This window comes from Faecalibacter bovis, assembly GCF_017948305.1.
GTDB lineage: Bacteria > Bacteroidota > Bacteroidia > Flavobacteriales > Weeksellaceae > Empedobacter > Empedobacter bovis.
Genome location: NZ_CP072842.1, coordinates 1,742,501 through 1,800,171, shown reverse-complemented (window position 1 = coordinate 1,800,171; position 57,671 = coordinate 1,742,501). Strand labels below are relative to the sequence as shown.

Annotated in this window: 57 protein-coding genes, 1 tRNA gene and 1 rRNA gene (1 of these 59 cut by a window edge); 24 read left to right on the top strand and 35 right to left on the bottom strand. The window is 30.2% G+C overall.

Annotated features, from left to right (window positions below; all coding sequences use genetic code 11):
* Positions 1–201, top strand: the 3' portion of a protein-coding gene (locus J9309_RS08655) for a hypothetical protein (RefSeq protein WP_230475490.1). Its footprint begins 2,619 nt before the window's first position; the window shows 201 of its 2,820 coding nt (coding positions 2,620–2,820); its start codon lies beyond the left edge, outside the window; it ends in the stop codon at positions 199–201.
* Positions 202–437: 236 nt separating this feature from the next.
* Here J9309_RS08655 and J9309_RS08650 read toward each other — a convergent pair whose 3' ends face one another.
* Positions 438–1,967, bottom strand: a complete 1,530-nt coding sequence (locus J9309_RS08650) for a GMC family oxidoreductase (RefSeq protein ID WP_230475489.1) — start codon at positions 1,965–1,967, stop codon at positions 438–440.
* Between the two features lie 25 nt (positions 1,968–1,992).
* Complete coding sequence (locus J9309_RS08645) at positions 1,993–3,408, bottom strand: aldehyde dehydrogenase family protein (RefSeq protein WP_230475488.1); 1,416 nt, start codon at positions 3,406–3,408, stop codon at positions 1,993–1,995.
* A gap of 116 nt (positions 3,409–3,524) precedes the next feature.
* On the opposite strand from J9309_RS08645, the gene J9309_RS08640 reads away from it, so the two are divergent.
* The 3 genes from J9309_RS08640 (at position 3,525) to J9309_RS08630 (ending at position 6,591) form a co-directional block, all read left to right on the top strand.
* Positions 3,525–4,394, top strand: a complete 870-nt coding sequence (locus J9309_RS08640) for a helix-turn-helix domain-containing protein (RefSeq protein WP_230475487.1) — start codon at positions 3,525–3,527, stop codon at positions 4,392–4,394.
* Positions 4,395–4,639: 245 nt separating this feature from the next.
* Positions 4,640–5,977, top strand: coding sequence for a tyrosine-type recombinase/integrase (locus J9309_RS08635; RefSeq protein WP_230475486.1), 1,338 nt, complete (start codon positions 4,640–4,642; stop codon positions 5,975–5,977).
* Between the two features lie 113 nt (positions 5,978–6,090).
* Positions 6,091–6,591, top strand: coding sequence for a hypothetical protein (locus J9309_RS08630; RefSeq protein WP_230475485.1), 501 nt, complete (start codon positions 6,091–6,093; stop codon positions 6,589–6,591).
* A gap of 37 nt (positions 6,592–6,628) precedes the next feature.
* On the opposite strand, the gene J9309_RS08625 is transcribed toward J9309_RS08630, so the two are convergent.
* Complete coding sequence (locus J9309_RS08625) at positions 6,629–7,240, bottom strand: hypothetical protein (RefSeq protein WP_230475484.1); 612 nt, start codon at positions 7,238–7,240, stop codon at positions 6,629–6,631.
* A 109-nt stretch (positions 7,241–7,349) separates the two neighbouring features.
* Between J9309_RS08625 and J9309_RS08620 the strand changes: the two genes are divergently transcribed.
* The 10 genes from J9309_RS08620 to J9309_RS13600 all read left to right on the top strand — a co-directional run bounded on the left by J9309_RS08620 (position 7,350) and on the right by J9309_RS13600 (position 16,973).
* Positions 7,350–8,933, top strand: coding sequence for a type I restriction-modification system subunit M (locus J9309_RS08620; RefSeq protein WP_230475483.1), 1,584 nt, complete (start codon positions 7,350–7,352; stop codon positions 8,931–8,933).
* A gap of 2 nt (positions 8,934–8,935) precedes the next feature.
* Entirely contained in the window at positions 8,936–10,117 is a 1,182-nt protein-coding gene (locus tag J9309_RS08615) for a restriction endonuclease subunit S (protein ID WP_230475482.1), read from the top strand.
* A gap of 15 nt (positions 10,118–10,132) precedes the next feature.
* On the top strand, positions 10,133–12,967 hold the full coding sequence (locus J9309_RS08610; RefSeq protein WP_230475481.1) for a type I restriction endonuclease subunit R: 2,835 nt from the start codon (positions 10,133–10,135) through the stop codon (positions 12,965–12,967).
* A gap of 38 nt (positions 12,968–13,005) precedes the next feature.
* Positions 13,006–13,464, top strand: coding sequence for a hypothetical protein (locus J9309_RS08605; protein WP_230475480.1), 459 nt, complete (start codon positions 13,006–13,008; stop codon positions 13,462–13,464).
* Positions 13,465–13,466: 2 nt separating this feature from the next.
* Positions 13,467–14,087, top strand: a complete 621-nt coding sequence (locus tag J9309_RS08600; protein ID WP_230475479.1) for a hypothetical protein — start codon at positions 13,467–13,469, stop codon at positions 14,085–14,087.
* Positions 14,088–14,157: 70 nt separating this feature from the next.
* Positions 14,158–15,087: a DUF4339 domain-containing protein gene (locus J9309_RS08595; RefSeq protein ID WP_230475478.1), complete on the top strand. Its 930-nt coding sequence runs from the start codon at positions 14,158–14,160 to the stop codon at positions 15,085–15,087.
* A gap of 7 nt (positions 15,088–15,094) precedes the next feature.
* Positions 15,095–16,036: a Yip1 family protein gene (locus J9309_RS08590; protein WP_230475477.1), complete on the top strand. Its 942-nt coding sequence runs from the start codon at positions 15,095–15,097 to the stop codon at positions 16,034–16,036.
* Between the two features lie 16 nt (positions 16,037–16,052).
* Positions 16,053–16,256 (top strand): hypothetical protein, encoded by a 204-nt coding sequence (locus J9309_RS08585; RefSeq protein ID WP_230475476.1) that lies wholly within the window; start codon positions 16,053–16,055, stop codon positions 16,254–16,256.
* A complete protein-coding gene (locus J9309_RS08580) occupies positions 16,256–16,774 on the top strand; it encodes a J domain-containing protein (RefSeq protein ID WP_230475475.1) in 519 nt (172 codons plus the stop codon). Before J9309_RS08585 ends, J9309_RS08580 begins: the two co-directional genes overlap by 1 nt.
* A 67-nt stretch (positions 16,775–16,841) precedes the next feature.
* Positions 16,842–16,973, top strand: coding sequence for a hypothetical protein (locus J9309_RS13600; RefSeq protein ID WP_262897265.1), 132 nt, complete (start codon positions 16,842–16,844; stop codon positions 16,971–16,973).
* A gap of 141 nt (positions 16,974–17,114) precedes the next feature.
* Here the strand turns inward: J9309_RS13600 and J9309_RS08575 are convergent, their stop codons facing one another.
* The 8 genes from J9309_RS08575 to J9309_RS08545 all read right to left on the bottom strand — a co-directional run bounded on the left by J9309_RS08575 (position 17,115) and on the right by J9309_RS08545 (position 27,299).
* The gene (locus J9309_RS08575) at positions 17,115–18,560 is read right to left on the bottom strand and encodes a hypothetical protein (protein WP_230475474.1); all 1,446 of its coding nucleotides are present in this window, start codon (positions 18,558–18,560) and stop codon (positions 17,115–17,117) included.
* Positions 18,561–18,894: 334 nt separating this feature from the next.
* Positions 18,895–19,056: a helix-turn-helix domain-containing protein gene (locus J9309_RS13640; RefSeq protein ID WP_394369298.1), complete on the bottom strand. Its 162-nt coding sequence runs from the start codon at positions 19,054–19,056 to the stop codon at positions 18,895–18,897.
* 121 nt (positions 19,057–19,177) lie between these two features.
* Positions 19,178–20,230 (bottom strand): hypothetical protein, encoded by a 1,053-nt coding sequence (locus J9309_RS08570; protein WP_230475473.1) that lies wholly within the window; start codon positions 20,228–20,230, stop codon positions 19,178–19,180.
* 227 nt (positions 20,231–20,457) lie between these two features.
* Positions 20,458–20,892, bottom strand: coding sequence for a JAB domain-containing protein (locus J9309_RS08565; RefSeq protein WP_230475472.1), 435 nt, complete (start codon positions 20,890–20,892; stop codon positions 20,458–20,460).
* 417 nt (positions 20,893–21,309) lie between these two features.
* On the bottom strand, positions 21,310–23,685 hold the full coding sequence (gene hsdR / locus J9309_RS08560) for an EcoAI/FtnUII family type I restriction enzme subunit R (RefSeq protein WP_230475471.1): 2,376 nt from the start codon (positions 23,683–23,685) through the stop codon (positions 21,310–21,312).
* Between the two features lie 2 nt (positions 23,686–23,687).
* Entirely contained in the window at positions 23,688–24,443 is a 756-nt protein-coding gene (locus J9309_RS08555) for an endonuclease NucS domain-containing protein (protein WP_230475470.1), read from the bottom strand.
* A gap of 193 nt (positions 24,444–24,636) precedes the next feature.
* Positions 24,637–25,836, bottom strand: a complete 1,200-nt coding sequence (locus J9309_RS08550; protein ID WP_230475469.1) for a restriction endonuclease subunit S — start codon at positions 25,834–25,836, stop codon at positions 24,637–24,639.
* Complete coding sequence (locus J9309_RS08545; RefSeq protein ID WP_230475468.1) at positions 25,836–27,299, bottom strand: class I SAM-dependent DNA methyltransferase; 1,464 nt, start codon at positions 27,297–27,299, stop codon at positions 25,836–25,838. Before J9309_RS08545 ends, J9309_RS08550 begins: the two co-directional genes overlap by 1 nt.
* 173 nt (positions 27,300–27,472) lie before the next feature.
* On the opposite strand from J9309_RS08545, the gene J9309_RS08540 reads away from it, so the two are divergent.
* From J9309_RS08540 to J9309_RS08530, 3 genes are read left to right on the top strand one after another with little or no spacing between them, the layout of a single operon-like run.
* A complete protein-coding gene (locus J9309_RS08540; RefSeq protein WP_230475467.1) occupies positions 27,473–27,898 on the top strand; it encodes a hypothetical protein in 426 nt (141 codons plus the stop codon).
* A gap of 1 nt (position 27,899) precedes the next feature.
* Positions 27,900–28,253, top strand: coding sequence for a hypothetical protein (locus J9309_RS08535; protein ID WP_230475466.1), 354 nt, complete (start codon positions 27,900–27,902; stop codon positions 28,251–28,253).
* Between the two features lie 3 nt (positions 28,254–28,256).
* On the top strand, positions 28,257–28,688 hold the full coding sequence (locus J9309_RS08530; RefSeq protein WP_230475465.1) for a tellurite resistance TerB family protein: 432 nt from the start codon (positions 28,257–28,259) through the stop codon (positions 28,686–28,688).
* Between the two features lie 38 nt (positions 28,689–28,726).
* On the opposite strand, the gene J9309_RS08525 is transcribed toward J9309_RS08530, so the two are convergent.
* From J9309_RS08525 to mce, 5 genes are all read right to left on the bottom strand, one after another.
* The gene (locus tag J9309_RS08525; RefSeq protein WP_230475464.1) at positions 28,727–30,331 is read right to left on the bottom strand and encodes a DUF3987 domain-containing protein; all 1,605 of its coding nucleotides are present in this window, start codon (positions 30,329–30,331) and stop codon (positions 28,727–28,729) included.
* 69 nt (positions 30,332–30,400) lie between these two features.
* The gene (locus J9309_RS08520) at positions 30,401–31,159 is read right to left on the bottom strand and encodes a hypothetical protein (RefSeq protein ID WP_230475463.1); all 759 of its coding nucleotides are present in this window, start codon (positions 31,157–31,159) and stop codon (positions 30,401–30,403) included.
* 42 nt (positions 31,160–31,201) lie between these two features.
* The gene (locus J9309_RS08515) at positions 31,202–32,407 is read right to left on the bottom strand and encodes a site-specific integrase (protein ID WP_262897264.1); all 1,206 of its coding nucleotides are present in this window, start codon (positions 32,405–32,407) and stop codon (positions 31,202–31,204) included.
* Between the two features lie 208 nt (positions 32,408–32,615).
* Positions 32,616–32,689 (bottom strand) — tRNA-Ile (locus J9309_RS08510).
* Between the two features lie 89 nt (positions 32,690–32,778).
* Entirely contained in the window at positions 32,779–33,177 is a 399-nt protein-coding gene (mce, locus tag J9309_RS08505; protein WP_230475461.1) for a methylmalonyl-CoA epimerase, read from the bottom strand.
* Between the two features lie 76 nt (positions 33,178–33,253).
* Between mce and J9309_RS08500 the strand changes: the two genes are divergently transcribed.
* Complete coding sequence (locus J9309_RS08500) at positions 33,254–34,036, top strand: tetratricopeptide repeat protein (protein WP_230475460.1); 783 nt, start codon at positions 33,254–33,256, stop codon at positions 34,034–34,036.
* 54 nt (positions 34,037–34,090) lie between these two features.
* Here the strand turns inward: J9309_RS08500 and J9309_RS08495 are convergent, their stop codons facing one another.
* The gene (locus tag J9309_RS08495; RefSeq protein ID WP_230475459.1) at positions 34,091–34,492 is read right to left on the bottom strand and encodes a hypothetical protein; all 402 of its coding nucleotides are present in this window, start codon (positions 34,490–34,492) and stop codon (positions 34,091–34,093) included.
* Between the two features lie 179 nt (positions 34,493–34,671).
* Here J9309_RS08495 and J9309_RS08490 point away from each other — a divergent pair, with 179 nt between their 5' ends.
* Entirely contained in the window at positions 34,672–35,010 is a 339-nt protein-coding gene (locus J9309_RS08490; protein ID WP_230475458.1) for a hypothetical protein, read from the top strand.
* Between the two features lie 121 nt (positions 35,011–35,131).
* On the opposite strand, the gene J9309_RS08485 is transcribed toward J9309_RS08490, so the two are convergent.
* From J9309_RS08485 to J9309_RS08460, 6 genes are all read right to left on the bottom strand, one after another.
* Positions 35,132–35,515 (bottom strand): hypothetical protein, encoded by a 384-nt coding sequence (locus J9309_RS08485; protein WP_230475457.1) that lies wholly within the window; start codon positions 35,513–35,515, stop codon positions 35,132–35,134.
* Between the two features lie 33 nt (positions 35,516–35,548).
* On the bottom strand, positions 35,549–36,433 hold the full coding sequence (locus tag J9309_RS08480) for a hypothetical protein (protein ID WP_230475456.1): 885 nt from the start codon (positions 36,431–36,433) through the stop codon (positions 35,549–35,551).
* A gap of 175 nt (positions 36,434–36,608) precedes the next feature.
* Positions 36,609–37,640 (bottom strand): AMP-binding protein, encoded by a 1,032-nt coding sequence (locus J9309_RS08475; protein WP_230475455.1) that lies wholly within the window; start codon positions 37,638–37,640, stop codon positions 36,609–36,611.
* A gap of 1 nt (position 37,641) precedes the next feature.
* Entirely contained in the window at positions 37,642–38,187 is a 546-nt protein-coding gene (locus J9309_RS08470; RefSeq protein ID WP_230475454.1) for a DUF1684 domain-containing protein, read from the bottom strand.
* Between the two features lie 62 nt (positions 38,188–38,249).
* Positions 38,250–39,284 (bottom strand): o-succinylbenzoate synthase, encoded by a 1,035-nt coding sequence (locus J9309_RS08465; protein ID WP_230475453.1) that lies wholly within the window; start codon positions 39,282–39,284, stop codon positions 38,250–38,252.
* An 88-nt stretch (positions 39,285–39,372) separates the two neighbouring features.
* The gene (locus J9309_RS08460) at positions 39,373–39,945 is read right to left on the bottom strand and encodes a GNAT family N-acetyltransferase (RefSeq protein WP_230475452.1); all 573 of its coding nucleotides are present in this window, start codon (positions 39,943–39,945) and stop codon (positions 39,373–39,375) included.
* 148 nt (positions 39,946–40,093) lie between these two features.
* Between J9309_RS08460 and J9309_RS08455 the strand changes: the two genes are divergently transcribed.
* A complete protein-coding gene (locus tag J9309_RS08455; RefSeq protein ID WP_230475451.1) occupies positions 40,094–42,490 on the top strand; it encodes an outer membrane beta-barrel family protein in 2,397 nt (798 codons plus the stop codon).
* Positions 42,491–42,541: 51 nt separating this feature from the next.
* On the opposite strand, the gene J9309_RS08450 is transcribed toward J9309_RS08455, so the two are convergent.
* From J9309_RS08450 to J9309_RS08420, 7 genes are all read right to left on the bottom strand, one after another.
* Complete coding sequence (locus J9309_RS08450; protein ID WP_230475450.1) at positions 42,542–43,201, bottom strand: YggS family pyridoxal phosphate-dependent enzyme; 660 nt, start codon at positions 43,199–43,201, stop codon at positions 42,542–42,544.
* Between the two features lie 2 nt (positions 43,202–43,203).
* On the bottom strand, positions 43,204–44,451 hold the full coding sequence (locus tag J9309_RS08445; RefSeq protein ID WP_230475449.1) for a DUF1015 domain-containing protein: 1,248 nt from the start codon (positions 44,449–44,451) through the stop codon (positions 43,204–43,206).
* A 16-nt stretch (positions 44,452–44,467) separates the two neighbouring features.
* A complete protein-coding gene (locus J9309_RS08440) occupies positions 44,468–45,418 on the bottom strand; it encodes a D-2-hydroxyacid dehydrogenase (RefSeq protein ID WP_230475448.1) in 951 nt (316 codons plus the stop codon).
* An 83-nt stretch (positions 45,419–45,501) separates the two neighbouring features.
* Entirely contained in the window at positions 45,502–46,572 is a 1,071-nt protein-coding gene (gene serC / locus J9309_RS08435; RefSeq protein WP_230475447.1) for a 3-phosphoserine/phosphohydroxythreonine transaminase, read from the bottom strand.
* A gap of 163 nt (positions 46,573–46,735) precedes the next feature.
* Entirely contained in the window at positions 46,736–47,995 is a 1,260-nt protein-coding gene (locus tag J9309_RS08430; protein ID WP_230475446.1) for an aminotransferase class I/II-fold pyridoxal phosphate-dependent enzyme, read from the bottom strand.
* Between the two features lie 77 nt (positions 47,996–48,072).
* Positions 48,073–49,113 (bottom strand): PLP-dependent cysteine synthase family protein, encoded by a 1,041-nt coding sequence (locus J9309_RS08425; protein ID WP_230475445.1) that lies wholly within the window; start codon positions 49,111–49,113, stop codon positions 48,073–48,075.
* Between the two features lie 134 nt (positions 49,114–49,247).
* Positions 49,248–50,393 (bottom strand): GlmU family protein, encoded by a 1,146-nt coding sequence (locus J9309_RS08420; RefSeq protein ID WP_230475444.1) that lies wholly within the window; start codon positions 50,391–50,393, stop codon positions 49,248–49,250.
* 178 nt (positions 50,394–50,571) lie between these two features.
* On the opposite strand from J9309_RS08420, the gene aroB reads away from it, so the two are divergent.
* From aroB to J9309_RS08400, 4 genes are read left to right on the top strand one after another with little or no spacing between them, the layout of a single operon-like run.
* Positions 50,572–51,624 (top strand): 3-dehydroquinate synthase, encoded by a 1,053-nt coding sequence (aroB, locus tag J9309_RS08415; protein WP_230475443.1) that lies wholly within the window; start codon positions 50,572–50,574, stop codon positions 51,622–51,624.
* A gap of 18 nt (positions 51,625–51,642) precedes the next feature.
* Complete coding sequence (gene msrB, locus J9309_RS08410; protein ID WP_230475442.1) at positions 51,643–52,053, top strand: peptide-methionine (R)-S-oxide reductase MsrB; 411 nt, start codon at positions 51,643–51,645, stop codon at positions 52,051–52,053.
* Positions 52,054–52,094: 41 nt separating this feature from the next.
* Complete coding sequence (locus J9309_RS08405) at positions 52,095–52,469, top strand: hypothetical protein (RefSeq protein WP_230475441.1); 375 nt, start codon at positions 52,095–52,097, stop codon at positions 52,467–52,469.
* Positions 52,447–53,781, top strand: coding sequence for an MATE family efflux transporter (locus tag J9309_RS08400; RefSeq protein WP_230475440.1), 1,335 nt, complete (start codon positions 52,447–52,449; stop codon positions 53,779–53,781). The genes J9309_RS08405 and J9309_RS08400 overlap by 23 nt, the downstream gene beginning before the upstream one ends.
* A gap of 28 nt (positions 53,782–53,809) precedes the next feature.
* Here the strand turns inward: J9309_RS08400 and J9309_RS08395 are convergent, their stop codons facing one another.
* The 5 genes from J9309_RS08395 to rrf all read right to left on the bottom strand — a co-directional run bounded on the left by J9309_RS08395 (position 53,810) and on the right by rrf (position 57,616).
* Positions 53,810–54,622 (bottom strand): GLPGLI family protein, encoded by an 813-nt coding sequence (locus J9309_RS08395; RefSeq protein ID WP_230475439.1) that lies wholly within the window; start codon positions 54,620–54,622, stop codon positions 53,810–53,812.
* A gap of 75 nt (positions 54,623–54,697) precedes the next feature.
* Complete coding sequence (locus J9309_RS08390; protein WP_230475438.1) at positions 54,698–55,387, bottom strand: SDR family NAD(P)-dependent oxidoreductase; 690 nt, start codon at positions 55,385–55,387, stop codon at positions 54,698–54,700.
* The gene (locus J9309_RS08385) at positions 55,356–56,339 is read right to left on the bottom strand and encodes an ABC transporter ATP-binding protein (protein ID WP_230475437.1); all 984 of its coding nucleotides are present in this window, start codon (positions 56,337–56,339) and stop codon (positions 55,356–55,358) included. Before J9309_RS08385 ends, J9309_RS08390 begins: the two co-directional genes overlap by 32 nt.
* Positions 56,339–57,295, bottom strand: coding sequence for a FecCD family ABC transporter permease (locus J9309_RS08380; RefSeq protein WP_230475436.1), 957 nt, complete (start codon positions 57,293–57,295; stop codon positions 56,339–56,341). Before J9309_RS08380 ends, J9309_RS08385 begins: the two co-directional genes overlap by 1 nt.
* 213 nt (positions 57,296–57,508) lie before the next feature.
* Positions 57,509–57,616: ribosomal RNA gene (gene rrf, locus J9309_RS08375) — 5S ribosomal RNA — on the bottom strand.
* Positions 57,617–57,671: the final 55 nt, after the last annotated feature.

Here is a 57,671-nt window from a genome sequence, read left to right as displayed (position 1 = left end):
AATCAAGTACTTGTTACCGATGGTGGTAGTAGTAATACAATCAACTCTAATGCAAAACTAGAATGGAAGAATATGGGTGAAATTGTAGAAGAAGTAGTTTTGAATAAAATTAAAATTAAATCACCAGGTAATAAATGTTTTGAAATAACTGTATCTGACAATGGACAATTAAATACTGAAGAAGTTACATGTCCACAATAATAAATAAACCAATTTAATAGAATAAATCTTTTCAATTAACCAATTAATAGACCTATTTTTTTTAGATAGGTCTATTTTTAATTCCAAAATTTATATTCTATAAATTTATTTTAAATTGAGTCATATAAAATATTTACTATTTGTTTTATAAATTATCCTATCATATTCTATATATTAAAAAAATCCCATTCAAAATATTGAATGGGATTATTGTTTATAATTAATTATCTTAATTCTTAGTTGTTCTTTTTATTATAAGTTTTCAGAATCATATCAGCGGCTTTTTCGCCAATCATAATGGTAGGTGCGTTAGTGTTACCAGAAGGAACATCTGGCATCACTGAAGCATCAGCTACTCTTAGTCCTTCAATACCATAAACTCTTAATTCCGGATCTACAACTGATTCTTTGTCGATTCCCATTTTACAAGTTCCTGTCATATGATGGTATGTACTTGCAGATTTTCTGATATAATCTAAAACTTCTTCTTTAGATTTATCTTTTCCTGGATAAATTTCTTCTTTCATCCAATCTTTTAAAGCTTCTGTGTAACCTAATTTACGACACAATTCAACAGCTTCGTATAAAGCATCTAAATCTGCTTGTTCTGATAAATATTTAGGATCAATGATTGGATATTCTTTTGGATTACTTGATTTCAGTTTAATGAATCCTTTAGAAACCGGTCTAATCATCCCTGCACAAAACGTAAAAGCATTTTCTGGACCTTCAAAACCTGGAGCATAATATGGTAAAGCCATAAATAAAGGTTGCATATCTGGCACTTTCATTTCTGGACGACTTTTCCAAAATATTTGTGCTTCTAATAAATTCGCTTTTGGAGGAACAATCGTTTGCTTAGCTTCAAAAATTACACTACATAATAAATGATCTTGTAAATTTTTACCAACACCTGGTAAATGATGAATGGTTTCAATCCCTACATTACTTAATTCACTTTGATCTCCAATTCCCGAAAGCATTAATAGCTGAGCTGAACCTATAGTACCTGCAGAAAGTACTATTTCCTCATTTGCACGAGTCTGAATTATTTCACCTTCTTTCTCATACTCTACTCCAACACACTTCTTACCTTCGATAATCAACCTATGAACCGTTGCTTCTGTAATAATCGTTAAATTATCACTATTTAAATAAGGTTTTAAAAACGCTTCAGAAGTAGATGCTCTAACACCATCTTTTGTAACAGACAAATCATTTAAACCAGCTCCCCAAATATTTGTATTAAAATCATCAGTTGTAGGATAACCTAACTCTTTACAACCATTAATAGCTGCAATAGAAATAGGATTTGGTTCTTTAATTTTAGTTACAGCCATTGGACCGTCAGCACCATGAGTTTCAGATTCACCCAATTCATAAGCTTCAGATTTTTTAAAATAAGGCAAAACACTTTCATAATCCCAACCGTAACAACCTTTATACGCCCAGTTATCATAATCCTCTTTCGCTCCACGAATGTAAATCATTCCATTAATTGCACTAGAACCTCCTAACGTTTTTCCACGAGGCCAATATTTAGTAGTATTTCCGGCTGCTTCTTGAGGTACTGTATGATATGCCCAATCTCTTTTTGTATTCCAAATTAATGGCCATTGTGCAGGCGATTGAATTTCTTCAGCTACATCAGAAGGTCCAGCTTCTAGAATTAAAACTTTTAAATTTTTATTTTCAGCTAATCGAGAAGCAACAACTGCACCTCCAGAACCTGCTCCAATAACTATGTAATCGTATGTATTTTTCATTTTTGTGTGGTTTAATTTTAGATAATTATTTTTTATAACTCATTATTTTTGGAACTGTCACAGCTTTTAATCCTTCAATTCCGAATTCAACTCCATATCCAGATTGTTTTACACCTCCAAAAGGTACAAATGGATGTATAGCACCATGTTGATTCATCCAAACAGTTCCTGCTTCTAACTGATCAGCAACTTCTTCCATTAACTTTTGATCATTACCCCAAACAGAAGCTCCTAACCCGATTTCTAAGCTGTTGGCTTTTTCTATAGCTTCTTCTAAAGTTTTATAGGTAATAATTGGTAAAACGGTTCCGAATTGCTCCTCATCTACAATTGCATCACCATTATCAACACCAGTTACAAATGTGATTGGAATATAAAATCCATCATTTGACACTTCCGGATTTGGAACAATAATTTTAGCTTTTGGATTTTTAGCAGTTGCTTCTATCAAAGCATTTACTTTATCAAATTGCATTTGGTTTTGAATTGGACCTAATAAAACATCTTCATTCATCCCATCACCCATTTTAAAATTCTTAGTCAAATTACTCAAGGCTTCAACACAAATATCTAAGTCATCTTCATGCACGTATAAGCGTTTTAAAGCGGCACAAGTTTGTCCCATATTTAAAAAACTACCCCAGAATAAACCTTCGGCAATAGAATTAAAATCTGTTTTTGGTAAAACAATTCCAGCATCGTTTCCACCACATTCTAAAGTTAAACGCGCCATATTATGCTTCGAAGCTTCTATAATTCGTTTTCCTGTAGCGATGGAACCTGTAAACATAATTTTTGAAATACTTGAATGAGCTGTGATATGTGCACCAATTTTACCATCACCAGTTACAACATTAATAACACCTGCAGGTAAAACTTCGTTGATTAAACGATACATTTCTAACGAAGCAATTGTTGTATATTCTGATGGTTTTACTACAACCGTATTTCCCATTTTTATAGATGGTATAATTTGCCAAATAGCAATCATCAAAGGCCAATTCCAAGGAGTAATTGCAGCTACAACACCAATAGGTTTTCTTTGTAAAATATCTTTACGCGTATCATCTTCAAAAATTACCTCATCTTCTAAATTCAACGAAGCAGGAACTTGAGTCCACCCAATACAAGCATCCATTTCAAAATTAGATCCTGGCCCATTTAAAGGTTTTCCTTGTTCCTTTGTAATTAATTCAGCTAAATAAGTTTTATTATTAATTAAGACATCTGCAATCTTCATTAAATAGTTATCACGATCTTCTTGTGCCAATTTTGACCAAGATTTTTGAACAATTTTAGAATTTTCTATCGCTTCCTCTACATCTTCAATAGTTGAAACAAAATACTTACCTATAAGTTCTTTATTTGCTGGATTAAAAACCTCAACCGTTTCCAATGATGTCTTTTCAACACCATTAATTATATAAGAATATTCTTTCATATTGATTTTTTTATTAATTTCATTACCTCAAAAATTAGAATTTATCGTTTAAAAAAATTGATGTATCCTATCATTCTATTGATGTATTCTACAATTTGAACTTTAGTATCTGCCAAATGAAAAAAATCGAACATAAAACAGTGTATAGTATACCCTATGGTGAAATTTGCTTATATGAAACCAATACACCGTTTAAGGGGCTAGATTTTAATTTTGATAATCCGTCAGTATCGATGATGTTGCAAGGAGAAAAAAAAATTAAATGGAATGATGAAAGTTTTGATTTTGGAACCAGAAAAATTTTAATTCCAGAAAAGAAACAAATTCTTACTGTTGATGTTGATTATGCTTCTTTTGATAATCCATTAAAATGTGCAATTCTTACAATTGACGAAAGTTTTGTAAGTTCATTTTACGATGAAATAACTTCTATACAAAATAAGGATTGGATTGATGTAATAGGCGGTGACGAAAATGAAATATTGAATTATTTTGTATCTGAAGAAGGATTACTTATTAATAGCTTTTTTAATCTATTAAATGACAGAACTTCACTGAAAGAAAAAATGCATCAATTGGATTATATTTTTCAACTAAAGATGAAGGAATTAACCTATTTAATTTTACAATCTAAGGCGCGAAAAATTATTTTAAATCAAAAACTTTCTGAAAATAATCCATTGTACGATGTTATAAATTACATCAACAATAATTTTAAATCAAAAATAAAAATTGAAGAACTGGCAAAAATCGCTTGTATGAGCGAGTCTAAATTGTTTGCTAAGTTTAAGGAGAATTTTGGCTGTTCACCCAATCATTTTATCATTCAGAAACGCCTTGAATATGCACATGAGCTATTATCCTCAAATATTCAAAATTTAACAATATCTGAAATTAGTTATATGAGCGGTTTTAATAATGTGGAACATTTTAACCGAAAGTTTAAGGAAGTTTTCAGTCAAACTCCGAGTAAAATTAAGAAGTAGAAAATTATGTTTTTGTTATATAAAAAACCCTCTACATACGGCAGTATGAGAGGGTTTAAACTTTTTTATGTGGTCCCACTTGTACCAGAAGCACATATTTATTATTATTTCTAATTGTATACTTTTGCATAAACAAAACACTGTATAACAGAACTTTTAACAAATAAACTGTATACTTTTATATACAAATATATAATATTATTTACTACATTTAGGGGAGTAATTAGGGGAGTAAAAATATTTCTATGCCATCATTAACTTATAAGGTAAATCTTAAAAAGGAAGTATCATCTATATATGTACGATTTAAGATAAATCAAGAATTAGAAACTGAACGAAAATTTGGAGATTTTAAAATTGAAACTAAATATTGGGATTCATCTAGCAAAAATCTAAAAACTAGAATCAAGAGAGAATATAAATTAATCAATACTAAAATGTATGAGTTTATTCAATTTCTCGACACTCAATATAATAGTGATATTACAACTATCAATTTTAATAAATCAAACTTAAAAGAGTGGTTAATTAAACAAACCAATGCTTTTTTTAATATTGAAGATAAAGCTGAAAAAAATCCACTTAGTAAAATTTATTACTTTGATGAATACATTGAGCATTTTAATCAGAACATAAACAAATATAAAAATGAAAGAGGTAATACATATTCTAGTTCATTCAAATCTTTATTTAAACAAGTTGGTATAAAATTAAATTCATTTCAAAAATTATATAAACGTCTAAAATTAGAAGATGTGAATATAGAATTCCGAAATGAGTTTGTAGATTATTTAAGAGAAGAATTAGACTTTTCAGATAGTACTATTGCAAAATATATTAAAGGAATTAAGTTATTATGCAAATATGCTGAAAATGATAACTTACCTATTTGTAAAGACTATACCAAAAGAGAGTTTAAAAAACCTTCATATGAAACATTTGATATTTATCTAAACGAAAATGAAATACAACAAATTATCAATTTAGATTTATCTACAATTGAAGATTTAGATTATTATAGAGATTGTTTAATTGTTGCTTTACGAGTTGGGTTAAGATATTCTGATTTAGAAAAACTAAATTCCAACAGAATAATTGATTACAAAGATAAAGCTGGAAATATTTTAGGAAAATACATTGTAGTAAAAACAGATAAAACAAATAAAACTGTTAACATACCATTACATTCAGATATCATTAAAATATTAGATAAGTATGATAATAAATTCCCTGTTCCAAATAGTAATCCTCAATTTAATCAATACATAAAGGCGATTTGTAAAAGAGCGAAAATAAACGAAAAATGTAAAGGTAAAATTCGTCAATCCATAATTATTAATGAAGGTAAAAAGAGTGAGTATAAAACAACCAGAAATATTGAAGGATTTTATGAAAAATGGCAATTAGTAAAAGCACATACTACACGAAGAAGTTTTGCTACAAATATGTTTTTAGAAGGTCATCCTGTTTTTGAAATCATGCAAATTACAGGACATCAAACAGAAGAGGTATTTTATAAATACATTAAAATGTCTCCGAATGAAAAAATTGAAAATATTTTCAAAAGATGGAATAAAGAATAACAACTGGTGGGGGTGCACAATAAAAAGTAATTGTCATCCTTATGTACTTATATAGGGTTTTACCTAATTGCATATAAAATAAAATATTAATTTTGTCAATATATCTAAATCATATGAAAAAAATATTTTTACTATTTACAATTTTATTATCCTTTTCTGCATTTGCACAAAACCTAACATTAAGCGAAGTTTTAGCTATTAGAAAAATGGAATTAGGAGATGCAGACGAATTTTTAACAGCTAAGGGATGGAATTTTTTAAGTGCTGAAGAATTTGAAGATTCAAGTGAAGCTATTTATACCTATAAAAAATCTTTATATGAAGATATTGCTGAATCATTTCTACATTATAATTATTCAACGTATAATGATAGAATAACAGTTGGAATCCAAGTAAATTCAAATACTAAATTAAATACCTACGTCAATCAAATTAAAGCTTGGGGAGGAAAATTAGTTAAATCATATATAGAAGATGGAGAAGTGATAAAAATATATCAAGGAAGTACGATGACTTATATAATTTCAACTTCTTCACAAACTAATAATTTCGACGCTCTTCAAACATATCATTTTATAAGTATAATTACAAATGAAGATTTATTAAATTACTAAAAAAATAAAAAAACCACCCTTAGAGGTGGTTTTTTATTTAATAATCTTCTGATTCTTCATAATATCTAAAAGCAGGAACTTTTATAGATAATGGTTGCTTTAGTTGGCACTCTGTATGATCCCCTTCATAACATTCCATATCTCTTCTATAAACTTGCCTATTTGTTAAGTCAATTAAATAATGATAATACAAATGATTACCTGCTGTACCACCAAAAATTTCAGAATGGAAATATAAAAATTTATTATCTATAAACTGAATATTCCCTATTAAACTAGCTGAATTTTGTATATTATGTTTCTGTATTGTTTTATTTCCTTCTCTAATAAGTAATATACATTTTCCCCAAGTTTCATCATCACATTTAAACTCATAGGTATATTTCGAATTTAATTGTCCTTTTGGAAATTTAAGTTTTTTAACTCCTACTCCATTGGATTCTTTCACCTTTAGAGATTCTTCTTTAACTACAGAATCTTTAACTTTGGTTTCTTGCAATGTAGTTTTTGCTACAGCCTTAATGCTATCTAATCGAAGCTGTTTTTCCTTCAACTCCAATTCCTTTTCCTTCAATTGTAACTCCTTTTCTTTCGTGTCATTACAACTGAACAATATCATCACTGATAATAAAAGTCCAAGTTTTTTCATAAATAGTTTTTTAAACTCATTAAATATAAAACATTTAACGCTTACCTCCTATTACATCATTTTAAGAATCCTCAACAATTTATTATATTTACCCTGATAAATTACACACATGTCAGAAGAAGAAAAAAGAATCCTACAAAGTAAGCTTTGGGGAATAGCAGATATATTGAGAGGGAAAATGAATGCGAACCAATTCCAAGATTATATTTTGGGATTTATATTCTACAAATACCTTTCAGATAAATTTTTAAAAGAAGTAAACGACATCTTACAACCTGATGGATTATCGTACGATGATATTGAAGAAGGAACTGAACAAGGCGAAGCAGATTTAGCATTACTAAAAGAACAAATGGTAGAGCAAATTGGTTTCTTTTTACGCCCTTCAGAATTGTTTAGTACCATCGCCAAAAAAGGAAATGCACAGCAAACCAATAATGATGAGGTAGTTGATGTATTTATTTTAGACGAATTAGAGCAAGTTTTAAGAAACATCGAACGCAGTACGTTAGGAACTGAATCGCAAGATGATTTTGATAACTTATTTTATGATATTGATTTGAATTCGCAAAAGATTGGTAAAACACCAAACGACAGAAATCAAACGATATCTAAAATTATGAACGCTTTAGAAAGTATCGACTTCGAGTTAGACAACACTGATGCTGATGTCTTAGGGGATGCGTACGAGTACCTGATTGGTAAGTTTGCAGAAGGTGCGGGTCAAAAAGCGGGAGAATTCTATACGCCACAACAAGTATCTTCAATCTTAGCTAAGATTGTAACGGTAGGCAAAGACCGTTTAAAATCTGTTTACGACCCTACATGTGGTTCGGGTTCTTTGTTGTTGCGTGTTGCCAAACAAGTAGAACACGTAGGTCAGTTCTATGGACAAGAAATGAACAGAACAACGTACAACTTGGCTCGAATGAATATGATTTTACATGGTAAATCGTATTTAGAATTTGACATTAAAAACGAGGATACATTAGAACGCCCACAGCATCGAGATAAACAATTTGAAGCTATTGTTGCAAATCCTCCGTTTTCGGCTAATTGGAGTGCCAATCCAATTTTTATGGATGATGAACGTTTTGCACAATTTGGTGCATTAGCACCAAAAGGGAAAGCAGATTTTGCCTTTGTACAACATATGTATGCACAATTGGCTGATAACGGCACGTTAGCTACTGTTTTACCTCATGGGGTTTTGTTTAGAGGAAGTAGCGAAGAAAAAATCCGTAAACATTTTATCGAAGAACTTAATGCTGTAGATGCTATTATTGGTTTACCAGCCAACATCTTTTTTGGAACTGGGATTGCGACTTGTATTTTGGTACTTAAAAAACACCGAGAGCATAGCGACAACATTTTGTTTATTGATGCAAGTAAAGGGTTTGAAAAGCAAGGAAACCAAAATGTATTATTAGCCGAGCATATTGATAAAATTGTTGAGGTATATAAAAACCGTACTACAGAAGATAAATACAGCTATGTAGCGACTTTAGATGAAGTGCGTACAAACGAATACAATTTGAATATCCCTCGTTATGTAGATACGTTTGAGGAAGAAGAAGTTATTGATATTAATGCAGTAGCAGAAGAAATTAAAGCGATTGATGTGGATTTGGATGTAAACCAAAAAATAATTGCTGATTTCTGTAAACAACTGAACATTAAAACGCCTTTTTAATGATGGAAAATTTACAACCCAAATTAAGATTTCCTGAGTTTAAAGATGAGTGGAAATATAAATATCTTAAAGATATCGGACATATAGTTGGTGGAGGAACTCCAAGTACAACAGTTGATAAATATTGGAATGGAGATATAAATTGGTTTACACCAACAGAAATCAATTCAAAATATGTAACATCTTCTAAAAGAAAGATAACTGAATTAGCTGTTAGTAAGTCTTCAGCTAAAATTTTACCGAAAGGTAGTATCTTATTGACTACAAGAGCCACTATTGGTGAATGCTCGATTTGTTTAGAAGAATCAACAACAAATCAAGGTTTTCAATCTATAGTTGTAAATAGTTTTAATAGCAATGAATTTGTATATTACTTAATTAATACCACTAAAAATGAATTAATTAAAAAATCTTCAGGTTCAACATTTCTCGAAATTAGTAAGAAAAAAATAGAGACAATTGAACAATATTTCCCATCCCTACCCGAGCAAACCAAAATCGCTGATTTTTTAGGTGCTGTGGATAAGCAATTGGAACTTTTAACAACTAAAAAAGAAAAGTTACAACTGTACAAAAAAGGAGTGATGCAAAAGCTATTTTCCCAAGAAATTCGTTTCACAAAAGAAGATGGAACCAATTACCCTGATTGGGAGGAAAAGACTTTGGGGGAGGTAGCTACTTTTTTTAACGGAAGAGCATATAAACAATCTGAATTGCTTGATAATGGTAAATATCCAGTATTAAGGGTTGGAAACTTCTTTTCAAACAATAGTTGGTATTACTCCGATTTAGAACTTGATAATAATAAATACTGCTCAGAAGGAGATTTATTATATGCTTGGTCAGCTTCTTTTGGTCCTAAAATTTGGAAAGGTGATAAAGTTATTTATCATTACCATATTTGGAAGGTTGAAGAAAAAGTTTTAATGAATAAAACATTCTTATACCATTTCTTAAATTTTAATACTGAAATAATTAAGAATAAAAGTGCTAATGGATTAGCTATGATGCATATTACAAAAGGCGCTATTGAAGCGTGGAATATTTTTATACCAAATTTAGATGAACAAATTAAAATCGCTGATTTTTTAACTGCCATCGACAACCAAATAGAAGCCATCAACAACCAAATCACAAAAACCGAAAACTATAAAAAAGGTCTGTTACAACAGATGTTTGTGTAATATTTTAACACTACTATGACAACCCAATCTGAACAAGCTTTAGAAAACAAATTAATCCACCAATTAACGGAAAATGGATACGAGCAAGTATGCATTAAAGATGAGGTAGATTTAATTCAAAATCTAAAAGTACAATTAGAGAAATTCAACCAAACACATTATACAGACCAAGAGTTTAAGCAAATACTTAATCATTTATCCAAACCCTTAAATCCTTTCGATAAAGCAAAGGTATTAAGAGATAAATTTTCGTTTAAAAACGATGCCAACGAAACGGTTTACGTATCATTTATCAACAGCGAAAATTGGTGCGATAACGTGTATCAAGTAACCAATCAGATTACAGTAGAAGGCGAATACAAAACTCGTTTTGATGTTACGTTATTAATCAACGGTTTGCCATTGGTACAAATCGAACTGAAGAAACGTGGGTTAGAATTAAGAGAAGCTTTTAACCAAGTGCATCGTTACAATTTGCACAGTTACGGAAGTGGTTACGGATTGTTTCAATACATCCAACTATTCATCATCAGTAACGGAGCCAATACCAAATATTACACCTACAGCAAAGAGCCAAAATTCGAGTTTACATTTTATTGGACAGACGAGAAGAACAAGCGTATTTCTGATTTAGAAGATTTTGCACACATATTTTTAGACAAATGTCACGTTTCTAAAATGATAACACGCTATATGGTGTTACACGAAGGAAACAAGCAAATTATGGTTTTAAGACCATATCAATATTATGCCGTAGAAAACATTGTAGAAAAGGTTAAAACCTCTACAAACAACGGTTATATATGGCATACTACAGGTTCAGGAAAAACCTTAACATCATTTAAAGCAAGTCAAATTTTATCACGCATTCCAAAAGTAGATAAAGTTGTTTTTTGTGTGGACAGAAGCGATTTGGATTATCAAACCCAACGAGAATTTAATGAGTTTAGTCCTGGTTCTGTCGATTCTACAGAGAATACAAAAACCTTAGTTAAACATTTTAACGATAACAACACCAAACTTATCGTTACAACCATACAAAAACTGAATACAGCCATCTCAAAAGAACATCATAAGAAATTGATGGATGAATTGGCTGAAAAGCGTATTGTTTTCATTTTTGATGAATGCCACCGTAGTCAGTTCGGAGATACCCATAAACGAATTGTAAAGTTTTTTAGAAACCATCAATTATTTGGTTTTACTGGTACTCCAATTTTTGCAGAAAATGCTTCTACCAAAAAAGGTGTGAAGTTATTAACCAAAGATTTGTTTGGAGAACGATTACACGAATATGTAATTACTGACGCTATTAGCGATGGAAATGTATTGCCCTTTTCTATCGAATACGTTGGTCGATACACCTACAAAGATACTTCGAAAAACAATCTTGATATTGAGGTAGAAGACATCGACACGACAGAATTATTAGAAAGTGATGTACGCATAGAAAAGATTGCTAATTATATCATAGCTAATCATTCGCATAAAACAAAGAATAAGCTGTTTACAGCGATGTTTTGCATTAGTAATACCAAAACCTTAATCAAGTATTTTGACACGTTCAGAAGGCTTGAAAACGAAGGCAAACACAATTTAAAGATTGCTACGATTTTCAGTTATACAGCAAACGAAAATCCAACAGAAGACGAATCAGGACAAATCCCTGAAGAAGCTTTAGAATATAGCAATGCAAAGATTGATATTCATACACGCCAAGTCTTAGATACTTACATTGAGGAATACAACAAAGAATTTGGAACGAATTATTCAACCAAAGACAGTCAATCCTTCAACGATTATTATAAAAACGTTGCAAAACGTGTAAGAGATAAAGAGATTGATGTATTGTTTGTTGTGAATATGTTTTTAACTGGGTTTGATTCGCCATCGTTAAATACATTATACGTGGATAAGAAACTGAAATATCATGGTTTGATTCAAGCTTTTTCACGTACCAACCGTTTAAAAGGCGATAAAAAATCGCATGGACAAATTGTATCTTTTAGAAACCTGAAAACAGCGACAGATGATGCGATTGCTTTATTCTCGAACAAAGAAGCTAAGGAAGTAATTATAGTACCACCGTTAGAAGATTTTGTAGAACAGTTTAACGAAGGTGTAAAGAACCTTTTAGCGATTACGCCAACAGTTAGCAGTGTAGATGATTTGTATTCGGAAGATGAGAAATTACGCTTTGTAAAAGTCTTCAGAGATTTGTTGCGTTTAAAGAACCGAATGGAAGGTTTTAGCGACTTCAGTTTTGATGATTTAATGATGAATGAACAAACGTTTATGAATTATGTATCCAAGTATCAAGACCTAAAGCAAAACGCTTTAAAACAAAATAAAGATTCGATTTTAAACGAGGTTGATTTTCAGTTAGAACTTTTGCATAAAGATGAGGTAAATGTTAATTACATTTTACGCCTTTTAGCTAACTTAGAAGAAGATACAGAGATAGACCCACAGCATAAAGATAAACGACAAAATGAAATTTTATCAATGGTTGAAGCTGACCCATTGCTTAGAACAAAACGAGAATTAATAGAACGATTTATTTCTGAACAATTAACCATCATCAATAAGGGTGCTGATATTACAGATTTGTATCAAAATTTTGTTGAGGTCGAGAAGAAAAAGGAATTTAAAGAATTGGTGCAAACAGAAAATTTAGACGAAAACAAGTTTGAAGAAACGTTAGAAACGTATATGTTTTCAGGTAGATTTCCAACAAATACCGAATTAGTAAATACTTTACAAGATAAACCATCCTTCAGAGAACGTAGAACCATTGGAGAACGTTTAACGGAACGTGTGACAAATTTTGTAGATAGATATTTGAGGTAAAAATATATAAATTAATAACAAACTATAAATCAAAACTTATGAAGAAAATTTTATTTCTAATCTTATTTTGTGTATCATGTGTTTATACTAATGCACAGACATCTATCACTTATAGTGATTTAAAGAAAATGGTTGATGGTTCTCAAAGCGAAGCAGTACGACTATTTAAAGAGAAAGGGCTAACATATCGTATAAGTAATGAAAAAGGTGTGATTTATGCCGATCAAAACTATAACTATAGCTTAATTAAGGGTAATTATGGGTTTGTAAAATATACTTTATATGGTGAAAAATATGAGTATAAGTCAAATGAAATACTAAAAACTATATTAAAACTTGGTTATAAAGAAATAAATTCGGGTAATAAAGATGGTTTGGGCTTTTGTACTACTTACTCGTCAACCAATTACTATATTAGATTTTGCGATGACAGAATAAAATATAATGATTTGAGTAGTCAACCACTTTATGAAGTTCATATGGAAAGTAAATTTTAAGTATGAAAAACTTTTTATATCTTTTTTTTTACTCTTTACTATTATTTGGTTGTGGTGGAGGTAGTAATACAACACGTGATTACAATTACGAGTTTACAGGCGATAGTTCTGATGTATTAGACGGTGAATATTGTGCAGAAATTGAGTATTACAATCCAGACACAGGAACTAATAGTACCTATACCCTACCCATTGAAGTAAGTGATGGGTACTTGACAAGAATCAAATGGAGTAATGGAGGTTGGTTAGATAATTCCCATTTTACAGAACCTGAATTTGATGGAGATACAACTTCATTTACAGATGACAGAGGAAATGATTATACCGTTACCATTATCAGTGATGGAAGTTGTGGATATACATCATACATTACTCCTGAAGAAGATGACAGAAGAGCCATAGAAGAACAACAAAGAAAAGAACAAGAAGAAACTTGTCCTATTTGCTATGGTAGTAAATCAAGTTACGAAGAAATTTGTTATTTCTGTGAACGTAAACAAGAAAGAGAGCAACAGGAAATTGAAGACCATACATGCCCACGTTGTGGAGGTCGTAAATTTTCATCATTTGAAGATTATTGCGATGATTGTGAGAGGGATTTAAAAGAAGAAAATGAGTGGTAAAAATTAAGTATTTAAAAATATATAATATACCTTATAAGTTATAATTTTATTAACGTCTAATCTCTTAAAAATGCAACGTAAATATTTCATAAGAGAAAATGGTAAAAATATTGGATACACATTTTCAGAATTAAAGAATAAAAAATTAAACAAAAGCACTAAAATCTGGATTGAAGGTTCAGACAAATGGATTCGTCTAGATATGATTCCTGAACTAAATGAAATTAGTGAAACAATTAATGAGAATGAGAATAAGAATTATATTTATATAATCATAGTTATAATTCTAAGTATAATTTTGGCAATATTTTTCTCTGTAAAAAATTTTACTAAAGAAAATAATTCTATTAACAACAATGTTAGCGAAAAAGAAAATAATATTGATTCTACTATTGTTGAATCTCCTGATATGTTTTTAGATTCAACTGCAAGAATTGAAGATACTGCATTTTTTGACAACAATTATTATTCTCCAATACATATGAATAATTATGTTTATGTTCTATTAAAAACAAAACTTAAAAAATATTCTGGAGAAGAATATTACACAAACGTTAGTGAAATTCAAGAGTTTAACAACCCTTCTAAAGATGAATTAAATCTTTTTAAGGATAGGGTTATTAGTCATTATTTAAATTCAATTGATGCTAAAGTTTATAAAGGTGAAATTTTAGAAGCTGAATTATTCTCCTTCAATAATTATAGTGAAGCTAGTAATAATCGTAATAAATTTCTAATTAAAAATGATAATTATACCGATTATACAGAAAATACATCCTATCAACCAGGTTTTTATTATGTAATAGCTTCAGCAAATTACCCAGTCTATTTTCACAATACACCAAACTTTAATGATAGAAGAAATGCAAGATTCACAACTATTGAAAAAATATACGTTGAAAAATTTTCTGGAAATTTTGCATATGTAGAATTCACTAACTCTGAAAATAAAACGTCTAAAGGATGGATTGAAATTGAATATTTAGATCTTATAAAATAAACTAACTATGACCCCTGAACAAAAAGAAGCTCGTATTAAAGAACTGCAAGATGAGTTAGCAAGAAGAAAAGCTAAACTTGAAAAAGTTCATGAAAAGTATGACAATATGTATTTAAAATTTGTCGAAGAGGGAAAACTTACAAGAGAGCAAGCAATTCGAGAAATGGAGAAATACAATCGTACAGATTCTAATGCATATAGAGCTTTAATACAAGGTATTGAAGATGTTGTTTTAGAAGAGCAGAAAGTAAATGAACTTTTAATAGTGGAAAATCTTATTCAAGAAGATGCTGAATATTTAAAAAATGTGTTTAACATTGATGTAAACAACATTGTTAAACCAACAGAGGAAGATTTTAATAGAAGATTAGAACTTTCAAGTAAAAGCTCTTTAAATAAAGCTGAAAAAGAGGAGTATGACAAATTAGGAGATAAAATTTTAGCATTTAATGTAGCGAGAGGAACAATGGTTAAAGATGGGATTTCTTTAATGGACCTTATTTATAAAAAAAATGAACTATTAAAAAATCATAAATCCCTAGAAAAATTCCTAGATAAAAAAGAGGACACTATTAAAACTATAGAAGAAAACAAAAACATTTTAGCTGAAGAAAAGATAACACCAAAAATTAATATTACTGATAAAATTAATTTATCAAATAATATATCAACATCTCAAAAACACAAAAATGAGGATGAGAATGCCTTTGCTTTAATAGTAACATTTAATTCCATTTTTATGATAACAGCTTTAATTACCCATATATGGACTGTAATAATTGCATTTACTCAAGCTGGTATAATCGGAGGTGTTCTGACTTTTATTTTACCTTTTTTATCTGAAATATATTGGATGATAAAAATGTTTGGAGTTAATGACACTTATGCATATATAGCATTAGCACATATCATTTTAGCAATACCTCTTAGTCTATTATCTAAATCTTAAATTAAACTATAAAAATATGAGCAAAGGAATCTTAATTTTAATTAAAATTATAATGACATTCATTGTAATTGCGGGAATTGTAGTATTAAAGGCTGCTGGGCTTCCAATTATTATCGTAAACATCATTGGTATTGCTATTATATATGCAGTATGGAGATATAAACCATCAAATGACAATGATGAAAACTTTGATAGCAATCAAACATTAAATAAAAACTAATGTTTAAAGATTATTATAAAATTCTTGAAATAAATATAAATGCTTCTGATGATGAAATAAAACATGCCTATAAAAGATTAGCTAAAAAGTGGCACCCTGATTTAAATCAAAATATTGACACAACGCAACAAATGCAAGACATCAATGAAGCAAAACTTATTTTATTAGATAAAGAAGCTAGAGAAAAATATGATATTGAGTATAAAAGCTTCTATGAATATGTAAATAAAAAAGAGAAAGCAAATTTTGATAATCAATCAGAAACTTATAATCAAGATAATTACACGAAATCAAGCTACGAAAGATATCAAAAAGAATATGAAATTAAAGATGATATCTTAAAAAAATGGATGAATAATGCTCAAGAACAAGCTATTGAGATTGTTAAGCAAGCATTAAGAGATGTGAAAGGTGTTTCAGTCGCTGCATCAAAAGGTTGTTTAACTGGTATTACAAATGCCATAATATTTATTATTGCAATGTTTATCTTAGGATTAATAATAAGTTTATTTAGATAGTATGAGTAAAAATAGTTATAACACTACCGGAGGGGATAATTTATGGATAGCAATAATAGTAATTGTAATGATGCTAGGTATAGCTAAAATGTGCCGAAATAACATGGTAGATAGCGTTATGGAAGACAAAGAATTACGAAATGAATTAAATATTAACAATAGAGAGGATGCTGAACAATTTGTAGATGATCATTATTAGTACTGTTACCTATATAAAAATAGAAAAGTATCTTAATAAAAGAATCTAACAACTTAAAAAACTATACATTCAGCACAAGTAACTTAATTAATATTTCTCAATAAAATAAAATCCCAACCATATAATATGATTGGGATTTTTTTAAGCAGCTTTTAGATTAGTTATTGGCAATCCCCAAAATTCCTCTTTAATTGTAGGCAGAATACCACCTGTATATTCAGCTAAATATTTCATCATTAATCTATAGATACTATCTGTACCAGTATCAATTGTACAAATACTATCATGTATCGTGAAGATTGGTGTATTAGGATAGTCATCTGAAATCTTTTTAGTCACAAAATCAATTAAACAATCTGCCTCTATATGTTGCAATAACTTTGGAAACAATTTATAGGAGTTTTTATGCTCGGTTTGACTTTTTAATATAACCAATAACTCCCAAAATTTTGGAAATTCATTTTTAAATTCCCTAAAAACTTTAAAATCCTTTTTATTAGGCGAATAAAGTAATCTTAATGTCAATTTTTTAACAGCATCTCTTTTATTATCAAATGTTATCAATTTATTAGAGTTTGATTGTTTATTAAATTCATATATTTTATACAAATTATCTTCAAATTCAATATCTAAATAAGGAGATATTTCTTCATAAAATAAACCTTTACAAACCCATTCCTTAATAATTTTATAATCATCCTGAAACCCTTTATCAGAAAGGATTTCAAACAATTTTGGCGACATAATACTCTTATTATATATTTTATTATATATATTTATAATTCTATTATTTCCTTTCATATATCCTTCTATAAATACTATCAGGGAAAATGGCTGTGAATTTTTTAAATCATAACTCATTATATCAAAACCTTTATAGGTTAAATAGCCCCTCAATTTAGATGGAAAATTTGTAAGATGAGAATGAAGACGATTATCCTTGTCTTGGTTTCTTGAATATCTAATTTCTTTATTTTTTATACCCTCGATTTTGTGTAAATAGCTTAATATGCGTAATGAATTATCATAACTATATTCATTTAATTCAATATTAAATCCCAAAGATTTAAAATTTTCAATATCAAATTCAAAACCACTATCTAACCATTTAGTCAAATGAATACAACTATTTAACTTTGGTGTATTGCACTCCTTTAATTTATTTAAGTTCTTATTACGAGGTATATCAATTGTTGTAATATCTATTGATCCTTTACCTAAATTATAAATTTCTTCATAGTTTATACGATAACTATTACTTTGCTGTTTAGAAGTTGAATAATTCTTTTTACAAATTATACCTATATCTATCAAAAATTTTAAATATTGGTTATAATCATACCTCCAACTTTTTAATTCCTTAGAAGTAATATCTACATACCCTTTTTTACCCTTGCTTTTAACATAAGTTAAAACTTTGTATTCAATCAAACTAATGATTAGAAGAAGCGTATCCCAATTAAGATTTTGTGGGAATGAATCTTTTTTTGATTCTATATATTTTAACAAAAATGCTGTTATTGTAATTTTCCAATTCAACTCTTTATTATATGCACCATAATGCTTTTTAATTCTATTATATTTCATTATAAAATATTTAAATATTAAGCATAGAATAGCCATGCCACAAAGTGGCTACCTATGCAATTCATAAAAAAATGTGGCTCTAACAAATAGAAAAAGTTAGCATTACGAAGACTTCAAAAAGCTTGATTACCTTGTTGGTTAGACCTATAAATACGTCTTCTTTAACATTAAAAATGCTGTTCAACTTACCTAAAAGTTAAATACTTTGTTTATCTAGATGTTTTGGAATAATAAAGGCGATTACCTCTATAAATGAGAATGTAACTTAACATTACACTTTTATAATAAGCGTTTTGTTGTTACTTTTGGTTTAATGAAACCACAACAATAGTAGTCAATTTGTTGTGGCTTCAGTGTTAATGTATAAGAGATTTAGTACATCTTCCGTTTTGTAGTAGTTTTGCCCCCCTATTTTAAAAAATGTTAGTATTCCTTTTTCATGCCAAGAATATAACGTTTTACGTGTTTTCGACAATAAGTTCTTAACTTCTGTCATTTTCATTACTGGTTTGTTTTTTAACTGCTTCATAAATTTTCTTTTTATAATTATGAAGCAAACATAGGAAGGAATTTATTCGAGTAAAATTCGGAAAAGTTCGGAAAAAGTTCGGAGTATTTTATTCTTTAAATTCTTGTAAATTATTATTTAAAATGTTTAAAACCTTATTTAACGATTTATCTGAATGTGCAGAAAGTTTATTATCATTTTTTAAAATAACTTCTGTGCTTTTAATGTTACTATTAACAAAATTTATAAAATCTTTAAGTAAAAAACCTTCTTTATTAATCAAACAATTTTTCACTTTGTAATTGTTAATTATACTATCTAAAGTAGCTTGTAAACCTCTTGATTTAATCAAATTATTATTATCATCAATATATTCAAGAGATCTAAGAATAAAGAAAAAAAATTCTTCAGCTTTCTTACTTATAAATATATTAGAAGCAAAATCTAATTTATTAAAATCGTGCTTCTTATTACTTCCTTGTATACTTAATAATTCATTTCCTTTAATATAACAATCAGTAATAAAATTTGATTCATTATAAAAAAAAACATAATTACTTTCACAAACATAATCTTTTACAATAGGTAAAAAAGCTTGTAAAAATTCATTATAGAATATATATAAATAAAAGAGATATAGCACCTTTTTAGATTGAGGATTATTTTCATTAAAATAATAACCAGTAAAATTCCTTGGATGTTCTCCTCTCATAATAATTCCTATCGGAGATTTATCACTTTTCTGAAAATATTTATTTCTAAAATTATATAGTATTGATTTTAAAATTAATAGTAACTCATTAACATATTTGAATTTTATTTCATTTGATATTCCAACATCATTCATAAAATGATATAATAAAGATTTTTCATTATTAAAATCATTTTCATGTCTATTAATAAAAATAATTTTTTTGTTTTTAAACTCATTAATTAATAGTTCTTGATAAAAATTAAATACACTTATTTCATTCTTTTCCCTAATATTTTTAAAATTTGGATAAGTAGATTTGTTAATAATATTTTCAATTGTTCTGTATGAAGATTTATTTATATAATAATTTAAAAATTTAAAATAATCTACAATTGTCTCAATTTTTAAATTATCTGTAAAAAATAATAAATCATCTTTAGAATATTGATTTATAAACATTTTTCTCATAGAAAGGTTTTAATATAAATATACTAAAACATTCAAAATAATCTCATTAGGGGAGTAATAAGGGGAGTATATTAAATAAAAAAACCTCAAACCCTTATTAATAAAGAGATTGAGGTTTATACCAGTGGTCCCACTTGGGCTCGAACCAAGCGAGTTATATCTCCTAAAATCAGTACTTTAGAAATGTAATTCTGTACACCTCCACCAATTAGTAAGCCTTTTTCGTATTAGATGATACCATCATCTGCGAAGCTAAAGTAGTCATTTTTTGTTACAATCAAATGGTCCAGAACCTCAACATCAAACAGTTTACAGCACTCCTTAATCTTCTGAGTAATATTTCTGTCTGCTGTACTAGGTGTAAGATTACCACTTGGATGATTGTGAAACAAAATAATAGCTGTAGCATTTGTTTTAAGCACTAACGCCATTACCAAACGTACATCTATAACACAACTACTAATCCCTCCTTTGAATAGCTCCTTTATTCCTAAAACTCTATTCCCTTTGTTAAGAAGCAGTATTTTTACTTCTTCCTGTAATTCTATGAGATCATTATCCCAATGCGATAATGCTACCTCGTAAGCGTCCTTACTGCTACTAATCTTCACAATATCTTTTGACTTGTTTGTGTACGAAATTTTGATTTCTGATACTCTCATTTTGGCTATATATTATTAATCTACACTATTTTTCTAGTCTCTAAAAACTCACTAAAAAACCTCATCGATGGACTTACACGTAAGCAAATCTGTTTACTAAAATGTTTCAGGAGGATTGTAAAATGATCTTTAGGTGACTATGCATAAATGAGTGAAGGTCCTTGAGAGGGGATTCTAAATAATAAGTGGACCAAAAATTAGAATTACGAAAGATAGCTACGGGGGAAGCCTAAAAATGAAACAAAAGGGAGTGTCCCATCATAGGGACACTTGCGAAAGTGTAAATATTGTAATATTGTAACTCTTGTAATTTTTTTTATAAAAAAACACCTACTATAACTAAGTAGGTGTATTATTTTAGGGATAATATATTATCCACATATATGTACCATTTACAACTTTACAAAATTTACAACTTTACGATTTGTACAAATATTTCTGAAAGCTTGTAAATGTATTTCTGATAGTTGGTATATCTCCTAATGTATTTTTAGCATCTTTTAGCGAATGATATTTTAGTGTGAGTAAATCTCCCAGCTTAGCATCATCTAATTCGTTAACACCGTGCTCCACGTATTGGTCTAAAACAAAATCTATAAACTCTACTTGCTTATCAGAATAACCTCCGAGTTGTTGTTTTGCTAAACCGGCTCTTTCTTTCCTATCCAGAATATCCGATTGATATGCGATATAAGAAAGTACATCGTACAAGTCTGCGTTTTGTGCGTTGATCACCTTTTGGAATTCTCTTAACTGCTCTAACGTGTATCCTTTCTCTGATAAATTTTCTAAAAGCTTTTTACGTGTCGATATATCTTGCCAAATCTCTTGTAGCTTTTCCTGGTCTTTGAAAAGACTTGGTAATTCACCGTACAGCGATTGTAAAAATTCTTCTGATGAGATTGGTTTACCTGAAGCATCCCAAAATGTTGTCGTGCTCATATACTGCAACTGACGGACTTTACCATCACTCAGCTTTATACTAACCATCTTTTTAACCTCATCATTGCATCTACATTTAACGTATCCACAAGATTCGCAAGGTTCTTCGGTTGTTTTTTCACACGTACAAGTTGTGTTTCCACAATCTTCACATTTCTTAGGTGTTCCTGAAACTGGTGTAGTATCGATTATAACTTCCTCAGGTTCTCCATCCCATTCAGGGTCTTGGAAATGTTTGTAGTTTTTAAAGAAATCATATATCGTAAAATAATCCTTCCCATTATGTAAACGTGTACCACGTCCTACAATCTGCTTAAACTCTATCATCGATCTTACAGGACGTAACAACACGATATTTCTAACCTGTGTAGCGTCTACTCCTGTACTTAACTTCTGAGAGGTTGTTAAAATAGTAGGTATTGTTTTCTCATCATCACAAAACTGTTTTAGATACATTTCTCCTAAAGCATTATCATCTGCTGTTACACGCTGACAATAACTCGGATTCTTTTCTGTAACTAACTGATTGATGAGGTCACGAACTTCTAAGGCGTGTTCTTGTGTCGCACAAAACACTAAGGTTTTCTCCTTTTGGTTGATTTGTTCCATAAAGATTTTTACCAAATGCTTCTCTCGTTCGTTTATCTTGATGGTACGATTAAAATCTTTCGCTGTGTATTCTCTGCCTTCTTCTACTTCACCAGCAATTACCTTATCGTCTTGCGTGTAAATGTAGCTATCTATATTAGTCTCGATTTGCTTAACACGGAAAGGTGTTAAGAAACCATCGTTAATACCTTCCTTTAAAGAGTACGTGTAAACAGGTTTACCAAAGTATTCGTACGTATCTCCGTTTACATCACGTTTAGGCGTGGCTGTAAGTCCTAATTGTACAGCTGAACTGAAATACGTTAATATTTCACGCCAAGAACTTTCGTCATTAGCACCACCTCTGTGGCACTCGTCTATAATAATAAAATCAAAATAGTCCTCAGGATACTGTCCAAAGTTTGGTGTATCATTTGGACCCGACATAAAGGTTTGGAATATCGTAAAGAAGATAGAACCATTTTTAGGTACTTTTCCTCGTTTGTTGATTTCCTTTGGAGAGATACGAACTAAAGCATCTTCTTCGAAAGCACTAAAACTATTAAATGCCTGGTTTGCTAAGATATTTCTATCCGCAAGGAATAAGATGCGAGGAGTACGCTTACCGTCTCTGTTAATGTTCCAACGATTTTGAAAAAGCTTCCAAGAAATCTGAAAAGCTACAGCTGTTTTTCCTGTACCTGTAGCTAACGTAAGCAAAATACGTTGTTTACCTTCTGCTATTGCATCTAAGGCTTTCTCTATTGCGTTTTGTTGATAATATCTCGGTTGCCAAGCTCCACCTTTAGATTCTAACGGAGTAGATAATAATTTTTGTTTCCACTCGTATACATCTGGGTTTTCTTGTTGCTCCTGGACATATAAGCGATTCCATAATTCCTCAGGAGTTGGTAAATTATCAATCTCTTTCTCTACTCCTGAAACCATATCAATCTCGTAATATTGCTTTCCGTTTGTACTGTAAGTAAAACGAACTTTTAGCATATCTGCGTAATGCTTGGCTTGGGCTACACCTAAAGTATAATGTTTGCTTTCTGCTTTCGCTTCGATTACAGCTACATTACGGTTATTATATTGTAAAACATAATCTGCTTTGTCCATTTTGCTTCGCTGACCGTTTCCCAATAAACGACCTAACGTAATTGGAAATTCACGTCTTACGATGCTATTATTTTGTCCCCAGCCTAATTGTGATAAAAGCGGGTCGATTAGTTCTGCTCTAGTTTCGGTTTCGTTACGCATAGTTACTTATACAGCTTAAAGCTGACTTGGTATTTATAAAATTCTATATTTTGTGTAACTGCTAAGGCTCTCCTTATCCTAATATCATCTTCTAAACCTATGATTACACCTTTTACTGTTTGTCCTGGCTCGGCTAGTTCTTCCTTTACAAATCCCATATAACGCTGAATTTGTCCTACTACATTATCACTAACACGACCTTTTTTTAACTCTACGACCAACAAGGTCGTTTTATCTTTACTGATGGCTAAAATATCGAGGGGACCTGTATCACTTGGATACTGTTGTCCTACTAACTCGCCATCTACTTCGTAAATATCGTAAATTTTACCTAATTTGGTATATTTCCAATTCTTTACCAAGAAATCTTCTAAATGCTTTTCTAAAGCGAATACTGTTGGGTCTTCTACTGTAGCATCTGTAGTTATTAGTTGAGGTTGTGTTACATCACCAATTAACTTGTCTAGTTCTGAAGCATACTGTGTTATGTTTGCAATGGTACCAACAGAACCTGTAGAGTTACGTAAGGCATCTGACATTGACGCACGTTCTACCTCAACATTATACCACTTCACATTTCTACGATGAGGTAACACTTCGTCCTGAACAAAGTAATAATCAGAGGTTACTTCGCCTACATAGTATGTACCATTGCCTTTAGGACAAAGTACGACATCACCTACACGAATGCCCTTACATACTGTCCAAAGCATACCACAAGATAATCCAGCTGCAACTTTGGTCTTACCAGGATGCAAGGCTAACCATATATCACGGTACTTGGCGTTAAAATCTTTCCAATCCTCGTATAAATCATTAGCAAGGTTGGTCTGTATCCCGTAATGAGAACCTATAAAATTATTATTGTAACATAGTTCTGCATACGCACTTTTTGCACCCAGCATTACTCTGTAGTAACTTTTACTCATCGTTTTTTATAGTAGTTTTTTGTTAGTTGGTTAGTTCTCCTCTAAAAGCTTTTTCTAAAATACTTTTACGGAGTTCTTCTAAATTACCTAGTTTTTGTTGGTAAATATTATGTAAATCTTCAGATTCCCTATACAATTTTTTAAATCTTTCAGATAATGCTTTCTGAATTTTCATATCTTTCGGATAGCTTATTTCCAAATTCTCCCATTTACTCTTATTGATAATAGGTAATGTTGCTTGAGAACTCTTACCCAAACTATGTATTTGTGCTATAAAATTAGTATTACTCAAAAAATAGTATAAGTACAAGTAATCGACGTTATCGTAAGGAGTTATAGTGTTAATTTGCTGATTACAACACACTTCTCTTGTAGAGTATCCTAATTTTCCAATTGTTGCACCTATACATACCATCAACACTGAATTAGGGGAAATAATCCTTGCAATTTTTTTACCCTTTTCACTTAGAAAACTATCCTTACAAACCAAATTTCCTCCTTTTGTAAAATGTCCTGGTTTAATAAATTCTATATAATCACCATAGTTTTCTTTATCCTTAGTATTAGGTGTATTACCAGTTTGAACATTACCTATGTTTTTTAATTTTTCAGTAATCCATCCATCGCCTTTCTGAGAAAAAACCTCATCCAGCTTACTTTGGAAAAGCTCTTTAGCGTTAATGATATTCTGCTCGATGTTGGCTTTTGCTTGGTCGATAAACTCAAAAGCTTGGTCGAGCTTTTCTACGATTTGTTGTTGTTCTTTTAAAGGTGGAACAGGAATTAAAAAATCACCGAACATTTTTCCTGATAATTCCGGAAAAACTGCACCTGTTCCTAATTTATTCAAAGCTTCTTTAGAATTAAGTAAGTAATAATATATATACTCGCTATTCATTACTTCATTTGGTACAATACTTTTACATCCTTGATTCGTACATATATCATTCGTTGCAATACCAAGATGACCAATTGGAGCACGTGAAGACATTATAACACTACCTTTTGGCATTAGTTGTGCAGAACAACTACTTAAACCTAATTCTGTTATTTTTCTACTTGTTTCTAAAATATATTTTTGCCCTCCTAAAGTTCCTAAATCTTTTGGAGTAATCCACGATATTCCACCATCCCAATATTCAGCAACTTTACTTTTAGGTGTAGCTCCACTTACTATCTTTCCAACTTCTTTTAAAGGTTTTAGTTCCCAACCTGTTCTCATTATAAAATTTCTTTTAGGTTAGAAAGAATAGAATTCGTTTCCTCGTCTAATGCGACCATTTCTTCTAAAATAGTTTCAGGAGCACGTAAAGGAGCTTCTTCGGGTGTATTAGGATTTTTTACAGACAAATCGTAAGTTGCAGTATCCACATCTGCTATCTGTAAATTCCACGATTTTTCTGTTTCAGGTTTAGTTTTGTACAGCTCTACAAACTCGGCTAAATCATTATCGTTTAGTGGATTTGTTTTACCCATATTACGTCCTGGATTCAGTTGGTAAAACCAAGTTGAGGTCGTAGGTTCTCCTTTAGTAAAGAATAATACAACCGTTTTAACCCCAGCCCCTAAGAATGTTCCACCTGGCATATCTAAAACTGCATCTAAACGACACGTTTCTAACAAGTGTTTACGTAATGCAATAGAAGCGTTATCTGTATTACTCAATACAGTATTCTTGATAACTACTCCAGCACGCCCTCCAGCCTTTAGGCTACGGATAAAGTGTTGCATAAATAAGAAAGCAGTTTCACCTGTTTTAATCGGAAAGTTTTGTTGTACCTCAGCACGTTCTTTTCCTCCAAATGGTGGATTAGCTAAAATAATATCAACTCTATCTTTTTCCTGGATATCTTGTAAATTCTCGGCAAGTGTATTGGTGTGCGTAATGTTTGGAGCTTCGATACCGTGTAAAATCATATTCATCGTACCAATGATGTACGCTAAATTTTTCTTCTCTTTACCGTATAATGTCTCGTCCTGTAGGATTTGTAAGTTCTTTGTGTTTTTCTCCATACGATTATATAAATAATCGTAGGCTTCACAAAGGAATCCCGCACTACCACAAGCTGGGTCTAAAATAGTTTCGCCAATCTGTGGGTCCAAAACATTAATCATTGCACGGATTAACGGACGAGGTGTATAATACTGTCCACCGTTACGTCCAGCATTACCCATATTTTTAATCTTCGTTTCGTACAAGTGGCTTAACTCGTGCTTATCTGTCGAAGAACCGAAAGGTAAAGTTTCAACCATTTCGATAATCTCACGAAGATTGTAACCACTTTTTATTTTGTTGCTTAGCTCAGAGAAAATTTCTCCTACTTTGTACTGAATAGACTTAGGATTATCCTGTGCTTTTTGCTTGAATTCTGCTAAATAAGGAAACAACTCTTGCTCAACAAACTTTACCAAATCTGGGCCTGTTAGAGTCTTGTGATGGTCTAAATTTCCGTTTTCGTCCTTTGGTGTCGCCCACGAATTCCAACGGTAAGGTTCGTCGATAATATACTTGTACGATTTTCCTTGTAATTCTTCTTCATCTGCTTTTTCTTGCTCTAACTCATCTAAATAACGTAAGAACAAAACCCAAGAGGTTTGCTCGATGTAATCGATTTCGCTGTCTGCTCCAGAATCTTTATATAATAAGTCGTCTATGTTTTTAAACGTCTGCTCGAATGTGCTCATTTCTTTTATTGTATGGTGGTTAAAGTTAATGAAAGATTAGATATAGCTCCAAACAAATAAAATACAAAAGTCAAAAGATATGTATTTCTATAAATACTAAAAATCTTTTGACTTTTGTATATCAACAAATAAAGTTTACTATATTTATAAAACAATAAACTAAAAAGTAAAATATGATTTGGGCAATAGTAATTGGGATAGTTGGATTTATCCTATTTAGATTTTATAGTGATTACAAAAAAGATGATGTAGATCTTAGTACTCAAAAATTACATGAAAAATTTGCTGTTGTAGTAGAACTAATAAATCAAGAAGCATACAACGGATTAGGTAGTGTCACAATTTTAGACAAAAGAAGCTTCAACCTATATTTAACGGGTAATCAACAAATAGTACAATTTATTTATAGCACAGGTATATTAACTATTATTTGGAAATACAAATACTACCAGAAAGAAGTAATTCATGAAAAAACTTTTGAAAATGTTAGAAACTTAAGCATTTTTGAACAGCAAAATATCGCAGAAGCCATGATAAGTGAAATGAGAACTGTAATTGAAAATCATCAACTAAATGTTTTAGGAAATTCCCAATTTTAGTATGGCAGACTTATTATTCATATTATCTGTACTTTTATTCTATAGCTGTTTTGGTATAAACATGCTAAAAGGTAATCAAGAATTTTACATAAGTAAACCTAATGAAATAAGTAACATATATCCTTGGTTTGTAGGAATGATTCTTCCAGTATTTCCTTTCAGTTATCTATTTGATATACACTGGTTAGCTATATTAGTTTTAAATATACCTATATTACTATTTATAGGACCATTTGTTACAAAAAGATATATTCATCTATTTGCTAGTGGAAAAGGATTAGATAAAGATATTAAGACAAGCTTAATATTCGGAATAGCAATATTTATAATAGCATTATTAATCAATAAAACATAAACTATGAGAATTCTAGAGCTTTTTGAAGGAAGTGAGAAGAAAAAAAAACTTAGTCATATTTCCAATTTAGTATACTTAGCAAGTATTGATGGGCATTTAGACAAAAGAGAATTAGATATTATTAATAAAATCGCACAAAAATTACGTCTCACGAATGAAGATATGGAACGCATATTTTTTAGACCTAATAGTGTAAAATTTGTTATACCTATTGATAATAAAGAAAAAGTAAAGCAGTTATCAGAGCTTGTTATGCTTATGTTGTCTGACAGTAATATTGATGACCGAGAATTATTATTTTGTCGTGCTGTAGCTGATAAGTTAGGTTTTAAAGATATTATCATTGATGAAATACTCAGAATAATTTTCGAAGGTTCCGCAAAAGAAGAAGATCCAGATCTAATATCTTATAGAATAAGTTGTCTAGTAAAGTAAAATATCCCCATCTAAATAAGATGGGGATTACTCAAGCATTATATCTTATTATAGACACCATGCTTTATTTTCACTAACATTTTTAGGTCAACCAATAATTTCAGATTCTTATCAATTGTACTACTACTACCTAAATTTTTGGAAATTTTTAGTTCAGCTGATGTAAAGTTATCAGGTAACTTATCAAAAAACATTTTTAAACGATCATTAGTAACAGATTTAACACTGTATATCGTTGAGGTTTTTATGATATGTTCTAATAATATAGGAACAAGCAGTAAAGCACTATTAAAAGCATTTTCAGATATTTCATCATTTTCCACAAAATTATCCTTATCTAAAAGTGTAAACATCATCATTATCCTAAAAGTGATGTAGCCTAATCGTTCTACGGATGAAAGTAACTTTGGATTTATAGAAATAATATCTATTGCTATATCAGCAAAAAAAGTATCGAAATTTTGTTGCTGTTCATCAGAAAATCGAAATGTAATTTTAGATTCTTGCATTTTTAGATACTTACTTTCAAAAAAATCTTCTAGAATTTTCATACATTCTACATGATTAGGTTGTTCCTTGTAAAATGCCCAATTTGAAACATCTTTATAAGCATAATATACAAATCGACTAAACAATCCATTATCTATACTCTTTATTAGTGGAGCTAATTGGTCGGGAGTACCAGAAATTAGCAAGCTAAGTCTTGGATATTCACAGTTAATATCGACATTATTACCTTTTCTGGAAATAGAAATATTTTCGTGCTGAGCTGCTTTTCTAAGGATATCAGAAAAATTACCCCATTCGTTTTTTTGTGTTCCAGAAATTGAATCAGCTTCAGTCTCAAACATTAGGTTTCCAAAACCATGCATTTCATTAAGTTTCTCGATAACTCTAACTGAACTACTATTACCAGGAATTCTAAAATCTTTGTTGTCTTTTGTTATTTGCTTAATAACTTTATCAAACACTCTCAATCCAAGCTTCATTTTTCCTTTTCCTGAAGCTGGGGGTGCAATAATTTGGATAAACAAATTTGGATGATGAATCTCTCCTCGGTAAAAACCTCTAACATTTGGTAACAAAGAACTAAAAACACCTAATACAGAAAGGAAAACAATATCCTTTTCTCTACCAACATAAAGATCAAGGAAATTCTGTAATTCGTTAGGCAAGCTATTGTAAAATTCTTCACTGACGTAATCATCTGAAATATATGTTACGTCTTTTTTCGTCTCTTCAACGTTCACTACCACACTTTCGTATTGATCTCTCTCCTCCTGTTTTTGCTGATAATAAGAATTTGGTAATTCTAAATCTGCATTGCAATTTTCTACAACATTTGATGAATCTTGTTCTTCTACAACAATAAGTTGTTCTTGAGAGTCTTTATTAATAACCTCATCTATTTCAGGAACATCGTTAGATATTTCATTTGTTCCTGATAATATGTCAACTTCTGGTGTTAAATCATTTGCTGAGTTGTTTTCTACAGCTATCTTGGCTGTATCTTGTGTAGAAAAGCCTTCAACTTCTAAATTATTTGCATCATTAGTATTGGCAGTCTGTGTGCTTTCTAATGATTGCTGTGGATTAACCACGTGGTCGTGCTCTAAATAAGCCTCTGTAAAAATTTGTTTCATAATTATGAAATTTATTTTACAAAACTAATTATGCTCTGAAAGGAAAATTGGGTACTTCTGAAATAATATTTATTTACAGCTTGTCCCCTTTTTTCTTTTTATAGCTTTTTTTATTGCATCTCCTATATTTTTATAATCGGATATTGTTTTATTATCTGTTAATTCACATAACTCAAAGCTTTGCTTAGATACATATATCTGAAAAATATGAATGTAGATGCTTATAAAAGTATATTTACCATGTTCTTTAGTATTATACTTTTTGTACAAACCTTCTAAAAACAAATATAATTTTGGTTTCAGTGACCCTGTAATAACTTCCTCATACTTATCGTACTCAAATCTCTTTAAAATTTTTCCGTCTGATAATGATTTTATATTATCAGTAAAATCAGGAAGGTATCCAGCAAAAAACATCCAAGAATCGATAACTACCTCTTTATCACCAATTGTTATTACTATTTTTTCTATAGGTGGCATGTTTCCATCAAGCACCATATAGATATCATATAACTTTTGAAAAATATCTTTTACCTTATCCAGCTCTTGACCAGCTGAATCTATATATTTATGATTTAGAATATACTGAAATGTAACTCCAATACTCTGAAGTAAACCAATCTCACTTTCATCTATAGAATATTTCTCTAGTAGTTTTTTTAATAAATTCTGGACTATTTTGGGAAGTATATATTTTTTATAAGGAAATATATCGTTAGGTAATCCGATGGTATCAGGAACCAAAGAAAGGGTGAAAATATCACCCTCTTTTGTAGATTCTTTGTATCCTCGACTAGTTAGCTCTCTGAACGTGTAAATTTCTGACATCTCAACTTTTTGTAAATATTGTAAAAATTGTAATGTTGTAAGTTACGAAAGAAGTTTTTTGTTGAGGTTAGAAATATGATCAGAAACTTTAGACTGCATTACTTTTGCATAATGCTCTTGAGTAATACTTACATTTGAGTGTCCTAAGAGCTCAGAAACTATCTCCATTGGTACATCATTATATAATAATACTGTAGTTGCAAAAGTTTTTCTAGCCATGTGATGTGTAAGGCGTTTTACAATATTTACAATATCTGCAACTTCTTTTAGGTAGGAGTTAAATTTTTGGTTCGACAGGCGTGGAAACACAAATTCTGAATCCTCTGATTTATAATATTCTAAAATCTGTTGTGGAACATCCATTAATGGAATATATAGCTTACGACCTGTCTTTTCTCTTGTCATTACAATAGCTCTTTCATTTGCTCCTGAAACAATATTATTCCAACAAAGGTTCGCCATTTCCGTGTAAGCTAAACCTGTGTAACAACAAAATAGAAACATTTTCCGAACATCTTCTAGCCTTCTTTGCACTAAAACTCTTTCTGATAGTAGTTGCAATTCCTCTTTAGTTAAATATTGAATTTCTGTTTTGGGGCGAGTAAATTTATAGGCTATGAAAGGGTCTTTAGAAATATAATCTCGCTGTAGTGCAATCGTAGTAACTTTTTTAAGTCTTTGGAGGGTTTTATAAACAGTTGCTACAGCTAGTTTTTTATCTACTTTCAGAAATAACTCATATTTTGTTATAAAGCTGAGGTCTATATCTTTTATAGGGTAATCTTTCTTTCGAATGGAACGTAAATAATCTGCCAGCAAATTTCTGGACTGCTCGTATTTCCATATTGTAGCTAACTTATAATCATAACCAATAAGTTTTCTTATTTCCAGAACATAATCATCAAAAAAGCTGATTATATACTTTTCTTCTAATTTTGGCTGAGGTCTTAATTTATTAACAATATCCGACAAATGAAAATCATCTGTACTATGTAACAGTAATAGATATACCTGATTAATCTTGTTCTTTACTTGTGACAGGGCAGAGTTTATTTTATTACTCTCCTGAAACTTGTGTGTTACACTTTGAAGTTTATTATTCCAGAACTGTGGAGGTACAAATTCCCCTGTTGAGAATTCATGTTTTTTACCTTTGTAGGTAATTCTACATCTTAGTGGACATAATCCACTTTTGTTCATTCGTGATTTAGCAATAACGAACGTAATAAGCAACTTATTAGTTTCCATAATCTTACAACACAAAACATGCACACTTTTTTAAAATGCTATGTACACCATTTTGTTAGCCTTTTTTTCTAGGTTAAAAAATATAATTTTGTTGCTTACTGTAAAAAGTAGAAGTGATTGTATCGGATAAAAACCTGTAATACAACGACTTTATGAGGTATAGGGACATGAAAAAAGCCTTTCCGTTTTGGGAAAGGCTCTTAATCAGTGGTCCCACTTGGGCTCGAACCAAGGACTTGCTGATTATGAGTCAGCTACTCTAACCAACTGAGTTATAGGACCGTAAACTAAGCAATAAGGAAGCCCTCATAAAATGAGGATTACTGCTTAATTCGAGTGCAATATTAAAGCATATTTTTTAAATAACAAAATTATTTTACATCTTCGCAAAGCTCAACCAGTACTCCATTGGTCGATTTTGGGTGTAAAAACACTATTCGTTTGTTGTCTGCCCCTAATTTAGGAGTTTCATTAACAAAAATAAACCCCTCATTTTTAAGACGTTCTATTTCCTTCTCTAAATTTTCGACACCAAAAGCTAAATGATGAATTCCTTCTTTATTTTTTTCTAAATATTTTTCAATTGCGCTATTTTCTTTTGTAGATCCAACCAATTCTATCTTCGATTCGCCTGCAGAATAAAAAGAAGTGATTACACCTTCTGTTTCTACGGCTTCTTCTTTGTATGCTGATTTACCTAATAATTTCGAAAATAGGTCATTTGAAAAATTCAAATCTTTCACCGCTATACCAATATGTTCTAATTTCATTTTAATTTTTTAATATTGTTGATAAATTTAGCGAAAAGTTTAAAATAGATATTAATTCTTATTGTAATATTGAATTATGAGTTTTTATGATCAAGGAAGAGCATATCTTCATAAGGGACAATTTAGAAAAGCAGCAGAATACTTTTCTTTATCTATTAAGAGAAAAATAGAAGTTACAAATTCATATTTCCATCGTGGATTATGCCAATACCAAATGAAACAATATACAGATGCTATACAAGATTTTGATAAAGCATTAGCAGATCAGCCTGAAAATATTGATTTTTTGTTTTATAAAGCAATGTCTTTGTACAATAGATACAATCCAACGCAAGCAAATGAAATATTTGATCAAATATTAGCAATCAAACCTGATCATTTTGTAGTTATTCATCAGAAGGCATTTATCCAGATGAATATGAAAAATTATCACAAAGCAATTGAATTATATAACGAGGCATTAACTTTTAAGGAAGATTATGACTCATGTTACCATAATCGTGCGTTTTGTTACGATCAACTAAAAGAATACGATAAAGCAATTGCAGATTATACAAAAGTAATAGAGCTTAATCCACATTTCTTATCTTATTATAATCGTGCAAATACGTATGTTTTGCTTGAGAAATATGATGAAGCGTTGAAAGATTTTGAAGAATCGTTAAAAATTAATCCTAATTACTTCTTAACTCACTACGGAAAAGGTGTGTTATTAGAAAGTAAAGGTTTGATAAATGAAGCGATACAATCGTATCAATACGCGTTAATGATTAACCCACAATTTGATTTAGCTGAAAAAAAATTAGCGTACTACGCTCAATTAGCTCAAGAAAATGAATCAACATCAAAAGAAGATTAAATAAGAAAGCCACTCTAAAAGAGTGGCTTTCTTATTTTTCTAAATAAAGTATTTTTATTTTACTAAACTTGAAATAACACCTAATGTTGCATCAGATACAGTTGTATTTTTAGCTTTATCAGAAGCATCTTTTAAAGTAGAGATTACTTCACCGTATTTAGACTCTCCTACTCCAGTTTTGATTTCACTTAAAGCTTTCGTTTTATAACCATCTAATAAAGATTGGTAACCTTCTTTTGTTGTATCAATAGAGTTGTAGTTAGAAATGTACGATTTTAAAGCTGATGTAACTGCTGAAGTCTGAGCTCCAGTTAAATTTAATCCTCCTAATAATCCTGTAATTTCTGAAATAGCCGATGAAATTTGTGCTACTTTAGTAATTGTTCCTACTGCTCCTGTAGAAGCACAACTTGCTAATGAAAGCACTACTCCTAATGCTAATACTAATTTTTTCATATCCTTTAGTTATTTAACGGCAAATGTAACTTTAAACATAATTCATACATTTTTTTTAACATTTTTTATGATAAAAACTCTAATATTTATTCATTAAAGATAAGTACAGAAATTAACATACATCAATTTTTTACACTAATTTTGTGCTTAAGTTTGATAAACTAATAATTAATTCAGTCATGAAATTAAATTTTGTAGTTTATGGTAAGAACAATGATATAATTGAAACTCTTGTAAGAATTATCAATAAAAACCAAAATTGGCATGCTTTATGCATTGATAATCAAAGTGATTTGAAAAATCATATTTTATCTCATTCTACTAACATTTTACTTTTTAGTAGTAATATTGGTAAAACGGAAACTGAAGAAATTGAAATGTGGACAACAAAAAATTTCCCTTCAGTAAAGCAAATTCATCACTACGGTGGTGGTGGCGGATTATTAAATTCAGAAATACAAAGCGCCCTTTTAGGCCTTACGTTAATAGAAAAACCTGCATTAAATTGCATTTTGTAAATATCAGGTTTTAGTTTAGTTAGTTAGATTATATCCATTTATTTTTAAATGGATGTTTTTTTTTTGAATAAAAAAATGCTTTCGAACGGAAAGCATTATATAATTAAATTGAAATTTTATTTTATAAATTCTTAATTATCCAGTATTCTCTGGATAAACCTACATCATTTCTATTTACTTCAATTTCATCACAAAAATCTAAAAACAATTCATCCATCAATTTATCAATTTTTGGAGTTGATCCTATAATTTTTGTCAAAACATCATTTACTTCTTTTTCACTATGCTTGTTTTTATCATAGTTATTCAACGATTGTTCTGTATAGCCAATAAAAGAACTAGGTACAAAAATGTTTACATCTTCAGTAATTATTGCTAAAAATGTATCAGCTGCTTTTACCATTTCAATTGCAGTTGTAATTTCTTTTTCAGACCCCATTTCAAGCCCTTCTAAAAAAACATCTACATTATCTAGAACTTCATCTAGCGTCGATACGATTTCCATCTCTCAATTTTATTTTTGCAAAGGTAAAAAATCCTATAAATCCTCTTTCATTAAATTTTCAACTTCTAAATATTCCTCAAAATTTTTCACAAAATCATGTTCAAAATCAATGGCGTCTAATAAAATTTTGACCTTGTTATCTTCTATTCTAAGGTAATTTAGTATCGTATGTACATTGTAATCATTAAAAGAATTAAAATTTGGGTATTGCGTCACTTGCTTCAGTATTAATCCATAAACAAAACAAGTAATCATGTCGTAATTTATTCCTAATTCGTTATATTGTTTAAAGTAATTAATTAGATTCGTCTTTAATTGTAGATTATAATTGATACTCTTCAATTTAAAATTCTTAAGTACCAAACGATTCGAAGTTTTTAAAACGATTTCTTCTGTGATGTTTAAGTTTCGATTCAATAATTGAATTAAATGTTTTTCGTCTGAAAATTGATAAAAATTATTTAAATAAAACTTAGCTTCCTCAAAATTAAAAAGTTCTAAATTAACTAAAGCTAATAAAAAAGTAACGCGAATATTTGATGGATAAGCTGCATCAACTTCCTTTAAATAGCGCAAAGCTTCTTCAAATTTTAATTTATAGATGTAGTATTCTGCCAAATAAATATTACACGCATACAAATAAAAATCGTTGTCTTTTACTTGATGCAAGTATAAAATTGATTCTTCGTTATAATTCAAATTACGTTTAACAATAGCTTTCAAGAAAATAGCTTTTGTATAATTTGGATCTTCATGAATAACTTGATCTAAAATCTTTTCGGCATCGATTAAATTCTGAACTGGGTGATTTTTAAAAGAAAACGATTTCCATATCGGAAATAAATCCATTTTTCCCTGATTATCCAACATCAAAAAAAATGCATCATTAAATTTCTGATTCGAATCTGTCCAGACCATAATAGATTTGATTTTAATTGTTAAATTATTTCGGTTAAATTATATAAATTTTTGCATTTCAATCTTGTCATAAAACTGAAAATTCAGAATATTTATCAATAAATTATAAACATCCCTCACTTATTTAATTTCCAATAAAAAAGAGACTCAATAATTGAATCTCTTTTTCGAAAATTTATGAAATATAACTTTTATTCCTTCTAATTTTTCCACTTTCTGTTCTTTCAAATTCAGGTACAAAAATGATTTCTTTTGGAATTTGATATTTTGATAGATTAGCTTTCGATAAATCAATTGTTTTATGTGCGCCTTCAATGACCAAAACTAATTTCTCTCCTAATAAATCGTCCTTTTTTGATGTAATAAAATAAGCTGAATCAATATACGGTTTAATTAAATCTTCTATTTGTTCGGGAAATAACTTAATTCCACCCGAATTAATCACATTATCAGCTCGACCAATCCAATTAAAATTCTGATTATCTATCAAATCAACAATATCATTTGTCGTAACAACCAAATCATCGTAAGGCGTTTTAATTATTAAACAACCTCGTTCGTCCTGTGCAATTTCAACCTCATCAAATACTTTAAAATACGGATTTACATTTGGAAATTTTTGATTAGGAATTTGCTTTAAAGCGATATGCGTTATTGTTTCTGTCATCGCGTACGTTTCGTACACTTCATTCGTAAAAGGATATAAATCTTGTTTAACTTTATCAGAAAGTGGTGCTCCTCCGATGATTAATTTATCGCAATGTGAAACAAAATCGATTGATTTTTCCACTTGCATTGGCGTTAACGCAACAAAGTTTATGGATTTAAAATCTGATCCGAATTTGTTTGTAAAATCTGTCCATATAAAACTAGATGTTGGATTGTGACAAATTAATTTCATTCCATTTTCAATGGCACGAATCAACATTAATTTCCCAGCAATATAGGTAACTGGCATAGCCAATAAAGCTGTATCGCCTTCGTTTAAACGCAAAAATTTACAAGTCATACGAGCACTTTTTCTCATATTAACTTTTGATAAACGAATCTGTTTAGGCGTTCCTGTAGAACCAGAAGTTTGTGCAATGATAAAATCAGTATCATCAAACCAATTGATTAAAAAATCTTTTATCGATTGTTCAAAATCATTTGTAATTTTAAGTTGATTTACATCGAAATTAGGTTGCGAAAAATCTAAAACTAACATTTTACTTTTTATAAGTTACCCCTGCTTTAATCTCTACATTTAATGAATTGTTTCCTGGAGGAATTGGACAATTGTATCGTTTACTATAAGCACAATAAGGATTATAAGCCTGATTAAAATCTATCGTTACTTTACCATCATCTGATAAAATATCTTGAATTTTTAAATCAATATAACGACCTCCGCCATAGGTAGTTTCGCCATTAGTTTCGTCTGTAAAAGGCAAAAATAGATGATCTGGATATTCTTCCTGAATAGGATTTGATTGATATATAGTTAATGATTGTTCCTTCCCATCTATGTAAAAGTTAACCATTGCATATTCTTTATAATGCTTAATTTTCCCAGCAGACGTTGGAAATGGAATAACATTGCCATCATTTATCGGGATAAAATCTGCTTTTACTTTGTATTTTGTATCAACTGGAAAAAAAGTAATTCCTTTAAAATTTAATTTTTCTTCAGCATTTAAAGGGGTTGTGTTAGAATCATTATAAAATTCTATCAATTCTTGTTGATACTTTTCTATATCCGATAGTTCTGACATTTTTTTAGTAGCACAACTTGTAATAAGCATTATTATTACAACGATTAAACTTAAATTTTTCATTATTTATTTCGATATAAAAATTGTCCTTTCACCTCTAAGCGAGTCGGAAAATTATTGATAAACAAACTTCCAGTTCCTAAACCTTGAGGCATTTCTGGATACAAAATTGCTGTCCATTGCGCTATTGCATTTAACCCCACATTACTTTCTAAGGCTGAAGTGATCCAGAAATCGATTTCATTGTAATCACATGCTTCAATCCACTCTAAAGAACCGCGAATTCCACCAACTAAACTTGGTTTTAAAATAACATATTGTGGTTTTATTTTTTCGATTAATGCAATTTTATCTTCACGTTCGTAAATGCCGATTAATTCTTCATCTAAAGCAATTGGCGTTGGAGTGTTAGCACATAATTCTGTCATTAATTCGATTTGACCAGCTTTAATAGGTTGCTCGATAGAATGTATTTTTAATTCAGATAATTGTTGTAAAACTTCTTTAGCTTCTTCAAAAGTAAATCCACCGTTTGCATCAACACGTAATTCTAATTGATCTGCAGAAAATTCTTTTCTTAATTGTTTTAAAATTTCATGTTCAGATTTCCAATCTACTCCAATTTTAATTTTGATACATTTAAATCCTTCAGCTAATTTTTCCTGAATTTGTTCGCGCATAAAATCAACATCGCCCATCCAAATTAAGCCATTAATTTGCATTCCTTTCTCCCCATTTTTAAATGCTGATTCAAATAAATCTGGATTATATGGATCTTGATAATCATCTTTGTAACGATTAAAATTCAATGCTTGAAAAGCTTGTTCTATACCAAATTGAATGGAAGGCCATTCGCGTAATTGATTCCAAAGTTCTTCTACACCTAAGTCTATATTATCACAAACCCATTGTAATTTTTGTTCGTAATCTTCACGGTCATCACTACTCAAACCTTTAAATAAACCGCATTCACCGATGTATTCTCTTCCATCATCTTCTATCTTCAGTAAATAAGTTAATTTCTCAGTTAAAACGCCTCTCGAAGTTCCTCCTGGACGTTTAAATTTTAAAACGTAAGGTTCAAATCTTGCTTTCATACCTCAAATTTACATTAACAAACTCATATTATGATTGATTTATAATAGGAAATTTAATTCACTCAAAAATTTAAAAATGAAATGAATCTTATATAATCTCTTGCTCTAGTTTTAGTTTCACTTCATTCTCCCATTCCTCTTTTAGCATACTAAAAACAATAGTATCTCTTTTAAAACCATCAGGCAAAGAGGTATGTTTACGAAGAATCCCTTCTTGCTGAAAGCCAATCTTTTTCATTGCAGCAATACTTCTCTCGTTACGCAAATCGGCATTTAATTCTACACGTTCCATTCCTAAATTCTCAAAAGCGTATTTTAAGATTAAATATTTACAATGTTTGTTAATACCAGAACCTTGTAAAGCTGCTGCATACCACGTAAAACCAAGTTTTATTGCTTTATTTTTAGAATCTAAACTATATAACCTAGACATACCTACGTATTGATTATTTTCTAAATTTTTGATAACGAAAACGCAATGTGAAGTTTGTTCAGACCATAAAAGTGCATTATTAAAATATTCTTTGAAATCTTTTTCATTCTGAATCTTAATCGTAGAAAATTTCCATAATTCAGTATCGAAGGCAAATTCCTTTAAATTTTCGTAATGAAATTTATTTATAAACTCTAACTGAAACCTTTTGGTAGATAATATTTCCATGGATAATTTATTTCTAAAATCAATTATAAAAACAATAAATTTTTGAATTTTCAAAGTAACAAAAATTAAATATTTATTAAATTATAATATTATTTAAAACATAACGTTTTTACTTTTATACATATTGAAAATTCAGTAAACCCAGAAAATGAAAAAAATAGGTATTTCCTTACTTTTTTACTTTACATCTATTGTGGCTTATGGTCAACAAGAGGTTAAGGGTACGCTTATTTTTGGGGATAATACTCCTATATCTTTTGCTGAAATTTTAATTTTAGATGGTGAAAATTTAATACAAGATTCGAGTTCTAACGAAGAAGGTTATTTTTCGACAACTTTAAATGATGGAAAATACACGATTCGAATAGAACAATATGGTATTTTATTACATACACAAGAAGTTAGCGTAAATGGTGGAAATTTAGGAATAATATTAGTTCCTATTAGCGACAACATTACTTTAACTGAAACAGTTGTTACTGGTCAAAAAAAATTAATTGAAAAGAAAGTAGATCGATTAATATTTAATCCAGATCAAGCGGAAGGCGCTAAAGGCGGCAATGCATTAGATGCCCTAAAACTTGCACCACGCATAAAAATCGACGAAAATACTGATGCCGTTTCTATTGTAGGAAAAGGAGCTGTTTCAATTTTGATTAATGATCGATTGATGCAAATGGAACCTGCACAATTATCAAATTATCTAAAAACTATTCGTACTGAAGATATTGATAAAATCGAAATTATTACAAGTCCTCCTGCAAAATTTGATGCTTCTGGTAATAGTGGCGTGATCAATATTGTACTTAAAAATTCGAAACAAGATAGTTTTAACGGTAGTTTATCAACTGCTTTGAGCCATGCGAATTATACAGGCGTTAATTACAACGGAAATGTTAATTACAGAAAAGGTAAATGGACATTATCGGCGCGTGGTTTTACAGGCGATAACGAATCTGGTCAAGGAAATACAAATACCGTTTTATATACAGCCAATAGATGGGAAAGCGAAAGATACAACCATTCTAAAAACAAGTATCTTGGCGCTGGACTTGGCATTGATTATAATATATCTGAAACTTTAATCACAGGTTTTAACTTAGATTATTCAATCGGTGAAGGTCAAAATTTATCACAAGCGACAGATTATATTTATGATTTGCCTTCTAATGATTTAAACAGATATTTAACAACAGATCATTCCGGAACGCAATGGGATTGGCGTTATGTTGGTTTTAATTATCATGTAATTAAAAAATTTAACACAGAAGGTAAAAAATTAACGTTCGATTTTGATTATTCTAACAATAATTCTGATGCGGATAATTTAGCAACATCAAATGAATTTTATCCAAATCACTTACCTATTGAAAATAAATTTCAAAGTAATTTAACTGAGAATAATTATCAATCAGATCGTTTTAACTTCAGTTTAGATATGGAGCATCCGATTAATTCATGGAAAATGAATTACGGAACTCGTATAAGAATTGGAAAAGACGAAACAAAAAATAAACGTTTTACTAAAACGGATGCTGATTTTATCGAAGAAGATGAATACAAATATCACTTCAAATACGATGAAAACATCTATGCTTTTTTCTATGATGTTGAAAAGCAAATTTCTGAAAAATGGAGTGCTAAAGCTGGATTACGTTATGAACATGCTAAAATAAAAGCATTTTCGGACAAGGAAAATATAAGTTATACCAAAACTAATAACGATTTATTTCCTACAGCGTACATTATGTATCAAGCAACAGAAAATCATTCGTTTAGTGTTAATTATTCAAGAAGAATTAATCGCCCTACCATGTGGCATCTGAATCCGCTATTGATTAAGTTAAACGATTATTATTATCAAACTGGAAATCCTGATGTTTTACCATCGTATTCTAATAACTTTGAGTTTGAACATGCGTACAAAGATATGTTTGTTTCGAGTATCTATATGAGTTTGACTAATGATATTGTAGGACAGATTTCTGAACACAATCCATCAAATCAAGTCATGATTGCTAAACCATTTAATTTTGCAAAATCGACAAGTATTGGATTTAGTGAAACTGTAAATATTAAACCTATCAAATGGTGGAAAATTAATTTAACAGCAGATATTTATTACATCAAAACAGTCGGGAAAATTCCGAGTATGAAGTATACTTTAGATGGAATTAATGGTGATTTTTCTTTTACGAATAATTTTGAATTGAATAAAGCTAAAACACTTTTTGCAAATTACAATTACTCTTATAGCTCAAAAGGAACTGATTCTGATTTAGACACGTATAACGATTATTTACAGCATAACGCAGGAATTCGAGCAATGTTATTTAATAAAAAATTACAATTATCGTTTAATGTAAATAACATTTTCGAGAATCATCGACCAACTTATACATCTAGAACGAATGATGTATATTCGTCATGGACAAATGAATCTGTACGAACTTTTCGATTTAGTATTGCGTACAATTTTGGTAAACAATTTAATATAGAAAAATCAAAATCTAACCAAGAACAAAGTGCTGCTGGCGGAAATTGATGAAATAAAAACATAAAAAAACCTGAATCAAATGATTCAGGTTTTTTTTATTTAAATAGTATAATTTCGATGTCCGAAAATTGAACTTCCGATTCGTACCATGGTACTTCCTTCTTCTATTGCAATTTGATAATCTCCGCTCATTCCCATCGAAATAATTTTCAATTCAGGATGATTTGGTTGATGATGATCAAAAAGTTGTTTTAAGGTTTTAAACTCTGATCGAATTTGATTTTCATCTTCTGTAAATGTTGCCATTCCCATTAATCCGACAACTTTTATATTTGGTAAATTCTCAATTTCGTTAGATAAAATTTCATTTAACTCTTCAGCATCCAATCCAAATTTAGTTTCTTCATCTGCTATAAAAACTTGTAATAAAACATCAATTACACGATTATTTTTTTCAGCTTGTTTATTAATTTCTTTTAATAACTTCAAACTATCAACACCGTGAATTAGATGTACAAAAGGCGCCATGTATTTTACCTTATTGGTTTGTACATGTCCAATCATGTGCCAACGAATATCTTTTGGTAAAATTTCGTATTTATCGCACATTTCTTGGATTTTATTTTCACCAAAATCACGAATTCCAGCATCGTACGCTTCTTGCAAATCCACAACTGGTTTAGTTTTGGAAACTGCAACTAAAGTAACATGTTCAGGAATTGATTGATTGATTTGGTTTAAATTTTCTTTAATGCTCATAATTAATCTTTCAAATCGAAAATAGTAAATCCACTCAAAGGTTTTGGTTCTATATATGTTGATTTAGGAGGCATTTTCAGTCCTAAATCAGCAATTAATTGCAAATCGTTTACACTAACAGGATAAAAAGCAAATCCAGCTACAAAATCTCCGCTATCAACTTGTTGTTTTATAACTTCGATACCATCTTTATCTTTCGTTCCTGCAACAAAACCAATACGTTTATCATTTCGTGTATCGTGAATATCTAAAATTGGTTTTAATAAATGTTCCTCGAAAATATAAGTGTCTAATTCTCTTAAACCTTCAACATCTAAATTTGTGTTTTTAGGATAGATACTATAAAACTCATTTTCTAAATACATCAAAATATGATGTTTTTTTGTAGGTACAAATAGTTCTTTTCCTTTCGGAATAACTTCGAAATTTTCTTCAACTTTTTGAATAAATTCTTCCTTATTTAAACCATTTAAATCTTTAATTACACGATTATAATCTTTAATAATTAATTCATCATTAGAAACCAACATCGCTAATGTATAATTAAAAGTTTCGTCACCATACACCTCATCTTCATATTCTGAAGCGATATTTTCTGTGTACATCGCTGATGATGACATACGATGATGACCATCTGCAATGTAAAGATCATTTAACTTTTCTATAGAATCTTTGAATTGTTTTAGATTTAAACGATTATCTACACGCCATAATAAATGCTCTACACCTTCTTCATCAACAATTTTTAAAGTTGGTTTACGCTTCATTTCAGTTTCTAACAATAAATCTACACGTTGCGCAGGTTTATACGTTAACAATACTGGTTCGGCATGTAAGTGAGATCCTTTTAAATAATTCGCAAAAAGTTCGACACGTCGATGTATAGTTTCTTCGTGTTTCTTAATCTTATTTTCGTTATAATCATTAATATTAACCAATCCTAATAAACCTTTAACTTGGCGGCCATTTGGCTGAATTAATTGATAAATATAAAATGACGCTTTATCTTGAACCAAAACTCGATTATCAACAAGTTTATCAAATACAGTTCTGACTTTTGTAAAACGCTCATTAACATTTTCAATCGAATTATCCCATGTTGGTTCAATAACATGTAAAAAAGATTGATTTCTTGTATTTAAATTATCTTCTAACTCCTCTTTCGAATAACGATCTACCGATTTTGTAACAAAATCCTGAGCTGTTTCTTCAGTTGGTCGAATTCCTTTAAAAGGTCTAAATTGTGGCATTGGTTAATCTTAAAATTTATACTCCGTAAAACTTCGCAATTTGCGATGCTAATTCAGTTCCGATTCTACTTTGAGCTTCTTCAGTAGAACCAGCGATATGTGGAGACAAAGATAAACTTTCATTCATTAATAATCCCATTTCTGGTTGAGGCTCTTTTTCAAAAACATCTAAACCTGCTCCTAAGACTTTACCTGATTCAATTGCTTCTGTTAATGCTAATTCGTCAATAACACCACCACGAGCAGTATTTACAATGACAACACCATCTTTCATTTTAGCTAATTCTTTAGCTCCAATGATGTAACCATCTTGCGCAGGAACGTGAAGTGTAATAAAATCTGCTTTCGTAATTACTTCATCAAAATCAGTTGAAGTTAAAGTAAATTTAACTGTTTGACCGTCAAAGAAATCTAATTCAATTTCGCGAGTTGCTGGAAATTTATCATAAACTACAACGTTCATTCCTAATCCAATTGCAACACGAATAACCTCAACTCCGATACGTCCAAAACCAATAACTCCCATAGTTTTCCCACGTAATTCGTAAGCTTTAGCATAAGCTTTCTTTAAACCATTGAAGTTTGTATCTCCTTCTAATGGCATGTTACGATTTGCGTTGTGTAAATTTCTTACGATAGAAAAAATGTGAGCAAATACAAATTCTGCAACCGACTGAGATGAAGAGGCTGGCGTATTAATTACTTGAATTCCTTTTTCACGAGCATATTCTACATCGATGTTATCCATTCCAACTCCACCACGACCAATCATTTTTAAATTCGTCGCATCAATTAAATCTTGACGAACTTTTGTTGCTGAACGAACTAATAAAACTTCAACTTGTTTATCGTTAATATAATTTGCTAATTGTTCTTGAGCTACGTGTGTAGTTATTACTTCGAAACCTTTTGCTTCTAAAGCTTCTTGTCCAGCTTTAGAGATTCCGTCATTTGCTAATATTTTCATTGTTATTATTGTAAAATGTAAGTTGTAAAAAGTATTAAGTATCACATACTACAATTGTACATCATACTTAATACTATAAAATTTTATCCGAATTTTTGTTCAAATTGCTTCATTACTTCCACTAAAACCTGAACCGATTCTAATGGTAAAGCATTATACATAGATGCACGGTAACCACCAACATCACGGTGACCAGCTAAAGAAACTACACCAGCTTCTTTTAACATTGCATCAAATTCTGCTTTAATATTTTCATTATTTAAAACGAAAGTTGCATTCATTTGCGAACGATCTTCGATATTAGCAGTTCCTGTAAATAATCCATTACGATCAATTTCAGCGTACATTGCTTCAGCTTTTGCAGTATTTACTTTTGCAATAGCTTCTACTCCACCTTGCTCTTTTAACCATTGTAAGTTTAACATTACACCGTAAATCGCAATTACTGGCCAAGTATTAAAAGAAGATTCTTTCTTAATATGAGTTTCGTAATTTAAATAATCTGGAATATTACGACCTGTTTTACCTAATAAATCTTTTTGAACGATTGCTACTGCAGAACCTGCAGGTCCCATGTTTTTCTGAGCTCCAGCGTAAATCACTCCAAATTTTGAAACATCAACATGCTTTGATAAAATATCTGATGACATATCGCAAACTAACGGAGCGTTTGTCGTTGGAAACTCTTTCATTTGAGTTCCGAAAATTGTATTATTTGATGTACAGTGGAAATAATCTACATCTGTAGGAATATCATACCCTTTTGGTACGTAATTGTAATTATCTTCTTTTGATGAGGCTACAACATTGATTTCTCCGAAACGCTTTGCTTCTTTAATTGCATTAGCAGCCCATTTACCAGAATCTAAATAAGCAGCTTTTCCACCTTCAGTTAATAAATTGTAAGCAACTGTAGGGAACTGTAACGAAGCACCTCCTTGCATAAATAAAACATCGTGCGTTGCTGGAACATTCATTAATTCTTTAACTAAAGCACGAGCATTATCTATAACTTCTACCGCATCTTTACGACGGTGAGAAATTTCTAAGATAGATGTTCCTGAGTTATTAAAATTTAAACATGCTTCTGCCATTTTATCAAAAACCACTTGTGGTAAGATACATGGACCAGCACTAAAATTATGAACTTTCATAAGAGTTGTTTGTATTTGTTTGTGTGAAAATTGTGTCTAACAAAGATATGAAATGTGAATAGGATAATCTTTCAAAAAAAAGTTGATTTTTTAACAGGTTTTTGAAAAAAAAAAGCCTTAAACAATAATATGTTTAAGGCTTCATGTATTTTATTGCAAAATATTAATATTGAACGAAATCAACATTTAATTCTTCTGCTTTTCTTTTGTAGTATCCATCTTCTAATTTTCCACGAATTTCAGCAAATGAATTTAACGTGTACTCAATGTGCTCATCTTCGTGTACAGCTGTTGGGATAATACGGAAAATAATCATTCCTTTAGGAATAACTGGGTAAACCACAACAGATACGAAAATTCCGTATTCTTCACGCATTTCTTTCGCTAAAACAGTAGCCTCGATTGGAGAACCGTTTAATACGATTGGTGTAACACAAGTATCAGAACCACCGATATCAAATCCACGTTCTTTTAAACCGTTTTGGATTTTATTTACATTGTGCCATAATTTATCTTTTAATTCAGATGAATTTCTTAATAACTCTAAACGCTTTAATCCTCCAATAACCATTGGCATAGTTAAAGATTTTGCGAAGATTTGAGAACGTAAGTTATATTTTAAAATACGGATAATATCTTTATCACCAGCAATAAAAGCCCCGAAACCAGCCATAGATTTTGCGAAAGTTGAGAAATAAATATCAATTTTATCTTGACATCCTTGCTCTTCTCCAGCTCCAGCTCCAGTTTTACCTAAAGTACCAAAACCGTGTGCATCATCTACTAATAAACGGAAGTTGTATTCGTCTTTGTAAGCAGCGATTTCTTTTAAAATTCCTTGTTTTCCAGTCATACCAAAAACACCTTCAGTAATAACTAAAACACCACCACCTTGCTTGTCTGCTAATTTGCGAGCACGGATAATAGTTTTTTCAAAACTTTCGATGTTGTTGTGTTGGTAAATAAAACGTTTACCAAAGTGTAAACGAACACCGTCTACAATACAAGCGTGACACTCTGCATCATAAACGATAACATCATTTTTAGATACTAAAGCATCAATTGTCGATACCATACCTTGGTAACCGAAATTCATTAAATATGAAGATTCTTTCTGAACGAAATCAGCTAATTCTTGTTCTAATTGAGCGTGGAAATCAGTTTGACCTGACATTGCACGAGCACCCATTGGATATGCCATACCGTATTCAGCAGCAGCGTCAGCATCAGCTTTACGTACTTCTGGGTGATTTGCTAAACCTAAGTAGTTATTGATAGACCAAGTAATAACTTTTTTTCCTTGGAATTCCATTACTGGTCCGATTTCACCTTTTAATTGTGGGAAAACGTAGTAACCTTCACCGTAATCAGCGAATTGTCCTAATGGACCTGGATTTTGTTTTAATCTTTCAAAAATATCCATTGTAGTATCTTGTATTTAAGTTAAAAAGCAGAAACTGAAAGATTCAATTTCTACTTTTCAAATATATTCAAATTATTTTATTTATTGATGTATTCAACGGTAGCACGAGATTCTAAACCGTTTAATTTGCTATTGTTAAAGCCTTGTTCATTCATCCATTCGTCGCTAAAAACTTTAGTGATGTAACGAGAACCGTGATCTGGAAATATAACAGCAACGACAGAATTTTCGTCAAACTCTCCTTCTGCAGCTAATTGTTTAAGCGCTTGTGTAGCTGCACCAGAAGTATAACCTACCATTAAACCTTCTTTAAGAGCTAATTCACGAGTCGTGTATGCTGATTCTTCATCAGAAACTTTCACGAATTTATCAACTACTGAAAAATCTAAAGCTCCTGGAACTAAATTTTTTCCCATCCCTTCTATTTGGTAAGAATAAATTTCGTTTGGATCAATTTCACCCGTTTCGTGATATTTCTTTAAAATAGAACCATAAGCATCTACGCCAATTACTCTGACATTAGGATTTTGTTCTTTTATATAACGTCCACTTCCTGTTAATGTACCTCCAGTACCAGTACACCCAATTAAGTGTGTAATTTTACCTTCTGTTTGTGCCCAAATTTCTGGACCAGTTGTTAAGAAGTGCGCTTCAGTATTTCCTAAATTAAAATACTGATTGATATAAATTGAATTTGGTGTTTCTGCAGCGATTCGCTTTGCAACCTCGTAGTATGAGCGAGGGTCATCTGCAGGAACATTCGCAGGACAAATAAAAACTTTAGCGCCTAATGCTTTTAAATAAGCAATTTTTTCAGCTTTTGTTTTATCTGATACTGCTAATATACACTTGTATCCTTTAACAATACTAACCATAGCAACAGCGAAACCTGTGTTACCAGATGTCGTTTCTACGATTGTAGCGCCAGGAGTTAATAAACCTTTTTTCTCAGCCTCTTCAATGATATGTAATGCTATCCTATCTTTGGTTGAATGTCCGGGATTATAACACTCTAACTTGGCATACACCTCGCCTGGAATGTCTTGGTTAATTCTGTTTAAACGCACAAGTGGAGTGTTTCCAACAAGTTCTAAAACGTTGTTATACTTACCAGTCATTATCTACTAATATACTTTTCTTACAAATGGCAAATTTAAGAATTTTTAATTAATTGCTAAAAAATATGCATGTATATTTAATCTTTTAGAAATTTAACCTCGATTTCTTAGCTATTTGTCAAATGAATTTTTAGTTAATTATTTATGTTAAAAATATATTCTAATATTTTTTTATCTTGTTCTGTAAACGGAACTTTACGACGCTCCATCATTTTTTCTGCTGCTTCGTATGCACGATCTAAAGCGAATACCGGAGCATCATTTGGTCCACCCCAACTAAAATGTTTAATTAAATTTGGTGGAAATCCTCCTTGAAATAAATTTGCTGAAACACCTACAACCGTACCTGTGTTAAATTGAGTATTAATTGCAGATTTTGAATAATCACCCATAATTAATCCACAAAATTGAAGACCAGTTTTGATGAATTTTCCCGCTGGATAATTCCAAACTTTAACTTCCGAATAGTTATTCTTTAGATTAGAGTTATTGGTATCTGCACCTAAATTACACCATTCACCGATTACTGCATTCCCTAAAAAACCGTCGTGACCTTTGTTTGAATAAGCCATTAATATAGCATTATTCAATTCACCACCAACTTTACAATAAGGCCCAACTGTACAACCTGAATAAATTTTAGAACCCATGTTAATTTTAGCGTGTTCGCATAAAGCCAATCCACCACGAATCATAGATCCTTCCATAATTTCAGCATCTTTACCAATATAAATTGATCCTTCAGATGCATTTAAAATTGAAAATTCAACTTTTGCTCCTTCTTCAATAAATATACGTTCTGGATTTAAAACACGATTAGTATCAGAAATCGGTTGGGAAATTCTCCCTTTTGTAACTAAATCATAATCGAATTCAATGGCATGAAAATTATGCGTAAAAATATCCCAAGGATACTTTATTTCAATTAATTCAGATTCAAAATCAATATAATCTGTTGCTTTATCCAAAGTTTCAGCCTTCGCAGCGATAACTTCGTCTTTATAAATAAGTGCCTGATGATTTGTTAAGTTATTAATTTCTTGAACAAATGCATCAGTTGGAAAATAAGCCGGATTAATATAAATATTTTCTTCTTTTAGATTTACTTGAAATTTTCCTTGTAAATAGTCTTGTGTTTGATATGAAACCGACCCATCTAAAAGTTTTTCCCAACGCTCCGCAAATGATAAAATTCCCATTCGTAAAGCACCCACTGGTTTAGTGAATGTTAAAGGAAGTAAATGATCTCTTTGCTTACCGTCAAATAATATAATATTCATTGGCTTAAAATTATGGCACAAATTTAGAAAATTCTCTCTATATATTAGTGTATAATTAGGTATCAAATCACATCAACTCTGATTTATTTCAGTTATATCCCAAATATCATTACTATTTTTTGGTAGTTGCTCTTTATTCGCCGTACTTTTATAGACATTTTTGTAAATACATTCCCAGTTGAAATCTGCACCTATATATTTTGGTCATATTGCTCCAATTTTGGATCAATATCTAAAGGAAAATTCTTTTTCATCTATCTTTTTTTTGGTAGATGAAAACACGCATGTTCATTGTTTACCTCTTTTATTAGCTGATTTGGATAATCTTTCTACTTACGAAATTTTAGAAATTGATGCTGGTGAAGAAAACAAAACTATTGATACCGTAAATAATCTTTGGTTATCATTAGCCGAATTAGGAGCGGATCGCAATACATTAGTAATTAATGTAGGTGGCGGTGTTTTAACGGATATGGGTGGATTTATGGCTTCTACATTTAAACGTGGTGTCCAATTTATCAACATTCCAACTACTTTGTTAGCGCAAGTTGATGCTTCTGTAGGTGGTAAAAATGGAATTGATTTAGAAGGCATGAAGAATATGATTGGAACTTTTACTCAACCTGAAATGGTTTTAATAGATCCTAAATTCTTAAAAACTTTAGAGCAAAGACAAATTAAATCTGGTTTAGCAGAAATGTTAAAGCATGGATTGATTCAAGATCGTGATCATTGGGATAATTTGGTTCAGTTATTAGCGCATAACGCGGATGATTTAGCTCCTTTTATCATGGATTCTATCGAAATTAAAAAACAAGTTGTTGAATCTGATCCTTTGGAAAAAGGTTTACGTAAAATTTTAAACTTTGGACATACAATTGGACATGCGATAGAAAGTGAATCTTTAGAAACTGAATTCCCTTTATTACATGGTGAAGCCATTGTAATAGGTATGATTATTGAAGCTTTCTTAGCTGAAAATAAAGGAATTTTATCTACCGAAGATCGTGAAGAAATTTGCGAAGGATTTGCGAGTTTATATGCCTTAAGTACGATTGATATGAATCTTTTTCCGAGTTTAATGGAATGGATGAGACACGACAAAAAGAACGAAAAAAATTCTATTAACTTTAGTTTAGTTAATAAAATTGGAAAATGTTCTTACAATGTTATTTGTGATGAGGCAGAAATTAAAACTGCTTTTGAAAAGTATAATAATTGGATTGGATAATTTTAGATAAATTTTAAAATGAATCAAGAACATCAATTTAATATTACCAAAACCGATGAAGAATGGAAAGAGCTTTTAACGCCTAACCAATACATCGTTTTAAGACAAGCGGGTACAGAACGTCCATTTACAGGCGAATATAATATGCATTTTGAAAATGGTATTTATGTTTGTGCTGGTTGTGGCGAAGAATTATTTGATTCTACCTCTAAATTTGATAGCCATTGTGGTTGGCCTAGTTTTGATCAAGAGATTGAATCTGGTATAATTTTGGAAGTTAGAGACGAGTCGCATGGAATGATTCGAACAGAAATTTTATGCGGAAATTGTGGCGGTCATTTAGGTCATGTTTTTGATGATGGACCTACTGAAACTGGACTTCGTTATTGTGTTAATTCACTTTCTTTAGATTTTAAAAACGAAAAATAAATAGTAACTTGGATGACAATTAACACGTCATCCATTTTTTTATGCAAACTAATAAACCATATTTAGTTCCATATTCTATTGTATTAACATTTATTTCAATTTTTTCAGTCGTTATCTTTTTTCAACATAAATTAACTGTTGAGGAAGATATTCATCCAGCCATAATTACTTATTTTTTAATCAAAGCATTTTTAATATTTGCCAATTGGGTACAACCATTCAAATATTTTAATTTTAATCCAATATTATTTAAAGCCTTAATAAATTTAGGAATTGCAATTTTATTGGCTTTTTTATACTTAAAATTATATCAAGTAGATTCCCTAATTTTTATCGATTGTGGGTTATGCTTAATCACAGTATTTTCGTTAATGAAAATGCAACAAAGAAAAAATGCAGCACAGAATTACTTTTAAACAAATTAATCAATTAGCAATACCAGCTATACTGTCAGGAATTTCTGAATCTATCATTACATTAACTGATATTGCTATGGTTGGAAATTTAAAAGAAAATTCTGTAGAAGCTTTAGCGGCTGTTGGGCTTGTTGGCTCTTTTTTATCTGGTTTATTATGGATATTAGGACAAACAAAAACTTCGATTTCCTCTATCGTTTCGCAACATTATGGTTCAGGTTCTTTATCATCAATTAAAACTTTAGTTCCGCAAGCTTTGTATCTCAATATTGCAATCGGAGTATTTCTTTTAATTTCAACGATAATATTTGCAGAAAACATTTTCAACTTCTATAATGCATCTGATCTTGTTTTACAAAATTGTATAGATTACTATTCTATTAGAGCTTTTGGTTTTCCATTAACCTTAATTTCATTAACATTATTCGGAACGTTTAGAGGCTTACAAAATACAGTTTGGGCGATGCGATGTGGAATAACTGCTGCAATAATACACGTTGGTTTAAATTTTATTTTAATTTATGGAATCGAAGGTATAATTCCTGCATTTGGAATAAAAGGTGCAGCTATTTCAAGTTTACTTGCGCAATGTATTATGGTAGTAATGGCATTTTATTATTACATCAATAAAACCAATTTTAGATTTAATCCCGGAAAGGAAATTCATCCATTCATTAAACCTTACATCTCGTTAAGTTTCAATTTTATTTTAAGAACTGCTACTTTAAATGTAGCATTTTTCGTTGCCAATGCATACGCAACAGGTTACGGAGCAAATTATATTGCCGCACAAAGTATCTTAATGAATATCTGGTTATTCTTTTCCTTTTTTATTGATGGATATTCTGGAGCTGGAAATGCTATGGCCGGAAGATTAATTGGAGAAAAGAACTATCAACAACTAATCTATTTAAGTAAAGATATCGCTAAATATTCAGTGATTATAGCTTTAATATTAGTCGCAATTTCATTTCTATTTTACAGACCAATTGGCGAAATATTCAATCAAAATGAAGACGTTTTACAAATTTTCACAAGTGTATTTTGGATCGTTTTATTGATGCAACCAATTAATACATTGGCCTATATTTTTGATGGATTTTTTAAAGGAATGGGTGATGCAAAATTATTGCGAAACAATCTCATCGTATCTACGTTTTTAGGATTTATACCTACATTATTAATATCGGATTATTACGGTCTTAAAATTCATGGAATTTGGATAGCTTTTGGAATTTGGATGTTGATGAGAAGTTTTCCTTTGATGTACATTTTTAATCAACGAATGAAATCTAAAATTTCAATTCAATAAAAAAGCTACTTTTTCAAGTAGCTGTATTTTATAAATCAAACTGTAATCCTTTTTCAATCGAGTTATTTTTAGCTTTCAATATTTCTTTTCTTGTTTCTAAAGCTTCAGCATCTTTTATAAGATTATCTCCTGTTTTCATATTAATTTTTACAGGATTGTTTTTAAAAGATTTTATTGCAGTTTCAAATTCAATTCGCTTAGAATTAACTTCATTGTATTTATCATAAATTGGGTAAGTTGTTGTGTCTTTTACAACCGAAATAGCTTCGAAGTGAAAGTGGTTCTTTTCATCATTCAATTCTAAAATCAGACCTGGCAAACCATGAAATTTATATGGGCCGTAAGAAACTGGGATTTTATCTGCATACCATGCAGTCCAATTTCTTCCAAATAACGTTGTAGTCGCTTTTTTTACATCTATATCATTAATCATTTTAGATTCATCAACTAATTGCCATTTAATTTCTGGAACATCATCTCTAAAATTATATGAAAGACTATTAACTTGTGTTTTTATAAAATAATTTACAGAATCTTTCTGAAAGTAAATTCTAAGTTTATTGATTTCATTGTTTTTCATTAATAAATCACTTGCTGATAATTTACCTTGATTTAAAAGAGTTGTAACATCAAATTGAATTGTATCACTAGAAAAAATATTATTCGGCATAAATGCAAAACCATTATCATCAGTTTTTAAAATCATTTCTTCTGTTAATTTGTTAGCTGGATTTAATGAATCTTGCGCAAATGTAAAATTGTATTGAACTAAATAATCTGTTTCTTTTTTACAACTATATAATAATGTAAAACTTAAACAAGTTAATAAGAAGTGTTTCATAATAGTGTATTTCATTCTAAGATATAAAAAAAGCTACCATTTGGTAGCTATATATATTTAAATAATAAAATATAATTATGGTGTAGAAATAGAAGCTTGTTGTGTTTTTCCATTGAAATATTTCCAACCATTCAAACCAAAATCGACTAAATACGTTGCCATTTCATCAGGTTGTGTTGGTGCAATATATCCAGGAAATGCTTCTTCTAACATTTCTGTTTGCACAGCTCCTAAAGCTACAGCGTTAATGCGAGGTCCATTTTCTTTTAATTCTTCAGCTAACAACTCAGTTAAATTAACAGTTGCTGATTTGGAAGATGAATAAACAGATAATCCGGAAAATTTAACCGATCCTTGTACAGCACCCATCGTTGATACATTTACCACATGCGATGTTTGATCGAATTTTGGTAATAAAACCTGAATTAATCGATATGGAGCCATAAAATTAACCTGCCAAGAACGTAATAAATCTTCTTCCTGCATTTCTGCAAACGGCTTGTTAATACATAATCCTGCATTGTTATATAAAATATCAACTTTTTCCCAAGTTGATACAGCATCTAAAACTTTAGAAATTTCTTCAAAATTAGATAAATCTAATCCTAAAAATTCATACTGACCTTCTTGTGCAAAATCCTTTAATTCTGCTAATTTATTTTCATTACGAGAAATTGTTAAAACACGATTTCCTAAAGCCAAATGTTTCTTTGCCAATTCGTAACCAATTCCTCTACTTGCTCCTGTTATTATTATATTTTTCATGTTCTAAATAGTTCAATAATGATGAAATCGAATTAAATTTTTGCTCATCAAAGATGATACAATTTTCTGTGACCTCCATAAATTTTGACGCATTTTCATCGATCTGAAATCCTTTTCTAATTAAAGCTCTTTTCAACCAATAACTAAATTCTGAGTTTCCCTTAACGTGGATTCTCTTTTCCGAATTTCTAATGTTTTGATAAGAATCTGAAATTAAATTATATTTTAAATAATTTCCTGAAAGTTTTTCAATAATGCTATGTTCATAAGCTATTTCTTCTGGTATTCCGTCAAATAAATACTGATTTTCTATCCACCAAATTTTATCAGCATAATTCAAGGCTAATTGCGCATCGTGTGTAATCATCACAAAAGATTTATTAGTTTTAGTTTTTAAATTATTTATTAATTCATAAATCTTAAACTGATTTTCTAAATCTAAATTTGCTGTAGGTTCATCTAAAATTATCAAAGATGTATCTTGACAAAGCGCTCGTGCGATCATAACCAACTGCAATTGCCCTTCACTAATTTCTGTCAGAAATTTATCTTTCAAATTTAAAATACCTACTAAATTCAGCATTTCATTAATGAAACTTATTTCATTTTCTGAATATTTTTTTAAAACTTGATGATGCGTAATTCTAGCAGATGCTACCGTCTCAAAAATTGAAATATTTGGAATTACATTTAGCTTTGGAAATACAACGGCTACTTCTTTGGCTATTTCAGATGCATTTAATTCTGATTGTAATTGATCTTTAAAATAAATCGATCCATTTATAGGAGAAATAAATCCTAAAATTGTTTCAATTAATGTGGATTTACCAACTCCATTTTTACCAAGTATTACAATTAATTCATTCTTAGAAACAGATGTTGAAATATTTTTAATAAGTGAAGTTTTGCGATAACCAATCGTCAAAGCATCTAATTTAATAATTGACTCCATTACCTAACCTCGTATTTATGATTTAACAAAATACTAATTACGATTGGCGCACCAAATAACGAGGTGATTATGTTGATTGGTAAGGTTCCAAAAGGAAACATATCTGTAATGATTGAAAATAATAACATCACAAAAACACCAGATAATACTATCCAACGGAATAACATTCTCATATCACCTGTTTTCAAAATTGATCTGCAAATATGTGGTACTGCTAAACCTATAAATGCAATTGGACCAGTAAAAGCAGTTGCAGATGCAGTTAAGATTGCTGATGAAAATAAAATTAATAAACGTATTTTTTTGATATTAATCCCAACTGATTGCGCGTATTTTTCGCCTAATAATAAGGCTGAAATCCCTCTTAATGTGAATAATGATAAGATCAATCCAATCCCTACAAACAATGCAAACACTAAAATTTGATCCCAAGACAATCCACTTAATGATCCAAATCCCCACATTAAGAAAGTTTTAATTTTCTCGGAAGTTGAAAAGTATTGCAACAAGCCAATAATTGCAACCGTAATTCCAGATAGCATAAATCCTAAGATAACTAATGAAGCTGATGATGTTACTTTATTTGCCAATAATAAAATCAAAAATAAAGCGAATAAAGAGCCAATAAATGAGGCGAAAATTAATATCCAAGGATTATTTAACCAAACGTCTAGTCCTATTAATGCGAATAAAAAAACAACTATTGCAACTCCTAAACTAGACATGGATGTAATCCCTAAAACGGAAGGTTCAGCTAAAGGATTTTTAAACAATTCTTGCAATAAAAATCCAGCTACTGGCAAGGATAAACCAACTAATACAGTTGTAATACTTTTAGGTAATCTATAATTTAAAACTAAATTTCGTGTTACTTCATCTGTCGAATCAAATATATCCGCAAACGGAATTGCTACTTTTCCTATGGTTAAACTAAAGAAAAATAAAAAAATCGTCAAACAAAATATAAGGTAAAAAAGTCGCTTTTCTTTCATCAGAGCAAATATAATTAAACTATCAAGTATAGTCTATTTATACAATTATACTTTGTCGATAATTTTTAATAATGAAATTAATATTAACTACGACTCATCATTTTAATTATATAATTTACGTAAGATATAAACACAAAAAATCCCCAACCAATTAAATGATTGAGGATTATTTTTAAAAACTGGCGGCGACCTACTCTCCCGCAATAGCAGTACCATCGGCGCTGAAAGGCTTAACTTCTCTGTTCGGAATGGGAAGAGGTGAGCCCTTTCGCTATAACCACCCTAATTTCTTAGATATTTTTAATTAGGTTTAATTCCTAATATATTATTAACATTATTA

Coding starts and splice junctions, on each gene's coding strand:
- J9309_RS08395 (WP_230475439.1), bottom strand. CDS start 54,622: ATGAAACACTTCTTATTAACTTGTTTAAGTTTTACATTATTATATAGT.
- J9309_RS08400 (WP_230475440.1), top strand. CDS start 52,447: ATGCAGCACAGAATTACTTTTAAACAAATTAATCAATTAGCAATACCA.
- J9309_RS08625 (WP_230475484.1), bottom strand. CDS start 7,240: ATGAAAAAACTTGGACTTTTATTATCAGTGATGATATTGTTCAGTTGT.
- J9309_RS08620 (WP_230475483.1), top strand. CDS start 7,350: ATGTCAGAAGAAGAAAAAAGAATCCTACAAAGTAAGCTTTGGGGAATA.
- J9309_RS08430 (WP_230475446.1), bottom strand. CDS start 47,995: ATGGATATTTTTGAAAGATTAAAACAAAATCCAGGTCCATTAGGACAA.
- J9309_RS08600 (WP_230475479.1), top strand. CDS start 13,467: ATGAAAAACTTTTTATATCTTTTTTTTTACTCTTTACTATTATTTGGT.
- J9309_RS08390 (WP_230475438.1), bottom strand. CDS start 55,387: ATGAAAAATATAATAATAACAGGAGCAAGTAGAGGAATTGGTTACGAA.
- J9309_RS08550 (WP_230475469.1), bottom strand. CDS start 25,836: ATGAGAACAGGTTGGGAACTAAAACCTTTAAAAGAAGTTGGAAAGATA.
- J9309_RS08500 (WP_230475460.1), top strand. CDS start 33,254: ATGAGTTTTTATGATCAAGGAAGAGCATATCTTCATAAGGGACAATTT.
- J9309_RS08520 (WP_230475463.1), bottom strand. CDS start 31,159: ATGTCAGAAATTTACACGTTCAGAGAGCTAACTAGTCGAGGATACAAA.
- hsdR (WP_230475471.1), bottom strand. CDS start 23,685: ATGCGTAACGAAACCGAAACTAGAGCAGAACTAATCGACCCGCTTTTA.
- J9309_RS08565 (WP_230475472.1), bottom strand. CDS start 20,892: ATGAGAGTATCAGAAATCAAAATTTCGTACACAAACAAGTCAAAAGAT.
- J9309_RS08595 (WP_230475478.1), top strand. CDS start 14,158: ATGCAACGTAAATATTTCATAAGAGAAAATGGTAAAAATATTGGATAC.
- J9309_RS08490 (WP_230475458.1), top strand. CDS start 34,672: ATGAAATTAAATTTTGTAGTTTATGGTAAGAACAATGATATAATTGAA.
- J9309_RS08460 (WP_230475452.1), bottom strand. CDS start 39,945: ATGGAAATATTATCTACCAAAAGGTTTCAGTTAGAGTTTATAAATAAA.
- J9309_RS08545 (WP_230475468.1), bottom strand. CDS start 27,299: ATGAGCACATTCGAGCAGACGTTTAAAAACATAGACGACTTATTATAT.
- J9309_RS08635 (WP_230475486.1), top strand. CDS start 4,640: ATGCCATCATTAACTTATAAGGTAAATCTTAAAAAGGAAGTATCATCT.
- J9309_RS08385 (WP_230475437.1), bottom strand. CDS start 56,339: ATGGAGTCAATTATTAAATTAGATGCTTTGACGATTGGTTATCGCAAA.
- J9309_RS08485 (WP_230475457.1), bottom strand. CDS start 35,515: ATGGAAATCGTATCGACGCTAGATGAAGTTCTAGATAATGTAGATGTT.
- serC (WP_230475447.1), bottom strand. CDS start 46,572: ATGAAAGTTCATAATTTTAGTGCTGGTCCATGTATCTTACCACAAGTG.
- J9309_RS13640 (WP_394369298.1), bottom strand. CDS start 19,056: ATGACAGAAGTTAAGAACTTATTGTCGAAAACACGTAAAACGTTATAT.
- J9309_RS08645 (WP_230475488.1), bottom strand. CDS start 3,408: ATGAAAGAATATTCTTATATAATTAATGGTGTTGAAAAGACATCATTG.
- J9309_RS08650 (WP_230475489.1), bottom strand. CDS start 1,967: ATGAAAAATACATACGATTACATAGTTATTGGAGCAGGTTCTGGAGGT.
- J9309_RS08465 (WP_230475453.1), bottom strand. CDS start 39,284: ATGAAAGCAAGATTTGAACCTTACGTTTTAAAATTTAAACGTCCAGGA.
- J9309_RS08450 (WP_230475450.1), bottom strand. CDS start 43,201: ATGAGCATTAAAGAAAATTTAAACCAAATCAATCAATCAATTCCTGAA.
- J9309_RS08535 (WP_230475466.1), top strand. CDS start 27,900: ATGGCAGACTTATTATTCATATTATCTGTACTTTTATTCTATAGCTGT.
- J9309_RS08605 (WP_230475480.1), top strand. CDS start 13,006: ATGAAGAAAATTTTATTTCTAATCTTATTTTGTGTATCATGTGTTTAT.
- J9309_RS08610 (WP_230475481.1), top strand. CDS start 10,133: ATGACAACCCAATCTGAACAAGCTTTAGAAAACAAATTAATCCACCAA.
- J9309_RS08585 (WP_230475476.1), top strand. CDS start 16,053: ATGAGCAAAGGAATCTTAATTTTAATTAAAATTATAATGACATTCATT.
- J9309_RS08470 (WP_230475454.1), bottom strand. CDS start 38,187: ATGTCAGAACTATCGGATATAGAAAAGTATCAACAAGAATTGATAGAA.
- J9309_RS08445 (WP_230475449.1), bottom strand. CDS start 44,451: ATGCCACAATTTAGACCTTTTAAAGGAATTCGACCAACTGAAGAAACA.
- J9309_RS08570 (WP_230475473.1), bottom strand. CDS start 20,230: ATGAGAAAAATGTTTATAAATCAATATTCTAAAGATGATTTATTATTT.
- J9309_RS08475 (WP_230475455.1), bottom strand. CDS start 37,640: ATGTTAGTTTTAGATTTTTCGCAACCTAATTTCGATGTAAATCAACTT.
- J9309_RS08575 (WP_230475474.1), bottom strand. CDS start 18,560: ATGAAATATAATAGAATTAAAAAGCATTATGGTGCATATAATAAAGAG.
- J9309_RS08530 (WP_230475465.1), top strand. CDS start 28,257: ATGAGAATTCTAGAGCTTTTTGAAGGAAGTGAGAAGAAAAAAAAACTT.
- J9309_RS08580 (WP_230475475.1), top strand. CDS start 16,256: ATGTTTAAAGATTATTATAAAATTCTTGAAATAAATATAAATGCTTCT.
- msrB (WP_230475442.1), top strand. CDS start 51,643: ATGAATCAAGAACATCAATTTAATATTACCAAAACCGATGAAGAATGG.
- J9309_RS08440 (WP_230475448.1), bottom strand. CDS start 45,418: ATGAAAATATTAGCAAATGACGGAATCTCTAAAGCTGGACAAGAAGCT.
- J9309_RS08515 (WP_262897264.1), bottom strand. CDS start 32,407: ATGGAAACTAATAAGTTGCTTATTACGTTCGTTATTGCTAAATCACGA.
- J9309_RS08640 (WP_230475487.1), top strand. CDS start 3,525: ATGAAAAAAATCGAACATAAAACAGTGTATAGTATACCCTATGGTGAA.
- J9309_RS08425 (WP_230475445.1), bottom strand. CDS start 49,113: ATGACTGGTAAGTATAACAACGTTTTAGAACTTGTTGGAAACACTCCA.
- mce (WP_230475461.1), bottom strand. CDS start 33,177: ATGAAATTAGAACATATTGGTATAGCGGTGAAAGATTTGAATTTTTCA.
- J9309_RS08495 (WP_230475459.1), bottom strand. CDS start 34,492: ATGAAAAAATTAGTATTAGCATTAGGAGTAGTGCTTTCATTAGCAAGT.
- J9309_RS08405 (WP_230475441.1), top strand. CDS start 52,095: ATGCAAACTAATAAACCATATTTAGTTCCATATTCTATTGTATTAACA.
- J9309_RS13600 (WP_262897265.1), top strand. CDS start 16,842: ATGATGCTAGGTATAGCTAAAATGTGCCGAAATAACATGGTAGATAGC.
- J9309_RS08455 (WP_230475451.1), top strand. CDS start 40,094: ATGAAAAAAATAGGTATTTCCTTACTTTTTTACTTTACATCTATTGTG.
- J9309_RS08630 (WP_230475485.1), top strand. CDS start 6,091: ATGAAAAAAATATTTTTACTATTTACAATTTTATTATCCTTTTCTGCA.
- J9309_RS08540 (WP_230475467.1), top strand. CDS start 27,473: ATGATTTGGGCAATAGTAATTGGGATAGTTGGATTTATCCTATTTAGA.
- J9309_RS08420 (WP_230475444.1), bottom strand. CDS start 50,393: ATGAATATTATATTATTTGACGGTAAGCAAAGAGATCATTTACTTCCT.
- J9309_RS08615 (WP_230475482.1), top strand. CDS start 8,936: ATGGAAAATTTACAACCCAAATTAAGATTTCCTGAGTTTAAAGATGAG.
- J9309_RS08525 (WP_230475464.1), bottom strand. CDS start 30,331: ATGAAACAAATTTTTACAGAGGCTTATTTAGAGCACGACCACGTGGTT.
- J9309_RS08590 (WP_230475477.1), top strand. CDS start 15,095: ATGACCCCTGAACAAAAAGAAGCTCGTATTAAAGAACTGCAAGATGAG.
- J9309_RS08480 (WP_230475456.1), bottom strand. CDS start 36,433: ATGGTCTGGACAGATTCGAATCAGAAATTTAATGATGCATTTTTTTTG.